This is a genomic window from Ginsengibacter sp. (assembly GCF_057362405.1).
Genome location: NZ_JBMQQG010000009.1, coordinates 1 through 57,671 on the forward strand (window position 1 = coordinate 1; position 57,671 = coordinate 57,671).

At 40.6% G+C, this 57,671-nt stretch carries 44 protein-coding genes (1 of these 44 running past the window's edge); 20 read left to right on the forward strand and 24 right to left on the reverse strand.

Annotated elements, in window-relative coordinates; all coding sequences use genetic code 11:
- Positions 1–459 precede the first annotated feature (459 nt).
- The 3 genes from ACO1O5_RS00510 (at position 460) to ACO1O5_RS00520 (ending at position 4,229) form a co-directional block, all read left to right on the forward strand.
- Positions 460–1,635, forward strand: coding sequence for a sialidase family protein (locus ACO1O5_RS00510; RefSeq protein WP_486267383.1), 1,176 nt, complete (start codon positions 460–462; stop codon positions 1,633–1,635).
- 61 nt (positions 1,636–1,696) lie between these two features.
- On the forward strand, positions 1,697–3,475 hold the full coding sequence (locus tag ACO1O5_RS00515; RefSeq protein WP_486267386.1) for an SGNH/GDSL hydrolase family protein: 1,779 nt from the start codon (positions 1,697–1,699) through the stop codon (positions 3,473–3,475).
- A gap of 64 nt (positions 3,476–3,539) precedes the next feature.
- Positions 3,540–4,229 (forward strand): 3-keto-disaccharide hydrolase, encoded by a 690-nt coding sequence (locus ACO1O5_RS00520; RefSeq protein ID WP_486267388.1) that lies wholly within the window; start codon positions 3,540–3,542, stop codon positions 4,227–4,229.
- A gap of 46 nt (positions 4,230–4,275) precedes the next feature.
- On the opposite strand, the gene ACO1O5_RS00525 is transcribed toward ACO1O5_RS00520, so the two are convergent.
- From ACO1O5_RS00525 to ACO1O5_RS00545, 5 genes are all read right to left on the reverse strand, one after another.
- Complete coding sequence (locus ACO1O5_RS00525; protein ID WP_486267390.1) at positions 4,276–4,671, reverse strand: (R)-mandelonitrile lyase; 396 nt, start codon at positions 4,669–4,671, stop codon at positions 4,276–4,278.
- Between the two features lie 69 nt (positions 4,672–4,740).
- Positions 4,741–6,048 (reverse strand): Bcr/CflA family multidrug efflux MFS transporter, encoded by a 1,308-nt coding sequence (locus tag ACO1O5_RS00530; RefSeq protein ID WP_486267392.1) that lies wholly within the window; start codon positions 6,046–6,048, stop codon positions 4,741–4,743.
- Positions 6,049–6,259: 211 nt separating this feature from the next.
- Complete coding sequence (locus ACO1O5_RS00535; RefSeq protein ID WP_486267487.1) at positions 6,260–6,931, reverse strand: NADPH-dependent F420 reductase; 672 nt, start codon at positions 6,929–6,931, stop codon at positions 6,260–6,262.
- A 61-nt stretch (positions 6,932–6,992) separates the two neighbouring features.
- Positions 6,993–7,886 carry an NmrA family NAD(P)-binding protein gene (locus ACO1O5_RS00540; protein ID WP_486267394.1) on the reverse strand — a complete coding sequence of 298 codons (894 nt, stop codon included), beginning with the start codon at positions 7,884–7,886 and terminating at the stop codon, positions 6,993–6,995.
- Positions 7,887–8,038: 152 nt separating this feature from the next.
- Positions 8,039–8,467 (reverse strand): MarR family winged helix-turn-helix transcriptional regulator, encoded by a 429-nt coding sequence (locus tag ACO1O5_RS00545; RefSeq protein ID WP_486267396.1) that lies wholly within the window; start codon positions 8,465–8,467, stop codon positions 8,039–8,041.
- 226 nt (positions 8,468–8,693) lie between these two features.
- Between ACO1O5_RS00545 and ACO1O5_RS00550 the strand changes: the two genes are divergently transcribed.
- The 3 genes from ACO1O5_RS00550 (at position 8,694) to ACO1O5_RS00560 (ending at position 10,135) form a co-directional block, all read left to right on the forward strand.
- The gene (locus ACO1O5_RS00550) at positions 8,694–9,017 is read left to right on the forward strand and encodes an MmcQ/YjbR family DNA-binding protein (protein WP_486267398.1); all 324 of its coding nucleotides are present in this window, start codon (positions 8,694–8,696) and stop codon (positions 9,015–9,017) included.
- A 115-nt stretch (positions 9,018–9,132) separates the two neighbouring features.
- Positions 9,133–9,939 (forward strand): hypothetical protein, encoded by an 807-nt coding sequence (locus tag ACO1O5_RS00555; protein ID WP_486267400.1) that lies wholly within the window; start codon positions 9,133–9,135, stop codon positions 9,937–9,939.
- 70 nt (positions 9,940–10,009) lie between these two features.
- Positions 10,010–10,135: a hypothetical protein gene (locus ACO1O5_RS00560; protein ID WP_486267402.1), complete on the forward strand. Its 126-nt coding sequence runs from the start codon at positions 10,010–10,012 to the stop codon at positions 10,133–10,135.
- Between the two features lie 34 nt (positions 10,136–10,169).
- Here ACO1O5_RS00560 and katG read toward each other — a convergent pair whose 3' ends face one another.
- Positions 10,170–12,419 (reverse strand): catalase/peroxidase HPI, encoded by a 2,250-nt coding sequence (gene katG, locus ACO1O5_RS00565; protein ID WP_486267404.1) that lies wholly within the window; start codon positions 12,417–12,419, stop codon positions 10,170–10,172.
- 278 nt (positions 12,420–12,697) lie between these two features.
- Between katG and ACO1O5_RS00570 the strand changes: the two genes are divergently transcribed.
- Together ACO1O5_RS00570 and ACO1O5_RS00575 are read left to right on the forward strand one after the other, a co-directional pair.
- Positions 12,698–13,120 carry a VOC family protein gene (locus tag ACO1O5_RS00570; protein WP_486267406.1) on the forward strand — a complete coding sequence of 141 codons (423 nt, stop codon included), beginning with the start codon at positions 12,698–12,700 and terminating at the stop codon, positions 13,118–13,120.
- A gap of 281 nt (positions 13,121–13,401) precedes the next feature.
- Positions 13,402–13,851 carry an SRPBCC family protein gene (locus ACO1O5_RS00575; protein WP_486267408.1) on the forward strand — a complete coding sequence of 150 codons (450 nt, stop codon included), beginning with the start codon at positions 13,402–13,404 and terminating at the stop codon, positions 13,849–13,851.
- Between the two features lie 34 nt (positions 13,852–13,885).
- On the opposite strand, the gene ACO1O5_RS00580 is transcribed toward ACO1O5_RS00575, so the two are convergent.
- The gene (locus ACO1O5_RS00580; RefSeq protein WP_486267410.1) at positions 13,886–14,077 is read right to left on the reverse strand and encodes a hypothetical protein; all 192 of its coding nucleotides are present in this window, start codon (positions 14,075–14,077) and stop codon (positions 13,886–13,888) included.
- A 4-nt stretch (positions 14,078–14,081) separates the two neighbouring features.
- Between ACO1O5_RS00580 and ACO1O5_RS00585 the strand changes: the two genes are divergently transcribed.
- The 3 genes from ACO1O5_RS00585 (at position 14,082) to ACO1O5_RS00595 (ending at position 15,966) form a co-directional block, all read left to right on the forward strand.
- Positions 14,082–14,606: a dihydrofolate reductase family protein gene (locus tag ACO1O5_RS00585; RefSeq protein ID WP_486267412.1), complete on the forward strand. Its 525-nt coding sequence runs from the start codon at positions 14,082–14,084 to the stop codon at positions 14,604–14,606.
- 242 nt (positions 14,607–14,848) lie between these two features.
- A complete protein-coding gene (locus tag ACO1O5_RS00590; protein ID WP_486267414.1) occupies positions 14,849–15,373 on the forward strand; it encodes a VOC family protein in 525 nt (174 codons plus the stop codon).
- 203 nt (positions 15,374–15,576) lie between these two features.
- Complete coding sequence (locus ACO1O5_RS00595) at positions 15,577–15,966, forward strand: hypothetical protein (protein WP_486267416.1); 390 nt, start codon at positions 15,577–15,579, stop codon at positions 15,964–15,966.
- A 159-nt stretch (positions 15,967–16,125) separates the two neighbouring features.
- Here ACO1O5_RS00595 and ACO1O5_RS00600 read toward each other — a convergent pair whose 3' ends face one another.
- Positions 16,126–17,355, reverse strand: a complete 1,230-nt coding sequence (locus ACO1O5_RS00600; protein WP_486267418.1) for a PQQ-dependent sugar dehydrogenase — start codon at positions 17,353–17,355, stop codon at positions 16,126–16,128.
- Positions 17,356–17,638: 283 nt separating this feature from the next.
- Between ACO1O5_RS00600 and ACO1O5_RS00605 the strand changes: the two genes are divergently transcribed.
- From ACO1O5_RS00605 to ACO1O5_RS00615, 3 genes are all read left to right on the forward strand, one after another.
- The gene (locus ACO1O5_RS00605) at positions 17,639–18,688 is read left to right on the forward strand and encodes a sensor histidine kinase (protein ID WP_486267420.1); all 1,050 of its coding nucleotides are present in this window, start codon (positions 17,639–17,641) and stop codon (positions 18,686–18,688) included.
- Positions 18,688–19,398 (forward strand): LytR/AlgR family response regulator transcription factor, encoded by a 711-nt coding sequence (locus tag ACO1O5_RS00610; protein ID WP_486267422.1) that lies wholly within the window; start codon positions 18,688–18,690, stop codon positions 19,396–19,398. The genes ACO1O5_RS00605 and ACO1O5_RS00610 overlap by 1 nt, the downstream gene beginning before the upstream one ends.
- A 124-nt stretch (positions 19,399–19,522) precedes the next feature.
- Positions 19,523–22,138 (forward strand): outer membrane beta-barrel protein, encoded by a 2,616-nt coding sequence (locus tag ACO1O5_RS00615; protein WP_486267424.1) that lies wholly within the window; start codon positions 19,523–19,525, stop codon positions 22,136–22,138.
- Positions 22,139–22,374: 236 nt separating this feature from the next.
- Here the strand turns inward: ACO1O5_RS00615 and ACO1O5_RS00620 are convergent, their stop codons facing one another.
- Positions 22,375–24,285, reverse strand: a complete 1,911-nt coding sequence (locus ACO1O5_RS00620) for a T9SS type B sorting domain-containing protein (protein WP_486267426.1) — start codon at positions 24,283–24,285, stop codon at positions 22,375–22,377.
- A 273-nt stretch (positions 24,286–24,558) separates the two neighbouring features.
- On the opposite strand from ACO1O5_RS00620, the gene ACO1O5_RS00625 reads away from it, so the two are divergent.
- The 3 genes from ACO1O5_RS00625 to ACO1O5_RS00635 all read left to right on the forward strand — a co-directional run bounded on the left by ACO1O5_RS00625 (position 24,559) and on the right by ACO1O5_RS00635 (position 29,426).
- Positions 24,559–25,536 (forward strand): EamA family transporter, encoded by a 978-nt coding sequence (locus ACO1O5_RS00625; protein WP_486267428.1) that lies wholly within the window; start codon positions 24,559–24,561, stop codon positions 25,534–25,536.
- Between the two features lie 351 nt (positions 25,537–25,887).
- On the forward strand, positions 25,888–28,101 hold the full coding sequence (locus ACO1O5_RS00630; RefSeq protein WP_486267430.1) for an alpha-galactosidase: 2,214 nt from the start codon (positions 25,888–25,890) through the stop codon (positions 28,099–28,101).
- A gap of 764 nt (positions 28,102–28,865) precedes the next feature.
- Positions 28,866–29,426, forward strand: a complete 561-nt coding sequence (locus ACO1O5_RS00635) for a nuclear transport factor 2-like protein (RefSeq protein WP_486267432.1) — start codon at positions 28,866–28,868, stop codon at positions 29,424–29,426.
- Positions 29,427–29,559: 133 nt separating this feature from the next.
- On the opposite strand, the gene ACO1O5_RS00640 is transcribed toward ACO1O5_RS00635, so the two are convergent.
- From ACO1O5_RS00640 to ACO1O5_RS00670, 7 genes are all read right to left on the reverse strand, one after another.
- Positions 29,560–32,070 (reverse strand): glucosidase family protein, encoded by a 2,511-nt coding sequence (locus ACO1O5_RS00640; protein ID WP_486267434.1) that lies wholly within the window; start codon positions 32,068–32,070, stop codon positions 29,560–29,562.
- 129 nt (positions 32,071–32,199) lie between these two features.
- Positions 32,200–33,891, reverse strand: a complete 1,692-nt coding sequence (locus ACO1O5_RS00645; protein WP_486267436.1) for a hypothetical protein — start codon at positions 33,889–33,891, stop codon at positions 32,200–32,202.
- Positions 33,892–34,040: 149 nt separating this feature from the next.
- The gene (locus tag ACO1O5_RS00650; RefSeq protein WP_486267437.1) at positions 34,041–34,568 is read right to left on the reverse strand and encodes a hypothetical protein; all 528 of its coding nucleotides are present in this window, start codon (positions 34,566–34,568) and stop codon (positions 34,041–34,043) included.
- A gap of 152 nt (positions 34,569–34,720) precedes the next feature.
- The gene (locus ACO1O5_RS00655) at positions 34,721–36,442 is read right to left on the reverse strand and encodes a tail fiber domain-containing protein (RefSeq protein WP_486267439.1); all 1,722 of its coding nucleotides are present in this window, start codon (positions 36,440–36,442) and stop codon (positions 34,721–34,723) included.
- 74 nt (positions 36,443–36,516) lie between these two features.
- Complete coding sequence (locus tag ACO1O5_RS00660) at positions 36,517–37,164, reverse strand: response regulator (RefSeq protein WP_486267441.1); 648 nt, start codon at positions 37,162–37,164, stop codon at positions 36,517–36,519.
- A 45-nt stretch (positions 37,165–37,209) separates the two neighbouring features.
- Positions 37,210–40,515 (reverse strand): sensor histidine kinase, encoded by a 3,306-nt coding sequence (locus ACO1O5_RS00665; RefSeq protein WP_486267443.1) that lies wholly within the window; start codon positions 40,513–40,515, stop codon positions 37,210–37,212.
- An 815-nt stretch (positions 40,516–41,330) separates the two neighbouring features.
- A complete protein-coding gene (locus ACO1O5_RS00670) occupies positions 41,331–42,593 on the reverse strand; it encodes a metal-dependent hydrolase family protein (RefSeq protein ID WP_486267445.1) in 1,263 nt (420 codons plus the stop codon).
- 100 nt (positions 42,594–42,693) lie between these two features.
- On the opposite strand from ACO1O5_RS00670, the gene ACO1O5_RS00675 reads away from it, so the two are divergent.
- Entirely contained in the window at positions 42,694–44,877 is a 2,184-nt protein-coding gene (locus ACO1O5_RS00675) for a penicillin acylase family protein (RefSeq protein WP_486267447.1), read from the forward strand.
- Between the two features lie 405 nt (positions 44,878–45,282).
- Entirely contained in the window at positions 45,283–47,712 is a 2,430-nt protein-coding gene (locus ACO1O5_RS00680) for a glycoside hydrolase family 2 TIM barrel-domain containing protein (protein ID WP_486267449.1), read from the forward strand.
- 185 nt (positions 47,713–47,897) lie between these two features.
- Here ACO1O5_RS00680 and ACO1O5_RS00685 read toward each other — a convergent pair whose 3' ends face one another.
- Together ACO1O5_RS00685 and ACO1O5_RS00690 are read right to left on the reverse strand one after the other, a co-directional pair.
- Positions 47,898–49,916 (reverse strand): glutaminase family protein, encoded by a 2,019-nt coding sequence (locus ACO1O5_RS00685; RefSeq protein WP_486267451.1) that lies wholly within the window; start codon positions 49,914–49,916, stop codon positions 47,898–47,900.
- Positions 49,917–50,105: 189 nt separating this feature from the next.
- Complete coding sequence (locus tag ACO1O5_RS00690; protein ID WP_486267454.1) at positions 50,106–50,873, reverse strand: SDR family NAD(P)-dependent oxidoreductase; 768 nt, start codon at positions 50,871–50,873, stop codon at positions 50,106–50,108.
- 317 nt (positions 50,874–51,190) lie between these two features.
- Between ACO1O5_RS00690 and ACO1O5_RS00695 the strand changes: the two genes are divergently transcribed.
- Positions 51,191–52,306, forward strand: coding sequence for a Gfo/Idh/MocA family protein (locus tag ACO1O5_RS00695; RefSeq protein ID WP_486267456.1), 1,116 nt, complete (start codon positions 51,191–51,193; stop codon positions 52,304–52,306).
- Between the two features lie 30 nt (positions 52,307–52,336).
- Here ACO1O5_RS00695 and ACO1O5_RS00700 read toward each other — a convergent pair whose 3' ends face one another.
- The 6 genes from ACO1O5_RS00700 to ACO1O5_RS00725 all read right to left on the reverse strand — a co-directional run.
- Positions 52,337–52,513 (reverse strand): hypothetical protein, encoded by a 177-nt coding sequence (locus ACO1O5_RS00700; RefSeq protein WP_486267461.1) that lies wholly within the window; start codon positions 52,511–52,513, stop codon positions 52,337–52,339.
- A gap of 2 nt (positions 52,514–52,515) precedes the next feature.
- Positions 52,516–53,265, reverse strand: coding sequence for a Dph6-related ATP pyrophosphatase (locus tag ACO1O5_RS00705; RefSeq protein ID WP_486267463.1), 750 nt, complete (start codon positions 53,263–53,265; stop codon positions 52,516–52,518).
- Between the two features lie 248 nt (positions 53,266–53,513).
- Positions 53,514–55,385: a tetratricopeptide repeat-containing sensor histidine kinase gene (locus tag ACO1O5_RS00710; protein WP_486267465.1), complete on the reverse strand. Its 1,872-nt coding sequence runs from the start codon at positions 55,383–55,385 to the stop codon at positions 53,514–53,516.
- Positions 55,386–56,003: 618 nt separating this feature from the next.
- Positions 56,004–56,501 (reverse strand): YybH family protein, encoded by a 498-nt coding sequence (locus ACO1O5_RS00715; RefSeq protein WP_486267467.1) that lies wholly within the window; start codon positions 56,499–56,501, stop codon positions 56,004–56,006.
- A gap of 289 nt (positions 56,502–56,790) precedes the next feature.
- A complete protein-coding gene (locus tag ACO1O5_RS00720) occupies positions 56,791–57,291 on the reverse strand; it encodes a GNAT family N-acetyltransferase (RefSeq protein ID WP_486267469.1) in 501 nt (166 codons plus the stop codon).
- Positions 57,272–57,671: the 3' portion of an ArsI/CadI family heavy metal resistance metalloenzyme gene (locus ACO1O5_RS00725; protein WP_486267471.1), read on the reverse strand. It continues 101 nt past the right edge of the window; only the last 400 of its 501 coding nucleotides appear in the window; its start codon lies off the right edge, out of view; its stop codon occupies positions 57,272–57,274. Before ACO1O5_RS00725 ends, ACO1O5_RS00720 begins: the two co-directional genes overlap by 20 nt.

The window sequence follows — 57,671 nt, forward strand, 5'->3', positions numbered from 1 at the left end:
CACTGTCCGGAAAACTTTGGAGGACAAAGTTTTCAAGTTGCTCTTTTGTTTGTGTACAAACTGACATGTGAAGACTGTCGTAAAATTGGTTGTGTGTATCGCTCCACTGTGCGAATCCAATACATGTAATTCCTGCTAAAAAAAATGTAAAAATAAATTTCATGCTTTTTGATTTAGATCGTGTTGAAAATTTAAAATCCCTTCACGCGGATTTTTATACAATGTTTGTAGACAATATTTACCAGGAGGTCCAAAAAGTCATCAAAGGAGTGAGTCTTAATAATCTCCTTAAAGATTTTTATATTTCCCCGGAAAAAAAATAAGAATTGAATATTCGGGTTGATTTCTTGATTAAGTGGGCGATATTTAAGAATGAGACCACCTGGAAACAATTTTCCTGAACTCCAGCCAAAATTGACCGACATAGAATATTTCCAATTAGTTTTAAATTATTTTATAGTGAAAATTAAATTGATATCGATGTTACTTGCGGCAGGTTCTTTCCTTACCGCAACTGCACAGCAAAAAATTCCTGTTTTTGTTTCAGGAAAAGAAGGTCATAAAAGTTACCGCATTCCGGCTATCATCAAACTACCAAACAACGACTTACTTGCGTTTTGCGAAGGCCGTGTGCATGGCTCCGGCGACTTTGGCGACATTGATATCGTTATGAAACGCAGCCGGGATCATGGCAAAACTTGGGGACTCTTAAGAACGATTGTAGACATTGATAGCTTGCAAGCCGGTAACCCGGCGCCGGTGGTAGATATAACGGACACAGCGTACCCGAAAGGAAAAATCTTTCTTTTTTATAATACTGGCAACAAACCCGAAGGAGACATCAGGAGAGGAAAAGGAATAAGAGAAGTTTGGTACAAAATTTCTGTTGATGGAGGTGAAAACTGGAGCAAACCTGTGAATATTACAACACAGGTTCACCGGCCTAAGCAACCACTTATAAACCCCGCATATAATTTTCTGGAAGACTGGAGAAGCAATGCAAATACGCCGGGCCACGCACTTCAGTTGTTAAGCGGAAAATACAAAGGAAGAATTTATGTCGCGGCCAATCATTCTGAAGGAGAACCGAAGAGAAATTTTGAAGATTACTTTGCTCACGGATATTATACTGATGACCACGGCAAGACATTTCATTTAAGTGAAACTGTAAATTTACCCGGCGGGAATGAGTCAACAGCCGCTGAAGTTTCGAATAACGGCTTAATATTAAATGCAAGAAATCAGCAGGGAAATGTAAAGGCAAGAATAGTTGCGAGGAGTTATAACGGCGGTGAAACATGGAGCAGTTTTTCATTTGATAAACATTTACCCGACCCGGTGTGTGAAGGAAGCATAGTGAACATTGGCACTATAAACGGAAAAGAGGTGCTTGCATTTTCAAATGCTGCAGACACCGTGAACAGGAACCACCTAACGCTTCGCATTAGTCTTGATGAGGGAATCACCTGGAAGAAAAATATTTTAATTGATAAAAGTGATGGTAATAATAAAAAAGATTTCACCGCATATTCCGATATTGTGAAACTAAATAAAAATGAAATCGGGGTCTTGTATGAAAGAGACGGATATTCGCAAATTGTATTCACCAATATCAATTGGAAAAAACATAAATAAATTAATTTGTGCTGGAAATAAATTCTCTTTATTCGTTAGAAATAATCCCAAACAATTGTCAATGAAGATAAAGGCCTCTCTTTTGCTTGCGATGATCACAAGTTTTCAATTTTCTTTTTCACAAAATTCAATTGAATATAAAACATGGAACCCGGCGAACGATAGCATGCAGGTGTTGGAAGGACAGGCATGGCCACACGAAGTAAAAGATTTTTATGATCGCTTGCCGGCAAGGGCTGAAACATCAGTACGGGAAGCGGTTTGGAATCTATCAAAGAACAGTGCCGGCCTGCAAATTCGCTTTCAAACCAATGCAAGCGAAATCATAATAAAATACCAGGTAACGGGATCTTTGCAAATGCCCCACATGCCCGCCACCGGCGTAAGCGGTATCGATTTGTATTCGAAAACAATTGATGGAGGTTGGCTTTGGGCCGCGGGCAGATATTCATTCGGAGACACGATCACTTATCATTTTAAAAATCTGTTACCGAACGACCAACATGTTAAAAACCGGGAATATACTTTATATCTCCCCTTATATAATTCAGTAAAATGGATGGAAATAACTGTCCCGAAAGAGACGATGTTTAAACCATTGCGTGTTCGCACCGATAAACCAATAGTTGTATACGGAACATCCATCGCACAGGGCGGTTGTGCTTCAAGGCCCGGACTTGCATGGACGAATATTTTAGCAAGAAAATTAGACAGGCCCGTTATCAACCTCGCCTTTTCAGGCAATGGAAGATTGGAAAAAGAAATGATTGACCTGTTATCAGAAATTGATGCAAAAATGTATGTGTTGGATTGCCTGCCCAATCTAACGTCTCCCGATTATTATGCAACCGGGGAATTAAAGAAAAGAATCGTTTCTTCAATAAATGAATTGCAAATTAAGAAGCCATACATTCCGATTCTTCTTGCAGACCATGATGGCTACACCGACGGAGATATAAACCCCGTGCGTAAAAATGAATACGTTTCAACCAACAAAGTCTTCATTCAAACTTTCGATTCATTGGTTGCCGCCGGGGTAAAAAATATATTCCGGTTGTCCAAAGAGGCAATTAGCCAGGATATAGAATCAACTGTAGATGGTACGCATCCCAACGATATCGGCATGATGCATTACGCCGACGCATACTCGAAGGAAATAAAAACTATTTTAAAAGAGGATGAAGGACCTCTGTCCACTACTATTCCGGTTACTCAACGTCGCGATGCTGCTACGTACGATTGGGAAACAAGACACAATCAGGTAATGCAGTACAATAAACTGCATCCGCCAAAGCTGATTTTAATAGGCAATTCCATCACTCATTTTTGGGGAGGTCCACCCGCCGAAGCAAGACACAACGGCAGTGACTCATGGGAAAAATATTTTTCTCTGCGGATGACGACTAACATGGGCTTCGGATGGGATAGAATCGAAAATGTTTTATGGCGTATATATCATGGCGAACTGGATGGTATTTCTCCAAAACACATTGTGTTGATGATCGGCACCAACAATCTACAGCTAAACACCAACGATGAAATAGCAGCGGGATTACAGTTTTTAATTAAGGAGATAAAAATAAAACAACCCAACGCCGGTATACTTTTAATGGGTATTTTTCCACGACGGGATATGGAAGAAAGAATTGTACAGTTGAATAAACTGGTGGCTAACGTAGCGACACAAACGAAAGTAAACTATGCAGATGCACGGAATCTTTTTATTAAGAAAGATGGCAAAATTGATGAGTCACTTTATTTAGACGGATTACATCCTAATGCTGTTGGTTATGAAAAGCTGGGTGCGTTTATTGTTGGCCGCCTGGATAAGATGAAATAACATTGAGACTTCTCATATATATATTCTGAATAACACATGCAATAATCACCCATAAAAATTAATAATGAAATCAAAATTATTCCTCTGCTTAGCAATCCCTGCGCTGGTCTTTACTTCCTGTGGTTCATCAAAAAATGCCATGTCAAATCAATTATCAAAAAAAGAAAAAAACCAGGGATACACTTTATTATTTGACGGAAAATCAATGGATCAGTGGACAGGCAACATTCAAAGTTATATTCCCGAAAATGGTACGATAACGATACATCCTGAAAAAGGTAGTGGAGGAAATATCTATACGAAAGAAGAGTACAGTGATTTTGATTTCCGTTTTGAATTTAAACTAACGCCAGGTGCCAACAATGGAGTAGGCATAAGGGCTCCGTTGGAAGGTGATGCCGCCTACGTTGGTATGGAAATACAGATATTGGATAACACTGCTGCTGAGTACAAAGATCTTCATCCATATCAATATCATGGTTCGATATACGGTGTGGTGCCTGCAAAGACTGGCTATTTAAAACCGGTAGGCGAATGGAATTATGAAGAGATCATTGCAAAGGGTCCAAAAATAAAAGTGATATTAAATGGCACCGTCATTACCGACGCTGACATCACCGAAGCCCGCGAAAAAGGAACCATGGATGGCAAAGAGCATCCGGGCCTGAAACGTGAAACGGGACATATCGGCTTCTTAGGACATGGATCTGTTGTTCAGTTTAGAAATATCAGGGTGAAAGATTTATCAAAATAATTACAAACCCTTCTCCGCAGTTTCTGTACTAAACCGATTACTGCGATTACTTCTGGTATTGTTCATCGCTAACCTTCTCCATCCATTCAACCGCTTTACCATCGAGGCTTTCCTGGATGGCGATGTGTGTCATTGCGGTAGTTGCAGAAGCTCCGTGCCAATGTTTTTCGCCAGGTGCAAATAAAACCACATCACCCGGATGGATCTCTTCAACAGGTCCGCCGTCCCGTTGCGCCCAGCCGCAACCAAAGGTTACCAGCAGCGTTTGCCCGAGCGGGTGAGCATGCCATGCTGTTCTTGCTCCGGGCTCAAATGTAACACTGGCGCCAGCTACACGTGCCGGAGCCTCTCTCTGAAACAAGGCGTCAATGCGCACGGTCCCGGTGAACCAATCGTCAGGTCCTTTGCCGGAAGGTTGTGAACCGATTCTTTTAATTTCCATTTTTTATTTTTTATTGGATGCTAAAATTATTTTGAAAAAAAATCATAAAATCATCCTGATTCAAAACCTTTATAACGTACTCACCATTTCCACATCTTCTTCTTCCACTGCGTTTATCCCTGCCCGGTAAATGATCAGTTTACGACCTAAAAAGTAGCTGGCAAATGCCGTAGTAGCACAGCACGCCATCACAGCAGTCATAGGCACCCGCGTACCATTTTGCAAAACACTTACCAGCGCCGATACGCCTGCACCAATGCCCATTTGAATAGCCCCCATGAGTGCCGAGGCGCTGCCGGCGGTATGCGGGAACGGCGCTAACGAAAGCGCAGAAGCATTAGGAAAGATGAATCCTTGTCCGCCTAAAAAAAGGAAGATGAGAAGGATAGTGCTGTATAAATCGCCCCAGCCAAAATAACTCATGACAGCCAGCACGATGCCAACAATACTTTGGCAAAGGGTTGCTATTTTAATTACTTGTTCACTGGAATATTTTCGCAGCGCCAGGTTATTTACCTGTGCCGACCCAATAACCCCCATCGCTATTACGGAAAATATCAACCCATATTGCTTTTCATTTACCTTAAAAATTTCCATAAACACATAGGGCGAACCGCTGATATATGCATATAGCCCTGCGTAAGCAATTGCTCCTGTTAACGTATAGGTGTAAAACTGCGGATGCTTTATAATTCCTGCGAAGTTTTTAATTATGGCGCCGGCCCTTAATGAAAAATCAGGATCGGGCTTCTTACTCTCCGGTAGCAGAAAATATACACCTACAATGATAGCTATATCAATAATAATAAGTATGAAAAAAACATACCGCCATCCAAGCAGGGAAGTAACATAACCACCAAGCGTAGGTGCAATTATGGGTGACACAGCCACTACCAGCATGAGCATGGAAAATATTTTGGCATTTTCCTTCACTTCAAACAAATCCCTTACAACAGCCCGTGCTGCCACCATACCTGCACAGCCTCCCAATGCCTGCAGCAGCCTGAATATAATTAATGAATTTACCGAGCTCGCCATACCACAACCTATTGAGGCAAGAAGGTATATGCTCAACCCCACATACATCGGCTTTTTTCTGCCATACCTTTCCAGCAGAGGACCGTACAATAACTGCCCGGCAGAAATTCCAATAAAAAAACTGGAGAGCGAAAGCATTACCTGCGATACGGAGGTGTGCAAAGTTTTTGCTATATCCGGGAAGGCCGGCAGGTACATATCAATAGAAAAAGGGCCTATGGCGGTAAGCAACCCCAGGATGAGGATAAGAAAGAATTTGTTGTTTGACTGGCTGTTACGCATCCCGCTTAAAAGCGCCAAAGGTATTTCATAAAAATCTCCCCCGGTAACGATTATCAAACCAACCGATAAAGATTTTAACCATTTGGGCAGTTGAACAATTCTGTTTTTCAGCTATTTGCCAAAAGAGCTGATAGCAATAGCGCTGACATCTGCAAATGTTTCAAGTACATTTATCCTTACCCGTTATACCGATGCCGGAAGCAGTTGCTTAAATGCCAGCGCCTGCATAAAATAAGTTTATTGCATGGAAAAATAACTACCTCGAATTCTATTTCTTCAGCAATTTAAATGCATGATTCCACATGTTGTTATTGAACCCTTTCGCACACCAAAGAATACATAATGCTTCGATACTTCCTGCCAGTTCCGCTTTACCCATGTCTTCTGTTTCCCAGCCAAATGAGGTGAGAATATTCGTGACCGTCTTCTTGGCCGCGTCATCATTACCACAGATGAACATTGTTGGTTGCCCTCCCGCATATTGTGGTTTATACATCACACCATTGCCAACACTATTGAATGCTTTTACAAACCTGGCCTCCGGCGCAAGCTTTTGCAGGCTTTCCATTAGTGATTCATTCATTAAAGTGAAAAACCGTAACGCGCCATTAACGGGCGGCTTGTCAGCAATAGGGTTTGTCGCATCAATAATAATTTTGCCCGAAAGATTTTTGATGCCAGCAAGGTTCAATGCCTCCTCTGCAACGCTTCCTTTAGTTGCCAAAACAATTAACTCGGCTTTGGCCGCAGTGTGTTCAAAATCTGCTATGGAGATTCCGGTTTCATTATTAAATTTTACTACTTCTGCTTTTGTCGTGTTGCGTGTTCCCAGCGTTACATCATGGCCTTCTGATGTGAATGCTTTGGCTAATACCTGTCCAACAATACCGGAACCTACGATACCTATTTTCATAAATGCAAGTTTTATTAGTGATAAAATTTTAAAATACTTTCAACATAGTCAATCCACTCTTTCGTACCTCATGATTCTTATTAATAAATTAATTAGCGATATATGCAGCTGCAAAAACCCTGGCGAAGTCTTCGAGTTTTGTTTTGCCCAAAGCTGACGGATGATTTATCCAGTAATCTTCATTCATGATTCCACTATTGATAGCATTGTTCATTTCAACATAATTCTTCGCAACTTCTTCGGGTAGCCCCGCTCCTTTCATTCCATCATATGCCTGCTCACTTGTAAACGGAACCCAGTTCAAATCAGCCTTCCCGATAGCCTTACCAATTTCAGCCGCAATACGATTTGTCGAAACTTCATCGCTCGCAATATAACGAACGGTATGTCTTGTAAAATTCAGTTGCAACAATTCGTCTGCTGCTATAGCGGCTACATCTGCCGGATCAACGATTGGGAATTTATTGTCGGCAACCGCAAAGTTTGCGCCCATAATGCCAGCCTGCTTTATAAGACCGATATTGCTAAAAAGATTTGGATAGAAATAGGCTGCACGAAGATGAAGGATGTTTACATCAGTTAACGTATTGAGTGCCTGCTCTGCAAGATGCAAGCCACTTACCGGGCCAACCCCATCATTTCTGTGTGCGCCAATACTGCTTAAGTTTACCACATACCTAATGCCCGCAGCATTTATGGCATCAGCATAATTTTTTCCAATGCCTCCAATCCAACCTTTCCAATTTGTGGCGGCGTAGGTTGGTGGAACCATTGTGTAAACAGCATCTGCGCCGGTAAATGTTTTGGTTAAGAATGCAGGATCCTCTACAGAACCCACCGCTGCTTTTGCGCCAAGTGCTTCAATGGCCGTTGCGTTTTTTTGTTTTGATGTAATTACAGTTACATCATGCCCTGCATTAATTAATTTTTGAACTACAGGCTTGCTGATATTTCCCAGTGACCCCGTGATAACGTACTTCATTTTCTTTGATTTTATGTTTGATAATATGGTGTTAAGTTTTAATTGTGTGGTCAGTTATTGTTGGCCGCCCTACCAATACTTTACTGTTTATTTTCACCTGTTCGAATATTCCCTTAATTTATTTGTATATACAAGTATAAGGTTAAAAAAAATTATTCTTTCACTTTATCTGACATTTTGTTCAACACAGAAACAAATTTTCTCATTTCATCTTTTCCAAAAAGACCACTGCATGTTTCATCAAAAACCTGCACGCAATTCTTTAAACCAGCCTGCATTTCTTTTGCTTTAGGTGTAGGATACACGTTAGTAAGTTTGCCGTCTGTTGTGCGCACCACTAATTTTTTTTCTTCCAGCTTTTCAATAAAACGTGTAATGGTACTCGGTTGCAGCTGAAGCTGGTCTGCCAATGCGCCCGGTTGTATACCCGGTTCGTCAATAACATTCATCAGCAGGTAACCATGGCTGGGAGAAAGGCCAACACGCTTCCAGCTTTCGACTGCTAGCTTTTCTACCTTGCGGGCAAATGCCGCAGAAGAAAAATAAACACAGGAAGAATATCTGCTTTCGGACGCTTTCATTTATGCCACAAAGATAAAGTGATTTTATTTGTATATGCAAATATATTTTAAATTTCCTTGATAAAATTTTTACTTCAGTTACAAGAAGATCTAAAATAACGCTCTGTTCACTCAAAATGATCCGATGTAAAATTCTATTGAACTTTTGTATTACATTAGTTGTATAATTTTCCCATTCAACAACATTGCAGATAAATAATGTGTGGCTGCAAGCTTAAACAAACAAATGATAACAGGTGATGCATTTGCAAAACTGGCCCTTTCATTTCCGGGTACCGGGCAAAAACCTCATTTCGATAGAATTGGGTTTAATGTAATTGGTAAACGAATGTTTGCCACTTACCTGGCGGCGAATAATACCGCAAACATATTCCTGACTCCTAAAGAACAAGCAATCTTTTGTAAAATGGATGCTGTAAACATCTACCCCGTTCCAAACAAATGGGGCGAAAAAGGAGCTACTACATTTGAATTGAGCAAGGTGGCAAAAGAATTTGTGTACGAGGCTCTCCTGTCGGCTTATAACCAGGTACTAAAGAAAAAGAATTAGCCGGCCCAGGTTTGGATCAGCGTACCCCTGTCAACTGCGAAGGAACATTGTTTCTGAAATAATCTTTATTTGGTTAATCGTATCCCGCGTTCGTAATTTGAATAAATTTTTGAAGATGTTAAGAACGGGCTTTTCGTTTATAATTTTAATTTTTATTTCATCATGCAATTCTCCAAAGCACCTGGCACTTCCTGCACGGGCTGCCACTGCAGAAACGGGAAGTGAATTTTATAAAAGTGTTTTTACTATTGACAGGACACAACGAGAGGATATGGCAAAGAATGAAATTCTCCAGGGTAATGTGCCTTCTTTTTTAAGAAAATTTGTGAAAATAAAAACATCTATAATTACTGCCGGAGGAAAAAAGATAACAGCCATTTATTTTGTGCTGCCTGATTATTTATCGGTAGGCGCCAACAAGGATTTTGCAAGAATTCCTTTAACTCCCATGACAGCGCAATTGATTGCAGACAGCCTGCATTGTTTTTTACCAACAAGAAAAATCGTGAATGATATTTATCAAGCCGCCAAAGTGAAATTGGAACCCGTACCAATGTATGCTTTTCGTGACAGCGCCGTTACCATGTACCAGCACAACCTCATTATTGAAGGCCAGCGAAGATTAAGAAAAGGATTGATAGCTGGAATAAAAAAAGATGTGGTTATAAGCGGTAAAATTTCAAGAGACCCTAAACCGAATCGTGTGGCTATTTTTGGCTGGCACAAAATGGATGGCATGCCCATTCAGCCTTTGTACACCGGGCACGTAAACTGGTATGTGGATTACAGCCATGGGATACGACTGGTTTACAGAACCATTTATGTAAATAGAAAACCAATGGACTACATTGATGTGCTAAAAGATACCACTTTACGGAAACTACTATGCGATGAAGATGATTGTGATTTTTACAGGTATTAAACGCCTGCTAACTCACGGCCTTATTTGCTTTGCCTGAAATTGTTCACCACTTAATAACGATTCATAAAAAATGAAATCATTCAAAATGTTAGGGGCTCTTTACCTCGGTCCAGCTAATATTCTTGTGGGAAATGCAAAAATATCGGATAGCATAGAAAAATTAAAGCAGGTGATCCGTTTCCAGGTCACCTGCTAATTTTAATTTTTTATCTAACCGCATCATCAAAATTTCATGCCAAATCAAAACGATCAAGATTCATCACTTTCGTCCATGCTGCTGCAAAATCCTTTACAAACTTTTTTTGAGAATCTGAACATCCATATACTTCGGCAATCGCACGAAGCTCTGAGTTGGAACCGAAGATGAGATCAACACGGCTGCCCGTCCACTTCACGTTTCCTGTTTTGCGATCGCGACCTTCAAACAGTTCGCCATCCTCTGAAACGGTCCTCCATGTTGTGCCCATATCCAGCAGATTTACGAAGAAGTCGTTTGTCAATTGCCCGGGACGCTTGGTGAAGACACCAAGTTGTGAATGATCAAAATTAGTATCAAGAACCCGCATGCCACCAACGAGCACCGTCATCTCCGGCGGAGTCAGCGTTAATAGTTGTGCTTTATCCACCAGCATTTCTTCTGTCTTTACAGCGTATTTTGTTCTCACATAATTGCGAAAGCCATCTGCTGTTGGCTCCAACACATCAAAGGATGATATATCTGTTTGCTCCTGCGATGCGTCGGAACGTCCCGGCGTAAACGGTACCTTTACATCATTACCTCCGTTCTTTGCAGCTTGTTCAACTGCGGCTGATCCGCCCAAAACGATAAGGTCGGCAATTGAAACCTGCTTACCACCGGGCTGAGCGTCATTGAAATCTTTTCGAATACCCTCCAACGTTATTAATACTTTCTGCAGTTGCACAGGATTATTCACTTTCCAGTCTTTTTGAGGTGCAAGGCGAATGCGTGCACCATTGGCACCACCGCGTTTATCAGAGCCGCGGAATGTAGATGCAGACGCCCAAGCCGCTGATACCAATTCAGGAATAGTAAGTCCTGAATTAAGTATTTTCTCTTTCAGTGCAGCGACGTCCTGGTCATTAACCAGTTCATGATTAATAGCTGGAATCGGGTCTTGCCAGATCAAATCTTCCGCAGGAACTTCGGGTCCAAGATACCGGGCCTTGGGACCCATATCGCGATGCGTCAGTTTGAACCATGCTTTTGCAAAGGCATCTGCAAATTCATCCGGGTTCTCATAGAAATATCTTGAAATAGGCTCATAAATGGGATCCATTTTTAAAGCCAGGTCGGTTGTAAGCATAAAAGGTGCGTGGCGTTTTGCAGGATCATGTGCATCCGGAACTAAACCTGCTCCCGCATCATCTTTTGGTTTCCATTGAAAAGCACCGGCCGGGCTTTTGGTTAATTCCCATTCATATCCAAAAAGATTTTCAAAAAAGTTATTACTCCACTTCGTTGGCGAAGTAGTCCACGCGCCTTCGATGCCACTGGTAATTGTGTAGCCTGCATTACCGCTTCCAAAAGTATTTTTCCAGCCGAGGCCTTGTTCTTCTATAGCTGCGCCGGCAGGTTCTGCTTCAACATATTTTTTTGGATCGCCGGCACCATGTGTTTTACCAAAGGTGTGTCCGCCGGCAATTAGCGCAACGGTTTCATAATCGTTCATGGCCATGCGGCCAAAGGTTTCGCGAATATCAATGGCGGCGGCCACAGGATCAGGCTTTCCGTTAGGACCTTCGGGATTCACATAGATAAGTCCCATTTGTACGGCGGCTAACGGATTTTCCAATTCACGATTACCCGTGTAACGCTTATCGTCAAGCCACTTGCCTTCCGATCCCCAATAAATATCTTCTTTCGGCTCCCAAACATCTTCCCGGCCACCAGCGAAACCAAAAGTTTTAAACTTCATCGATTCGAGTGCGCAATTACCGGCAAGAATCATCAGGTCTGCCCATGAAATCTTTCTTCCATATTTCTGCTTGATAGGCCATAGCAGTAATCGAGCCTTATCAAGGTTAGCATTATCCGGCCAGCTATTCAAGGGTGCAAAACGTTGCGTGCCGGAGCCTCCGCCGCCGCGGCCGTCAGCGATGCGATACGTACCTGCGCTATGCCACGCCATCCTTATAAACAACGGACCATAATGACCATAGTCAGCCGGCCACCATTCCTGGGAATCCGTCATCAAATCGAAAAGGTCTTGTTTAACCGCATTAAGGTCAAGGCTCTTAAATTCTTCTGCATAATTAAAACCGTTATCCATAGGGTCAGACAAGGAGGAATGCTGGCGAAGAATTTTTAAGCTTAATTGATTCGGCCACCAGTCGCTATTAGATGTGCCGGTTCCTGCTGTAAATTTTAAAGCTCCACCGATAAACGGGCACTTGGTTGATTCGTTTACTTCCCAAACCTTATGATTTGCCGGGCTGTGTGGGTGCTTATTATTTTCCATCGTAAATAAATTTTAGTTTGTTTGAACTTCAAACTTACAACAATCTTTAGATAGCTATAATTGATAATATTTATGAAATGATAGAATAAATCTATGAGTTTATTTTCCTTATGTGCTTCATACCAGTGAGGCTTAATCAGAAATTAGCGGCAATCTCATAACGACATTACCTATAGCAGTATTTGGCACTTTTATTGGTATTTTGTGTTAGTGAAGTAACTCATCCTGTGAGAGCGACAGTCAAAAACTATGATGACTTCCAGACAAAAAACAAAATAATGAAACAGCGAATAAACATTCTTACACTCGGAGTAAACGACTTAAAAAAATCCATGAAATTTTATCAAAACGGGCTCGGCTGGAAGACAAAGGGTATTATAGGCACCGAATTTGAAAACGGTGAAGTAGTGCTTTTTGACCTTGACAATGGAATGAAGTTGTCCCTATATGAAAGAAAAAATTTAGCATGGGATAGTAAACTAAAATTACAGCCCGAAAGTGCAACCGAATTCTCTATTGGATACTTTGTAAACAGTGAAAACGAAGTTGTAACTGTGATGGAAGAAGCTAAAAAGGCGGGCGCAAAAATTATTAAGCCGGCACAGAAAACTTTTTGGGGCGGTTATGCAGGTTACCTCCAGGACTTAGACGGACACCTTTGGGAAATTGGTCATAATCCGGCATGGCAAATTGAAGAATAAACTGAAGTCAGGCTGCAGGAACGATGTGCAGGCTTAAACCCTTGTAAACCTGTTAGGTTTTCAAAAACTTCGCAGGTTTAGCGTCTCATAAATGAACGTCATTTTGCGTAATTGGTGCAATTGTTTAGTTTTAAGCTGCGTCGATCAAGAGTTGATATCGGGATAATTAATCCTGCTACAGTAAAAAAATGTGGCCGGCAACCGGGTAAGAAAACTATTTAAATTTGTGAAGTTTGACGAAATGGAAAAATCAAATAAACAGAAATTAAACAAAATTTTTTATGGCAAACAACAGCGTATCGTTACAAAGAGTCCTAAAAGCACCACCCGAAAAAGTTTATCGTGCGTTTACTGAAGCAAATGCAATCGCATCCTGGTTGCCGCCCTACGGCTTTCTCTGTACGGTGCATGAAATGAATGTGAAAGTGGAAGGAATTTTCAGGATGTCATTTCATAATTTTTCTACCGGCAATGGCCATTCATTCGGCGGGAAATACCTGGAGGTTAAACCCAATGAGTTTTTAAAGTATACCGATAAATTTGATGACCCTAACCTTCCGGGTGAAATGACTACTTCTGTTGAGCTAAAAAGGGTCTCGTGTGGCACCGAAATAAAGATTCTGCAGCAGGATATTCCTCCCATGATACCGGCAGAAATGTGTTATTTAGGCTGGCAGGAATCTTTAGAAAAATTGGCCAAATTAGTTGAGCCGGAAATTCCGGATGCCTAAATTCAATTTCAATACTTCGCCGAATTAATTTTTTTTAATGTTCCACTTTACCCAGCCATGCCTCTACAAATACTGAAGGGTTACCGGGAATGTTCGGCAGTTGCACAACAGCACAATTTTTAAAATCATCGGTAGAGACACAATCATTTAATAAATCCGGCAACAGTTCAACAACGCATATTTTCAAACGATAATTGATGGCAACGGACGCTTTTAAAATAACCATACATATGGTTGCGAGCCTTGACGGCTATATCGCCAAAAGAGATAACAGCGTGTCGTGGTTTGACACATCAGACAACTATGACAAAGGTGTTTCCGGGCAAAACCCCGAAGAGCTTCTTGAAACAATAGACTGCTATATCATGGGATCGCGGACATACGAACATGCCCTTGCACTTTCAAAATTGTATGGGTGGGCATATGGAGAAACACCCACAATTGTAGTAACTAACAGAACACTGCCGGTTGAGAGGGAGAACATTGAATTTTATTCGGGTGACCTGGAAAAATTGGTTAATGAACGAATAAAGCCAAACTTTAAAAATGTTTGGCTCGTAGGAGGCGCTCAACTAACAAAAGAATTCATGCGTTTAAATTTAGCGGATGAAATAAGAAAAACAATTCTGCCCATTATATTGGGTGACGGAACACCTTTTTTTGTCCAACTAGAACAAGAACAGGCACTGCACCTAAAGGATGTGACAGCCTACAAGAATGGGATGGTGGAACTTTGCTACGAAATAAAAAAATAATTAAAAGATTCCGGCTGGCTGCACGCAACCTCGCCTGTCACCAGAACGATGGGTGGGTTGACGTCTGGCTTTTCGTGCCCTTCGAAAAAAAACCGCTTCACGCCCCGACACAACGTCCTTGCCTATTCGAAAATAAACTCCATTTGGAGTCATTGAAGCAATTATTTAGTTTTAAGATGCATTCTTGCAGCAACTAGCGGCAAGCGAAATTGGCAACCATCTCAAGTCTAAAATATTAACAAATGAAAAAAAGAATATGGATCACTCTCAGCTTTATTGCCACATTTGCACTTGGATTTGCTTTCAAGTCTGTGATGACAAATAATAATCACGAACAACCATTCAAAAGGGTAACGGGCATCGGCGGCATTTTTTTTAAATGCAAGGATCCCAAAAAAGTCAGAGAATGGTATCAAACTCATCTTGGTTTAAACGCTAACGATTACGGGGCAGTTTTTGAGTGGAGGCAAGGCGCCGATTCAACAAAAAAAGGCTTTACCCAGTGGAGCCCTTTTAATGAAAAGACGAAATACTTTGAGCCTTCAGCGAAAGATTTTATGATTAACTATAGAGTTGAAAACCTGGAACCACTTATGGAGCAACTCAGAAAGGACAGTGTAACAATTGTAGACAAAGTTGAAACAGCTGATTACGGAAAATTCATTCATATTATGGACATAGAGGGCAATAAAATTGAACTATGGGAACCCAATGACGCAGCATATGAAAAGCTCGGCGAAAAAATGGGTGCCAAGACAACAAAATAAATAGAAAAATATTTTGAAATAGGTTGAAGAACGTTATCGCAGCCTCATGCAACCGGAGAGTTACAATGAATAAAGGATGATTTGAGCGACTTAACCAACTTCGTAATAAGGCAATCGAGGTTTAAGCAAAATTGTGAAACCAGCCAACCGACAGCGCACTGATGCCGTGCAACATCTCAACGTTTTTGCGTGTCATTTTGAATATGAAATATCTTTTATTATTTATTGCGTTTTTGGCCGCAGGTTGCGACAAGCCACCTTTTGCAGCCTCCGCTACCCCACAAACAACATGGATAGATCAGCAGACGCACAAGGATACTATCATTACCAATGTAAATAATCAGCGGGCTGTTATCTATTATGCAGCAAATCAATGGCAACAGACAGCAGATACAAGCCTGGCAAATGGTTACCGTTTTATAGCAATATTTTACGCTGACAGTATTTTGGTTAAACGATTAAACGAAACTGCCACCTTTTATGACGGACCATTTCTCCTTCAAACCAACGATGCCTATGATACACTTAAGGCACAAAATTTTCTTGATACTGCCATCACTAATTCCACAAGGACATATGTTTTACTTAGATAAGCTTAGATTAACTTATAATATTTTCCTGGTAAGTAACGGGCTACCCTCTTTGTAAATAATTTTTTTCGTCAATTCGCCATCCTCTCCAGCATAAACCTGTGAGGTTTCGAAAACCTCACAGGTTTTAAAAAAATAGAATTATGATCTCCCGGCAAGTCTTCACATTTTCACGACTTTATATACTGCTCCTTTTGTTGCTGTTTTGCCATTCAACATTCCCATAATAAACAAGTCATTATTTTCATCAACATTGCAGCCACAAATTAATAATGGCTCCGTTGGTTTGTTAACTATTTTCAATGGGTTCCTTATCCAGTTTCCGTTAGCAGTTTTCGTAAGAGCAAACAAGTTTCCGTTAAAATCAGCAAAGACATATTTGCCTTTCAGTGAAGGAATGTCATTTCCATAGTAGTAATTTCCGCCAATAACACATATTCCCGTATTATGCGTGTAAGTACTAACGGGAGCGGTATACGCAGATTTATTGGCACTCCCGGCCTTCTGGAAAACGCTATCACCTTCCATTACAGGCCAGCCATAGTTAGCTCCCTTCTTTACGATATCAATTTCTTCGTCTTTGTTTTCACCTACATCGCCACCAATTAGCTGGCGGGTTAACGGATCAAAACTATAATGCCATAATTTACGAAAGCCGTACGCCCATATTTCGGGCCTTTCATTTTTTACCCCAACAAATGGATTGTCTGCGGGTATGGTATAAGGTAATTTAGTTACGTCAATACGGAGTAATTTGCCATTTAACAAACTTAAATCCTGTGCATGATATTGGTAGGCACTATCAATACCTTTATCGTCACCAACAGAAATATATAAAAATCCATCCGGCCCGAATAACATTTGTGCGCCATTATTTTGAATATTTTTTCCTTCCAGCTCAAGTACGTTGCGTTCCGACTTCAGATCAGCAACATCAGGGTCAGACTTGCTTGTTGTGAATTGTGAAACAACCATGCTGCAAGTGTTACCGCGAATTTTGGAAGGTGAATTATAACAAATATAAAATTTACCGTTAGTAGCAAACTGTGGATGAAATGCAAGACTGAAAATAGTTCCAACCAAAGAATTTTTATCCTGTGGTCCCAGTTTATCATAGATATTCAAAAATGGTTTAGCCAGTAATGAATCATTTTTAATAACCCGGATTTTGCCTTTGTTATCGGTAATGAACATCCTGTGTGTGGTATCAGGTGATGCTTTAAATTCAACCGGAATATCAACTGTGTTGTTGATTAATTCAAGTTTCACTTCAATTGAATCGGCGGCACCGTCTATATTTTTTACGGCCGTTTCTTTTTTACCGGTAGAATTACACGCCACCAGGCATGTAATACAAAAAAGTGTTTTTACACCAAACAGAAGTCTTCTCAAAATTGCAGTTTTATTTTTGCCGGAAAGTAAACATATTATTTCACTGTATTGAAATCAAATCGTCATTTCCTGCTGCGTGTACGCCGGCCGTAAACTTCAATGCCATTTTGGAAATAAGAATTACTTTGCGAAAAGGGTGCACCATTGACGGTGCTTTGTCGCGGTATTTTCGTTATTTGTCTCATTTTTATTAAAATATATTGATAATGTTTCTATGTTTATGGATTGAAAAAAAATTCTATCAACAAACATCTGTAAAAATTTATCGCCGCACCGGAAGGTTATGAAAAAAGCATGGTACTCAAATAAATGGATGACGATACTGCTGCATGCTACAGCGTGGATATTGTTGTTTTCATTACCCGCTTTATTGCGGCCTGCGCACAATCCCAATGAAGCAAAATCTGCACAATCCATCGATGCCAATATCATATTTGTTATATCACGCATCAGCGATGCATTATTAATTACGTTTTTCTATTTGAATGCATTCATGCTTATACCACGTTTGTTGTATAAAAAGAAATATGCGGTGTATAGCGTATCCGTCGTGGCTTACTTTTTTCTATACGTTACGATGGTATGGTCGTTATGGGTGAACCTTGCAAAGAATAAAATTCATTTTTCGTTTAATGATCACCTGTTTGTAAGCACCTTCATTTTCTTATTTATACTGGCGTGCAGCATCGCCTATAAAACTATCAGGGATAAATTTATTTCAGACCAGTTGGCGAGTGAGAAGGAGAAGGAACATTTAAAAACAGAGTTGTCGTTATTGCGTTCACAGGCCAGCCCGCATTTTATGTTTAATGTATTAAACAATATGGTTTCGCTGGCACGAAAACAGTCAGATGAATTAGAGCCCTCGCTGATTAAGTTTTCATCGTTAATGCGTTATATGCTTTATGAAACTGATGAAGAAAAGGTATCGCTTGAAAGTGAGACAGAATATCTTCAAAGCTATATTGACCTACAGCAGCAACGGTTAAGTAAAAAAGTGGTAGTTACTGTAAGCATGTGTAAGGCAGATAAAATGTATGAAATTGATCCGATGCTATTGATACCTTTTGTAGAAAATGCATTTAAGCATGGCACGGGGTTTATTGAAAATCCGCAGATAGATATTGAATTAAAAACGGCCGGCAATATTCTTTACTTTCGTGTAAGCAACACGTACGATCCTGCATCTTTGCAAATACAAGATAAAGCAAGTGGCATTGGATTGGCAAATGTGCAAAGAAGGCTGGATCTTTTGCATCCGGGGAACTACAAACTGGATATAATAAAAGACAACAGCATTTTTACGATTTCGCTACAAATAAATTTAACCTGATGATACGTTGCCTTGCAGTTGATGACGAGCCATTAGCGCTGGAACTACTGGAAGATAACATCAGTAAAATACCATTTCTGCAGCTAATTGGTTCGTGCGACAATGCGATGGACGCCATGAAGATAATGCAGGATCAATCCGTTGACCTGATATTTTTAGATATACAAATGCCGGGACTTACGGGATTGCAGTTTATAGAAAGCATGACGGTAAAACCAATGATTATTTTAATAACGGCTTATAAGAAATTCGCACTGGATGGCTTTAACCTTGATGTAACGGATTACCTCGTAAAGCCCGTACCACTCGACAGGTTTATAAAAGCCTGTAATAAGGCAAAGGAACTATTTGACCTAAAAACAAATCAAAAAAGCACCAGCCCCTCGGCAGGACCAGATTATTTTTTTGTGAATGCTGACTATAGCCTTCTCAAAATTACCCGTTCGGATATTATTTACATTGAAGGCTTAAAGGATTACATTAAGATCCACTTAAAGAGCACACAACATCCCGTAGTAACGCGGATGCCCATGAAAACCATCGAAGAAGAATTGCCACCTACAGAATTTATCCGCATTCATAAATCATATATCGCTTCGGTTTCGTTTATTACGGCCATCCGCAAATCCAGCGTGTTTATCGATTCGCTGGAACTTCCGCTCAGCGATACTTACCGCGATGCAGTAACTGCACTCACCGGTAAATTGTAAATTTTACCCCCTGCAAATTCCCTATTTGAAATTGGCTGGTTTCGTCGCAACATTTTGCCACCTCATCTCATTTGCCCAAAACACCGGTTAACGGGAATTACTTTCGTATTCAAATAAACAGATAATGAAAAAATTTCTTTTACTAATTGTTGTTATCATCATAACGGGCCGCCTGTATGCGCAAATGCCACACGCTATGCCTGCTGAAATAAAAAATGCGGGCCATATTTATGGCAAAATAACTGATGCCGATGGCAAACCTGTTGAAGGCGCTTCCGTATTGGTTCTGCACCAAAAAATGGATACCGCCACAAAAAAAATGAAAATGATTTTAGAAAAAGGAATGACCACCAAGAGCAATGGCGATTTCGATTTTGCCCAACTGCCAATTATGGGCAAGTTGCAATTAAGAATCAGCAGCAGCGGTTACACATCTTTACAACAGGAAGTTTCGTTCATGCCGAAAATGCAGCCAGGCACTCCTTCAGGTATTCCTTCAGGTCCTCCTTCAGGCGTTCCTTCATTTGATAAAGACCTTGGCAACATTAAGCTTGAAACGGATACAAAGACCTTAACTACAGTTACCATCACTGGTGCCGCACCAGCGCTAAAGCTGGATATTGATAAGAAAGTTTTTAATGTTGAAAAGAACATTGTAAGCGCCGGGGGAACCGCATTGGATGTAATGCGCAATGTACCTTCCGTTCAGGTAGATGTAGATGGCAATGTGAAATTGCGAAATGCTGCTCCGCAGATTTATGTAGACGGACGCCCGACAACTTTATCTCTCGACCAGATACCTGCTGATGCTATTCAGAGTGTGGAGGTAATTACCAATCCATCCGCAAAATATGATGCATCGGGTGGCAACGCAGGCATTCTTAATATCGTTTTAAAGAAGAATAAACAAACCGGTTACAATGGAAATCTGTCTGCAGGAGTCGATAGCCGGGGAGCGATAAATGCCGGTGCTAATTTTAACGTGAGACAAAATAAAATAAACTTCTCTGCAGCCGGAATGTTGCACCAGATGAAAGGAGTAAATACAGGAACTACCGACCGCTTAAATTTGGGCGATACGCAGACCCACGTTTTTCAAAGCGATATTAATAAACAAACCGGGGCTTTCATGTTTGGTAAATTGGGGCTTGATTACTATGTAACCAATAGGGCAACTATTTCATTGGGCCTTGTTAAAGTGCATGGCAATTTCAACCCAAATGAAACCATTAATGCAACAACTGATAGCCTGCTAAACTCTGGTATAAAAAGTGCCAACAGTGTGCGTTACACTTCAGGTACCAGGTCATTCAATGCAAATGGTTTGCAGTTGGATTATGTATATAACTTTCCAAAACAAGGAGAGCAACTCACCGCTGATGCAAATTATTTTTCAGGAAAAAATTCAGGCAATTCTTTATATACAACTAATTATCTTGATGGAAGCAGTATTGGCGGCACGCAGCTTCAACAGGTTGTCAGCGACGGAACCATTAAGTTTTTCACCGCTCAAACCGATTATACCTTACCCTTCGGAAAACAAAAACAATCGAAACTGGAAACCGGTTTAAGAGCGCAGGTACACCAGACCGTTAGTAACAACGATAACTTCACAGGCACCACCGTGAGTAACCTGGTTAAGATAGCCGCGGCCACCAACAATTACAAAAGCACCGACGATGTTTATGCAGCCTACGTGAGCGTTAAGAGCGCTATTAAAGATTTCGGGTACCAGGTTGGCGTTCGGGCAGAAAGTTCTAACTACGACGGGCAGTTAATAAACACCGGCGAAAAATTCAGCAATAAATATCCTGTAAGTTTATTTCCATCTTTATTTCTTAGCCAGAAACTAAAAAGTAAACAGGAGTTGCAATTCAGTTATACACGCCGTATTAACAGGCCGAACTTCTTTCAGTTGATACCATATACTGATTATACAGATAGCCTGAATATCACCCGCGGCAACCCTGATCTTGTTCCCGAATTTACCAACTCGTTTGAAATGAGCTATAGTAAAACATTTAAGGGGAACAACAGCTTGTTAAGTTCTATCTATTACAAGCATACTGATAACCTGATCACACGTTACCTGAGCCAAGGCACGAATCCATTTACCGGTAAAGAAGATGTGATCAATTCTTACATCAATGCTAATTCAAGTTACTCTTATGGCGCTGAAGTAACCTCAATAAACACGCTTACTAAATGGTGGGATATCACTACTAATGTGAACGTATATAACTCAAAGATAAATACCGATAACATTGCAGGAAGCACATCGCAGGATGCGATTGTGAGTTGGTTCGGCAAGTTCAACAGTAATTTTAAATTGCCGAAATCATTCACCATACAATTGTCTGCAGACTATCAAAGCAAAACAAATCTTCCGATAAATAATAACCAGGGTGGCCCCGGAGGCGGCGGACCTTTTGGGCAGGCACAAAGTTCTTCTCAAGGTTATATACGTTCCCGCTGGGGCACTGACATCGCCGTGAGAAAAAGCTTTCTTAAAAACAATGCAGCTTCTGTAAGTCTCAGCTTTAGTGATATCTTCAGAACCCGTATACAGGATCAATACTCCGTGGGCCGTTATTTCATCCAGGACTACAGCAGGTTAAACAACCCGCAAATGGTACGGTTGACTTTCACTTATCACTTTGGTAAAATGGATATGTCGTTATTCAAACGCCAAAATAACAAGAGCACTGCAACACAGGATGCCATGCAAATGGGGCAATAATTTAATTGTTGCTTTTACGAAGATGCCAGTGTTATATCAAGTCTGTTAAGTCTTTATCAATATTCCCACAAAGGCACGGAGAACACTAAGAATAAAGCATTGTGATCTTAGTGTCTTTGTGGGATATTCGTCATTTTAGAATTGACATAAGGCTAATACCGTTGGTGCAACTAAATCGCTCGAATGGGCGAACATAAATTGAAGGAATTGTTTTTCCAAAATCGGCATTAAAAACATTATCGCAAGAGGATGCTGCTGCCTTTAACCAGGTACGTTTTATCGTCTACCCCTATCCCTTCCGCAATCCATACTACCACTTGTGAAGATTGCGGAAGGCCATTCCTGGTTCCATCCCAACCTTTGCCGGGCACGCTGGTTTGAAATATTTGCTGACCCAGCCTATTGAATATTTTGAAATATTGAAGTGTTTTGATCCCATATAACACCGGGCGTAAAACATCGTTTATGCCATCACCGTTAGGAGTAAATGCATTGGGTACGTACATGGCAACTTTATCAATTGTTTTTACTAATTGCGTATCTACAGTTACGCAACCACCTTTAGTCACTATCACAATGGTATACAATTGTTCAAACCGCCCGTTAAAAACGGGAGTATAGCTTTTGGGCGTACTTAGCGAAACACCGGGACTCCATACAACTTCATCGCCAAATTGCCTTGCCTGTAATGTAAGCGGTAGGTTACTAACAGCATACACATCCGGGTACCTTATGCCAGGAGTTGGGTCATCGATAACAATATTACGATGTTCGCTGGGCAGCACACAGCCGTCATCGTTAGTAAGCAATGCGTGATAAATACCGGTTTCGGTAACCCGGTAATTTGTCCCTGTCGCTACATTAATTAAACTGTTATTCTTAAACCATAAGATATTTTTTGTTGGAGTAAGATGTAGAACGGCGCTATCACCAGTATCAGAACAAAACAGAGCATGCCCTGTTAAACGAAGGGTGGTATCAACGAATGAAGTCCTTACCAAAACTGTATCACTGCTCAGGCAACCTCCTCCGGCGCTATTGACTGTTAAGATATAATTTGTAGGTACCAGTGGGTTTGCCGCGGGATCGGAAGCCTTTGGATCGGACAAACCATTTTCCGGTTGCCAGCTATATACCAGGCCCGGTATGGCATTTGCGCCAATACCTGCCGGTATTCGATCACACGAAAGCGTATCTTTTCCTGCATCAGCTTTAATTGATAAATTATTTTCCAACCTGGCGTAAAAAGTATCGATGCACCCATAACCATTGTAGGGCGTCACTATCAACGGGTAAATTGTGCCGGGCGGCGGCGGTGGATGAAAGGCAATGGTTTGTTTGGTACTTAGTACATGCCTAAATGTAGTATCAAGCCAGGTATAATCCTTATACCCGAACGGCGCTGTCAGGTTTACCGTCGTATCGTCCCGGCAATAGGTACTACCAATAAATTCACTGGAGCATTGGGAATCAACGTCAATATAAGCATACCCAAAATGCTCCCTTAAAGTACAGTCAGTTGTTGTAAAAGAAAGCCTGATAGTCTTGCCCTCCATCCCATTAAGATTAACTGATACTGTCGTCCAATCCTTACACCAAACAGGTGTAGTACCGCCCGGATTGGGCGATTCAAAAAAACCAGGCAGCAGCGAACCGTACGGAATAAATGTAAATGAAGAGCATTCGATTGCTTTTTTATCAGTCATATCGATAACTTCAATTTCCAAACGCGGTTGCTGAAATTCTGCATGATTAGGATCCTGGAATACCACCGCGTAATGGTAAACAAGAGAATACACATTCTTGTTGGGAGGAATATTGAATTCATAAGATATCGCTTCTGCCTGTGCACCTGCCAGGTTATTCCCAAGCCTTATCGAGTGCCCGCTACCGTTAGGGCAATTTACCGGGAAGCCTCCATAGGGATCTACCCCATCACCTGTATTGGCGGTATACATGGTCTGCCGGCCGTCAACCGGCTCCGTTGACGGAGCCAAATCAAGGGTATTAACGCCATTGATAGCCTCCGTTATTCCGATAAAGCATTGCCATCTGTCAAATGTTCCGGATTCGAAATCAATATTGGGAGGACAGGACTGCGCATTTACCACAAAATAAGCAGGGCATACAATAAGTGCCAGCGTCAAAAATTGTATTTTAAAATTGTAACCCCGCATAACATTATTATAACAATGTACGAGAAAGAAAGGTTGCCTGATTTCGATATATGAAGTTAATAACTTTATTTTTTCAGGTTTTAGCTACCTGAGGGCTCACGACCACCAGCAGGTTAAGGTCCGCCCGGCATAAATTAATTTTTGAGTAATTGTCCATTCAGCGTTTATCCTTCCACGTGATAAAATGTTTCACAGAAAATGCCAGGAAGATTTTTCGCCGCAAACACCCATGTTAATTAAATATTGCAAAAACAATTTTGTTTATCGTGTCTCGCGGCACATCTTTGCACCCTCATGCCGCATACCTCCACCAAACACGCCCCAATTGTTAAAGTAATCATTGCCTTTGCTATTGTATATATTGTTTGGGGCTCTACCTACTTTTTTGTTCAATCGTCTGAAAGGGACTTTCCTCCCTTTGTTTTGGGTGCGCTACGATTCTTTGCTTCAGGTCTTATTTTGTTATTGTGGTGCGCAGCAAAAGGATATAAGTTACTGCAAAGGCCACAATTAAAGACGTCATTTATTGTTGGCAACCTGTTATTGTTTATTGGCAATGGTTCCATTATCTGGGCGGAGCTAACACTTGCAAGTTCTTTTGTAGCAGTTTTAGTTTCGGCGGCCCCTTTGTGGTTTGTATTATTCGATGCCAGGAACCGCCACGCGAACTTAAAAAATAAGCACATTGTTATCGGCATTATCACCGGGTTTACCGGGGTGATTCTTTTATTCAGCGAAAAGATATTTCCAGGTATTGGCCCCGCAGCGGGTCTTATAACAGTCATTTCACTTGTTGTAGTCGTGGCCGGCAATATAAGTTGGTGTATTGGCTCCTTATATTCAAAATATAATGGGAGTGGCAACACAACTGTTGGCGCTGCATGGCAAATGATTTTTGCTGCGATCTCCTTTTTAATTGTGGCACTATGCAATGGCGAAATCAGTCACTTTCATTTCGGGCAAATTCATTTGCGTGCATGGCTCTCAGTTATATACCTTATCTTTTTGGGATCGATTGCCGGCTATAGTGCCTATATCTGGTTATTGCAGGTTAGGCCTGCCACGCATGTAAGCACCAATGCTTATGTAAACCCGGTTGTGGCGGTACTGTTGGGGGTATCTTTTGGTGGCGAAACGATCAACGGTCTGCAGATTGGGGCTCTAGCGCTAATATTATCCAGCGTCTTCATTATAAATTTTGATAAATATACCGGTAACTAAAAATGCATAGCCTCCTATCATGAAAAACACACATCATAAAAATTTGTATCGACTTACAACTATTACTGTACACAGATAAACGCCACCATCTCTGAAAGATTTATTTCAACCTTGCCTGTTGACGTTTTAACCTCAATGTTGTTACCAAAAATATCATTTGCCTTTATGCCATTCAGCGACAAGGACAAAACATAATTTGCCGGAGCCCTCTCTTTTCCCAAAAGGTCACCTGCTTTCCTGGTTCACAAAACTTTTCTAATCAGGCTGTTTGGCTGCGTTAGAGCTATTGATTAGCTTTAAGCTTCAACAAGTACCACATCATACCACTTTGTAACTCTTTATTTTTCAAAAATGTTTAAAACGAATTTCATTATACTTCACTTATTTACAGTGATGCTCTTTGTTACAGTAGCGGCAGACGCACAAATTGTGACAATTCCCATTGAAACAAAAGACCATGCGGTTGTTTTGCAAACAGATGCAGCTAATCGTTTATGGATTGTTTATTTTGGACACAGGTTAATGAATTCAAAAGAATATGCAACATCGTCCCAACAATATAATTACTCTTCCTCAAATGCCGGTATTTATAATAACGCCTATACTCCCTCCGGAACATGGAACCTTTCTGAGCCGGCCCTCGAGATAATTCATAGTGATGGAAATCCTTCCACAGAATTAAAATATGTAAGTTATCAAACAAAACAGGAAGCAGATAATATATCACTTACTTCGGTTAAACTCACGGACCCCGTTTATAAGACTACTGTAGAACTCTTTTACAGAACATGGTACAATGAAAACGTAATTGAACAATGGACAGAAATCACCAACAACGAAAAAGGCAGCATCGTAATGAACAAATACGCATCGGCCAATTTATACTTCTCTGAAAGAAATTTTTACTTAACAAGTTTCCAGGGCGAATACCTTATGGAAATGCAGCCAATGGAAGAAGAATTATTACCGGGTATAAAAACAATCGAAACAAAACTTGGAACCAGAGCTATGCTTTTGGGCACTCCCAATTTTATTGTATCGTTTAATGGACCCGCAAAAGAAAATAGCGGGGAGGTAATGTTGGGTCAGTTGGCCTGGAGTGGCAATTATAAACTTGATTTTGAAATTGATTCGCATAAAAATTTGCGCCTGGTTGCAGGTATCAATCCCTACGCATCCGCTTACACTTTATCGCCGGGCAAAACTTTTACAACCCCATCACTTATTTATACTTTTTCCAGTAACGGCACCGGCACTGCCAGCAGGCAAATGCAAAGTTGGGCCAGAAAATACCGCGTGCTAAATGGAGAAGGCGACAGACTTACCTTATTAAATAACTGGGAGTCTACTTATTTCAATTTTGATGAAACCAAATTGACTGCTTTGTTTAAAGATGCAAAGACTTTAGGAGTAGATTTATTTTTATTGGATGACGGATGGTTTGGTAATAAATACCCCAGGAACAATGATGATGCGGGCTTAGGCGACTGGCAGGAAAATGTAAAAAAACTACCTCATGGAATTGGCTACCTGGTAAAAGAAGCAAAAGCTGAAGGTGTAAAATTTGGAATCTGGATTGAGCCTGAAATGGTGAATCCCAAAAGCGAGTTGTACGAAAAACATTTGAATTGGGTAATAAGGCAACCCGAACGCCCGGAAAAATATTATCGCAACCAGTTAGTGCTTGACCTTTCAAACCCTGAAGTACAGGATTTTGTTTTTGGAATAGTTGACAACCTCTTTACTAAAAACCCTGACCTGGCTTTTATAAAATGGGATTGTAATGCCGTTATCTATAATGCCTATTCATCCTATTTAAACAAGAATAAAATTCCTCAAACACAATTATATGTTGATTATGTAAAAGGATTGTACAGCGTATTAAAACGCATAAGAGCCAAATATCCTGCTGTATCGATGATGCTCTGCTCTGGCGGCGGCGGAAGGGGTGATTATGAATTATTAAAATATTTTACCGAGTTCTGGCCAAGCGACGATACGGAACCCGTAGAACGCATCTTTTTGCAATGGAATTATTCTTACTTTTTCCCTTCAATCACCACGGACTGCCATGTAACGAATTGGGGTAAACAACCTATCAAATTTAAAGTGGACGTAGCCAGCATGGGGAAATTAGGATTTGATATTGTTGCCGCCAAACTTTCCACTAACGATTTAGCTTTCTGTCAACAGGCTATAAAAAATTATGATTCGTTTAAAGATATTGTGTGGCATGGAACACAATATCGGCTGGCGAGCCCGTATGAAAATCCATACGCTTCTATCATGTATGTTAACGATGATAAGTCAAAAGCTATTATGTTTACTTACTTACACAGTACACGCTTTATGGAAACTGCCACTGAACAGCCCATTAAATTAAATGGGCTGGATCCCGCAAAAAAATATAAGATCAGGGAAATCAATATATATCCCGGAACTACATCAACTGTTAGTTCAGACGAGATTTTTTCCGGCGATTTTTTAATGAAGGTTGGTTTTAACCCCGATATAAATTCCAAAAGATCTAGTGTGGTACTTGAAATTTTGCAGGTAGATCTTTAGGCCGATATTAAAGCATTGACCAGCTGAAACATGGTGATTTACTATTCTATTTGGTAGGCCGCATCGATCATCTACAGCTATTAACTATTTGATGAATATCCCTGAAGTACGCCAAATATTTCAATTTTGCTTTTTTTACCTAAATTATTTTGCCAGCAATGATTTTATTTTTTGATTGTTGCGATCTCAATAAAATTCAATGCGACCCATGCTTGCAACAAGCACATTTAATCTTCTTAGTCGGCTCTCCGGCAATGATTGGCATTATATTTCGTGGGTTTTTAAGTTATTACATTGCTCAGTTAACCTCCAAAAATATCACCTCATGCGTTTTAGAAAGCTGGTAGGTTCTTTTTTTATTGTAGTTGGAATGAGTGTAGCACTTTCCTTGTTATTTGGTATTTCTCATTTTCAATATGACAGCGAAGACTAATTTCCTATGCTTCCTCAATCTTATTCTTTTTGCCATAATTACTTTCTTTCTTGGAAACGCCATTTTGAAAATGGGTGAATAAACTTATTTCACTACCTCTCTTAATTCTCAATAAAGTTTCGAATCTTCAATTGTTCAATTACCCGCGCCGACATAATTCTCAAATTTATCGGCAGACGAGGGCTTAAAATTTTTAGAATATATCGTAGAAAAAAATAACAGGTTTCACAATTTTTTCTATCTTACATATCCATCTCTAGTCTATCTACCCTATCAAGTCTGCTCGCATTCCCTGTGGAATATTTCATTCATTTAAAAAAAATAAACTATTATGAAAAGATTTTTTGTTCTTTCTGCGGTTGTTATGCTCGCAGCTTGTAATTCCAATGAGTCTGCAAACAAAGAGGCCATGAGCGATTCTGTTAAACCAGTGTCGGAAACAACTATGGCAGCTATTAAATCTCCTTATCCAATTGGATATTCTTCCAATTTTGAAAAAGATGATCCAAAAAATGCGGAAACACTCTTAGCTCTCTGGAAAGCCTGGGATAATGGTGATCTAAGTGCCACCAAAGATATGTTTGCCGACAGTGTGGAATTGCACTTTTCAGATGGTTCCAGTCTGCATTCAACGAGGGACAGCGTGATTGCCGATGCACAAAAATTCAGAAGTACATTCGCAAGCGCAGTAAGCAGCGTGGATGCTGTGATGGCTTCAAAAAGCGTAGACAAGAATGAACATTGGGCGCTTATTTGGGGAAAGGAAGTAGATACCGATAAAAAAGGGAAAGTTGACTCATCGTATCTACAGGAGACATGGAGATTTAATAACGACGGCAAGGCAGATCTTATGTTTCAATACAGGCAGGCAGCAACTCCTCCAAAACATTAATTTTAAAGTTAAAGCCCCGTTTACCGGGGCTTTTTTATTTATCATCCTGGTACGTTGGCGATCGTTTCGGTTAAACTAACGTAGACGGACATATGTTTTTGTTAGTCGCATTCAAATACTCATTGCATAATCATTAAGGCTGTAACAAGATTTTTATCCTTTCCGATCCGCCGTTTCGGGTAAAGGTCAAATGTCCTATATCATCGGCTTTGGTTTTTTTCGAGAAAATATTATTGACATAAATAGCGTAATATTTGCCGGGTGTAAGATTAATGATTGTATAGGTTACGTTTCCAGACACTTCTTTGGAAACTTGTGTCCAGGCCAATTCCTTGCTATTACAATCAGTAATTGTAATATCAAGATGCGCTATATTTTTCGTTTGGGTTTTTAAATTAAACTTGTCGTTGTCTTTATTAAAATACAACACTGTATTGGCTGTTGCAAAAAAACCAAAATCATGTTTTGCACCAACGGTGAATTGCTTATTTGAAATCGTATAAAGATTTGTGTCGAGACCTATGATCAATTGTTCTCCCCTGTAATTGTAGTTTAATCTTGAGCCGGAAATCTCATCGGCAATATGAGGATTCAAATAAAACCTGTTATACATTGGGTTAAACCCATAAATTGCCTGGTACAAACCAACCACAGCAAGACTGTTTCCTGATAGAATATCGTCGCCCTGTCCATCCTGTTTTTTTCGGGAATAACGTTGAAAAGCCAAACCATCAATGCTGTCCTGCCTGAGAATATTTTTTACATAATATAAGGCAAGCTCTGGTTTGTAAGAAGCATATGCATTAACACCGACGCTACCCCACGATAAAAAAATGTCACCATTTTCATAATACGGAAACGGAAACTGGTAATCCAGTCCTTCATCCCTTTTATACGGGAACATACTTATGGGCCAGAAGAACAATTTTTCTTTTTGCATTTGTGCTTCTAACTGGTCTAAGATTGAATTACGACGAACGGTATCGTCGCAGATGCCATAAGCGATGGCCATAAAATTTACAGGAGTAACCAGGTTATCGCCATGGATAGAATTATCCTTGTCACGCCAGTAATCGTAGTAACCTTTTTCATCATCCCAAAAACCTCCGTTACGAATACTTTTATTAAAACTGGTTTTAAGTTTTGCAGCATAATCAGCGTAGTAAATAGCTTTTTGTTTATTGCCCAATTGCTGTTCAATACCTGACCATAACGTCAAAGCATGATACAGCTTTGCATTTACAAAAGCATTTTCAAATGATGCCCAGATGATGTCAATCCAATCGCTGCTTCTTTTATCCGTATGATTATCATTCATCATCTCTACAAGATGGTTACCGTTAGTATCTCTTTTCAAAATAAAATTCAATGCGCTTTCGCAGGCAGCCTGCTGCTTTTTAACCCATGTCTTATCGCCCGTTTGGTCGTACAGTTCGGAAACGTTAGTAACATAATCAGGATTCGAATCCATCAGGTAACCCCATTGCGCCTCATAAAAACCTTTATCGGTAAACTGGCCCTTCATAGCATCTTCATTCGTGTATGCCCATCGCGGCCACACGCGACCGTTAGGTTTAATGGCATTATCACGATAAAAATCGAGGCACTGTTTATAACCATTCAGATAATGAGCATCATTAATACCAAGCCCCATTTGGGCAATGTATTGTTCATGCAGGCAAATGGGCCCATAAGGTGTATGCCAACTGTTGCCGCCAAAATGTTTCGCATCAATAACACCCATGCGGGCAATGGTATTTAAAACAGCGCTTACCTGCTCCCCATTTACACCTTTAAACTCACCGCGGCCATATTGTTTTTTAAAATCAAAAAAAGAGAAGTTAATATTTTCTGACGTAGTACCGGCTAACACTTTAAATGGCGACCATACATCAGTTTTCTTCCTGATAAAGCGGCGGCGATGCGTTCCTGAATCATAACGGGGTATCATATCTTTTTGCGAAACCGTTATACCATAGGCCAGCCTGTCTTCATCAGTTCGTGTGTATTTCATAGCCACCTGTTCACCGGTTGCGTTTACGGAAACGTTTAAACCATTATTGGTTTTGCTGTTCCAGAAAGATGCCGTATTAGTATGATCACCATACGTGCAAAGCTTTTCATTAAACAAATAAAACCAGGCAATGCCGCCGAATCCCTGGAAGGCGCCTTCCCACGTATTAATATTATCAAATTCTATCGCAGGAAAAGAAACGGATTCTGCAACAAATGCTTTTGGGCAATTTCTTGTGATCGTAAATTTTACACCGGTATCATTGATTATAAATTTCCAGTTTTCATGTATGGCAATTTTATCATCACCATAAGTAATATTACTAATGTCAACCCTGTTGCCTGCCGCACTAACCTTTGGCGAATTACTAAGATGTAATGTTGAAAATGTTTTGTCAGTAGTTTTTATTTCGGAGTAGATACCTAAGGAGCTATCAATTACTTTTTGTCCGTTGACCTCGAGATGAGAAATCATGCATTGATGGTCATAATTCAGTACAAATTTTAACCTGTTATTACCGAAGCTAACGGTGTGGAGTAGTTGATCATTTTCAACCGAAATTGATTGCGCCTTGCAGATACTGCCTGTTACCAAAAAGGCAATCATTAAAAAGAATATTTTATTTACCATATCGTTTATTAAAAAAATTTGCCGGGTAATCATTTATAAAATTAAAGAGCATTCGAATATAACTCTTTTGGCAAAAAAGCATTTATTGACCAAAAATATTTTGCTGATATAAAAACTAAATCCCTCTTCTTACTGCGCAGGATTTGAATCTGCAAAGTTCAGCACGACGCTTCTGTTTTGTGGCGTAATTCTAAAAGCCGTTCCGTTATTTGATTTTAGAAAAGAACCTTGTACGGCTTTAATTGAATAATTCATTCCCTCAAAGGAACAATTAACATGCGAAGACTTTATTTCTTTAAAAGGCAATTTAACATCATCAGCAGTTGTTAAATCAAGGAACCAGTTGGTTGATTTTCCGCCATCAACCTTCATGGCTATTTGTTTTTCATCAATGTCAATAATGAGCGTTCCTTCCATGGACTTCAATGGCCAGGTAATATGCAACTTACCGCGAATAGAATCGGTCACTATAGGATCGCCACCTTCCATCAAAACTTCCTTCCCGTTAATAATAGATTTAAATCGTAAACCTGCAATTTTACCGGGCGCACTCCAGATATAGCCATCCACAAAAGGCAAAGTAAAAAATGAACATTCGTTGGAGGTTGCTTTTTGAGTCGTATAAATCGAAGGAAAATTTTCATTAAATAAATGAATATCGCGAAAGCGCAATGTGCCGTTCTCCCACATTAAATTCGCACGATAATAACGGCTATCGAACCAAACTGTTTTTCGATCACTGCCTTTCAAATCCTCAGTGACAGTGACTGATGTTGATGGAGTAATTTTATAATGTTTTTTAAACCATTCCCCTGATTGAGATAACGTCTCTACTTTTATTTTTTGTTCATCTCTTAATCGTGCAATCAGCGGCATTTGTAATTTAAAACCTTTAGCCATTGCATTCCAGGTGAATGAATTTTCCTGGCCGGCCTGGGTATATGCAAATGCCATATCACTACCTTGAACAAATTCTTTAAAATACCAATTGACCCATGCGGAATCTCCCCCTCCCCGGGCATACACAGGCTCTAAGGTAATTACACCCTGCCGGTTTGTTCCAAGGCCATTGTCGTATTGGCGAACGGGATCACTTCCCAACATTCTAAAAATCGGGACCGGCGTTTGGTTTTGTTCCGTTTGCGCAGGCATATACGAATTTATTTTACTTGGATAATAGGCCTGGCCCCAATAACCACCCCACAAAGTATAACCATCCGTTCCATATTGATCTTTGCAATTGCAGGACGCAACGATGTTGTATTTTTTATACATATAATTAAGCGTGTACGCATCAATAAACCATGAACCAACGGACTTCGGATAGTAACCAAATATTTTTTTAAAATCACTCATATAAACATCCACCAGTTTCTCCCGTTCTTTGGGAGAATATCCGGTCGAGAAACCAATGTTCGCACGCCAGTCCCATGGATACCGACCGCGCCATTTCAGCCCTGCATTTTCAACCAGCGGTTGCGGAATCTCCCACCAGCCGCCAATTTCAAATGAGTCTTTTGAGAGGCCCTTCAACAATTTTTGATAACGTGGGTCAAGCAAAGCGTCGTATTGTAATAGAAAAGTGCCACCCAGTTTATATTGCCTCATAATTTCTATTTGCTTCACTACGGTCTCATATAACACCTGTTCGGTTATGGCGCTATCTCTTGGCTCAAGCAAACGAATAAAGTTGATGATGTTTACAATTTTTAGATGGGTATTTTCACTTTTTGAATCTTGGGGTTTGCTAACGGTTGGGTTAAACGCAGAAAGCAATATTATGCCAAATGCGAGGAAAAGAAGAGAGGCTTTTTTGTTCATATCATTATTTTGTTGAAGCTTTTTACTGCAATCAGTCAAAGATAATTTTGCAGCACTTTTAGATGAAGATATGAACTTATCCTGCCAGGTGACGCATGGCAGGAACGATCAGGCTCTGGCGTACCTGAACGTGTCTATTCCGGTAATCCCTATTTAGCTTTTCTTAAGTCTTTAACAATTTTCATTTCATAGTCGTCAACTGCAACAGTCTTGAAGGACATTGAATCTTCTAATTGTATCATGTAAACAAGCTCATCATCCTCCTCAATCTGGACGACCTGGTTTATGGCGAAATCATAGTAGACACTCTTTACGAGATGTTTCACATACTGCGGTAATTTATGCTCATCATAAAAACTTAAGGTGTGGATCCAGGTGCCTTTGCCGGTATAAGCTACCAACTTTTTAATACCATCGGATATGAAATGTACACTAAATCCTCCCGGAATTCTGTCCCATTTTACATGGAGCGGGGTATTGAAAGAAACATTAAAATGCCTAACAGCCTTTATGCTAATTTCATTCAAGAGGAGTTTTGGTGTCTTTTCCCCGAATGTGAAATATCCTGAAGTATCAGTTTCAGCATAAGCTACCTTATTTATCTTTTGAGCTTGGGTAATTACCGCGGAAGTCAAAACAATTCCAATAGTAAACAGCGTAAGATTTATCTTCTTCATCATTTCAATTTTAATGAATATGGTCAACACAGCCTGAAAATTAATCGGCAATATCCGTTAGATTGATAGTGTAAGCGGCTGATGGAATTAATACATTAATTGCAATATGATAATGTATATTGACAAATCATCTGGCTATACATTATCTTGAATTACTTGCCCAATATCATTTGCTTTGAGCTTATCAATTTATTGTCAACAACCAGGCTGTAATTATATGCGCCAGGAGCAAGGTTAGTACCATCGATATTCAATATGCCCTTCCCGACACCTGACACAGCTATTCTCCTTATTGTTTTGCCGCTTTCGTCGGTAATCAATATTTCTGCGTTTGAGAAGTTCCGTGGTAAATTGTAACTGATAGCAGTTACTTTATTAAAAGGGTTAGGTTTATTTTGCTCAAGAGAAACATCGTTAAGCGTTACATCAGTTTTAGAGTTGCGATTTATCACGGTTTTCAATTCATCTATTTGTCTTTGCAGATCCGCATTTTGCTTCGAAAGTTCCTGCACCGCTTTCACCAGGGGCACTACAAATTCGCCATAACGCAAACCCATGATCTTTCCTGATTTATCAATGCCTGAGAAATCATAGCCAATACTATTTGCTGCTTTCTCTACATCCTGGGCCAGGAAACCTGTAAACTGCGTTTTTTCTATTTCATGGTTATGATCTTCCGAAATGATTTTTAATTTCTTGTCCGTCAAAGCAGGTACAGGCAATTGAAAACCTTTTACACCTGGTAGTTTGCTCCCACTTAATTGAGGCAGGGTAAGTCTTATTGCACTTATGTCGTTTCTGCCCACCAGGGCATTTTCTTTTGTCACACTAAAATGATAGGTCACAGGGCGAAGGGCTTTTATAAAGTCAAGCCCGGGCACATTCTCCTGTATGTTATCTTTTATTCTTTCGTCAGAGAAGCTGGTCCAGCCCACCTCTCCGCCGATGCTTGTTACTTCGGTATTTCCGATACGTACTTTGTTACTGGCATCTACCAAAGTACCGGCGCCGATGGCTGTTGCATTGTTTAGATCGCCTGCAGTTACATCAGTATAAGATCCCAAAGCAGTGTTGTTACTTCCGGTTTCATTAGATGCGAGTGAAAAAACACCGTAGGCAACATTGTCATTTCCGGTGCTGTTGTTGGCCATTGAAACCGCCCCGGTTGCTATGTTCTCAGATCCTTCTCTATTGATAAGGGTAAATGGAGTACCATGCGCTATATTAAAAGACCCTGTTGTATTGCCCGCCAGCGCATAATCACCGGTGGCCGTATTAAAGTCTCCGGTTTCATTTGAATAAAGAGCGTTGTAGCCAATTGCTGTGTTAAATGAGCCTGTTGTGTTGGAAATAAGTACCTCTCCTCCCATCGCGGTGTTTATACTTCCTGTTGTATTAGAAAAAAGAGCGCCGGCTCCATGTGCTGTGTTTCCCCATCCTGTTGTATTGGACGAAAGAGCGCCGGCGCCGAAAGCGGTGGTAAAGCGGCCACCTGAATCCGATACCACATTAGCATTTAAAGTTTGGTATCCGAAAGCAGTGTTTAGATTATACTCACTGTAATCAATATAACCGGCTTTTTGGTTATTTACTCTAAAAAACAATGATTGGGCATCCAGGGTACCAATAAAGTTTTTTGAAGGATCAGTACCAAAATTTCCCTTTGTGAACCAGGGCCCGTTCGGCTGAAGAGCGTTTAAGTTTTGTGCCGGTGAAAGTTTGACAGGTTTGGTATTCGTCGTCTGTGCGTAGCCGGTAGTAATCAAACCGGAAAAAATTATTAGTGTCAACGCATGTAAAAATTGATTTTTTTTAGCAGGTTTTTTGTTGGCGGCAGCCGCTAATGACATTGAACGTGTGAATTTCGGTTTCATAATTAAATGTTTTAAAACCGAAAGTTCAAAAGTTGCTGATTCAGAAACAATACCTCAATGGGGTAATTTATATTTCAGGTGAGTCCCTGTTGTATGGCTTTCGTTATAGCTTCGTGGCGGCTGGTTACATGCAATTTCCTGTAAATATTTTTGACATGAGTGCGTACGGTTTCGTAACTCACAAAAGTCTTTTCTGCAATGGCTTTATAATTGTATCCTTCCACCATCAGGTGCAATATTTCCTTTTCTCTTTCGCTCAGGTGGTAGTCTTCACCACCCGGGGATACCAGAATCACATTCTGGCTGGCAAAAAAGCCAAGTATTTTTTTGGCAACAGCTGAACTAATTGGTGCACCACCATTATATACTTCATTAATTGCTTCAATAAATTTATGAGGAGGATCATTTTTAAGAATGTAGCCTGATGCGCCGGCGCAAAGAGCAAGAAATATTTTTTCACTATCATTAAAGACGGTTTGCATCAGGATCTTAATGTGAGGGAACCTGTCACAGATCTTTCTTGTTACTTCAATACCATTTAGTCCGGGCATTTCAATATCCATTAATATCACATCCGGTGCGCTTCGGCTTATATCTGATTCCCAACTGTTGCCGTCAGCAAAGGCACCGCCACATATAAAACCGGGAGTGCCATTAAGAATAGCCTCGAGCGCATCCCTCACCAGTTTATTATCTTCAAATAAGGTTACACGTATATCCATGGAAAGAATTTAAATATTGGTAAAAAGCCAGCGCCCGGCAATACCCTAACAGGTGATTTTGCATTGCAGGGAAATGACTGTTCCTTTGCCGGGAGACGATTTTACTGAAAGTATTGCGCCGGCCTCATCGGCCCTCTTTTGCATATTGATCAGTCCGTTTCCTTTTTTTGCAGTAGCCATGTTAAATCCTTCTCCATTATCCACTATTTTGAATTCGATGGTACCGTCAAAATTACGAACACTTAGTTCAAGGATTGATGCCTTGCTGTATTTAACTGCATTATTTATAGATTCTTTGCAGAGCAGGTAAATGTTGTGAAGACTTTCCAGGGGTAACACAATGTTAGCCATGCTCTCGGATACGCCTACCCGCACTTTGATATTTCTTATCGTGGCCATTTCAATCGCATACTCCTGTAGTTTTTGTACCAGGTCTTTTACAGAGCTATGCAAAGGATTTACGGCCCACACGAGATCATTCAGCCTTGCCACCATATCATTAGCCGACTGCTGAATTTTATTCAATGACTGTTCCACATCATCGGGGTGATTGGCATTAACCTGGTTTTCCGCCATGTGGCTATAGAGAACAATGCCACTAAGTGTGCTGCCAATATCGTCGTGCAATTCGCGGCTGATGCGTAAGCGTTCATGTAACATCGCCTGCTCAATTTTATTCAACGAAGCCAATTGTTCGGATTGAATCAACTGTGCCTGCATTGCTTTTAGTTCCGACAAAGTACTTTCTACCTTTTCTTTTTCGTTTCGTAATTCAAGTGTTCGTTCGGTAACTGTCTTCTCGAGAAAAGTTTTTTCTTTTTTCAATGTCCTTTCCCTCCATTTTATAAAACCCCATAACGCAATAAAAAAAACCAGGCTGTATAAACTATAAGCCCACCATGTGCTCCACCAGGGGGGATGAACGATGACTGTAATAGCCTTTTCAGCCCATACTCCATCACTATTGGCAACCTTCACACGAAAGATATAGCGGCCGGGAGGTACGTTATAATAATAGGCTGTTTTTTCAACACCAGCTTTTCTCCAATTGTTATCTAAATTTTCCAGCATATACAAATGCTGGTTATCTTCGGGGCTGGCATAGTGCATGCCTGCAAAATCAAAGGAAAATGTATTCTGGTTATGGCTCAGGTGTATCTCACGTGTAAGAGTGATCGGCACACTTAGTGGACTACCTTTTCCCGGCTTTGCGACTTCATCTGCCAGCCGAAAAGCACTTATGACAATTTGCGGAGGTGTTGAATTGCTTTTAAATTGATCCGGAAAGAAGGTATAGTACCCGGATCCGTCACCAAAGAAAAATTCGCCACCTTTTACTTTTTTACTGAGCATACTAAATGAAGAAAAATTAGCAGCGTCCACACCCTGGTTTTTATTATAAACACTGATTTCATCTCGCCCAAGGTTAATTCTAAAAATACCCTCTGATGAACTAACCCAGAGATTTTTTTGATTATCCTCAAGAATAGCGCTTATGTCAGTAGCGTTGTTAATTGGCATCCTTGGATCTGTAAAAAGAGAGAAAGAATTACGTCCAGAATTGCTGCGGTAAAGCCCTTTTGACGTTCCAACCCAGATGTTGTTCTCAGAATCTTCCACTATGTTGCCAATACTGCCACTAAATTGGTAATGCCGGAATTTCCTGGTCACTGGATTGAATAGATTTACAATACCGGGAAACGTTCCTATCCATAAATTTCCTGAATGATCTTTGAGCAGGCACATAATAATATTATCGCTTAAGGTGTTGGTGTCTTTTTCATTATGGCGGAAATGTCTGAATATTCCGGTCTTTATATCGAAGTGGTCTAACCCGGCCTGCGTTGCAATCCACAGTGACCCGGGCTGATCGGCTATGATGTATTCAACAATACCCTTGCTCAAACTGGTTTGATTATTAGGATCGTTATTGTAACGGGTAAATATTTGCGTCCTGATGTTATAATGATATAACGCATCTTGTGAGCCAATCCAAAGCGTGCTATCATCCTCCTGGTAAATTGCATTAATGAAAAGATCCGTTTCGTTAGATAGACCAGAAGGATCGGCAAAAAATCTCTTTATGTTTCCAGTCTTCCGATCTACCCTTATAAGACCTTCCTGTAAAGTGCCGACCCACAACACACCTGAAGCATCTTCATGGATCACACTAACAATGCTTCCCATATTAGAATGGGAGAAATTCCCCTTAAAAGGATCAACCCGGTAAATATTGCCAAGCCAGGTTGCAATCCAGAGAACACCTTCCTTTGAAGTAAAGGCTGCCGAAACGGCCCGCATGGCCTGCATATCTCCATTGAGCGACTCATAATGCATTGCCTCTCCGGTTTTAGGATCGTACTTGGTTAACCAACCCCCGGATAAACCAAACCAAACAGATCCTACACCGTCTTCACTAATAAAAAAAATATGAAGATCCGGGATGACTTTTTGTTTTGGTGGAGGCACGCCCAGCTTTTCAGGATGAGCAGGATTATACACATATCGTTTAAATATACCCCTGTCTCTATTCATTGTATGTAGTCCATTCCCAGCTGTAGTAACCCAAAAAGTTCCTTTACTGTCCTCAAAAATTGCCCCGATCTTATTATCGGTAAGGCTGGAGGGGTCATTAGGATCGTGCATGAAGCGGGTGAATCTACTTGTCTTCCTGTCAAAACGATTTAGGCCTCCTATTTTCGGAACTGTAATGTCGTTCCAATTAGCTTTACGCCCGGTACCCACCCAAAGTGTACCTCGCCTGTCTTCATATAATACCTGGACCTGGTCGTTACTTAGGCTCGTGGTGTCATTTGCGATTTGCTTATAATGGACAAAAGTTTGCGTTCCCGGATCCAGCCTGTCGAGGCCATTCATGGTTCCTATCCATAACATGCCCTCATGATCTTCCAGTATTGCCGTAACTCTGTCATCGCACAGGCTTTCAGTATTGTTGATATCGTGCCGGTAATGAGTAAAAATATTTGTTGCGGGATCCAACCGGTCAAGACCCGAGTCCTGTGTGCCCGTCCAAATCACGCCATCGCGGGCGGCGCAAATTGTTATCACCTCGTTAGATACCAAAGACTGAGGATTCTGTGGATCATTCTGGTAGGTGGTCACATGGTAACCATCATAACGACGCAAACCAACATCATATACCGCAAACCACATGTAGCCCGTTGAGTCTTGTGTAATTTTATTAATAAGCCCAAAATTGGAAATTCCGGGAACTGTGACGCGATTGAAGTTAACCTGTTGCGAATTAACCGGGTAATAAAAATTAAATATGAAAAAAAAATAAAGAAATATCCGTTTGTTAAATATTGTTATTGGGTTTAGCCCGGCCATAAAATAATACTTTGAAAGACTATTACATAGGGCTCATAATTTTGAAAGTGTGGCTGTAAGCAATCAGCTAACTACTAAGAACTGGTAATGATTTAGTTGATCGTTATCTTAAAGTCTCAAACAGCTAATCATAAGGTTGAAAAATACGGTTCCATAGATGATAATACTATGCATCGCTTGAAATTCTTCTTTAAAATTAGTTTAAACTAGCAATTTTCAAAAGCATTGCCTCTGCTTAAATAAAGAATAAATTCTTCCAGCCATTCTAACCTGAAAAACGAGGTTAATTATTTGAAGCACTTCAACCAGCCTTATATAAAAGAGAGTTTTGACTTTATGCAACTGGCTGTGTCTCGTAATTGCTCCATGGATGCCAATAAGTAATGTTCTTACCTCCTGATCGCGGCTATGCTTATTTATAACGGACAACAATAGACGCAATATTTTTACTTCAGGAATTAAAAAAATCATTTTTTCAAAACACTCCTTGTTACTGCTTGTCTTGCAATGGATATTTATTAGGCTATAAGCAGAGGTCTTGCCTGCTTAATATGCAAATAGTAAACTTTGGCCAGGGCCGGTCTCTTTCAACTAGCTGGCGTGCATAACTATAAACCTGAATTAATTTATTCAATCATACAGTGCGCTTGTAACCGCTTGTTCGATCTTTTTTTCCATCGTGTCATCCTACCCCGCTGCGGCATAAATAATTTTACCTTCTTTGTCTAAAATAAAAAATTGGGAAACCGGCTCACACCGTATTGCTGAGTTATTTCTTTACCATAAATCAAAACACGAATAAACTTTACAATTGATTACAGGTCTTTATATATTTTGCCATCTTTCATTACAAAAACAATTTTACGAAGCGAGCTGATATCAGCTGAAGGGTCGCCTTCTGCCATAATAATATCGGCAAACAGTCCTCTTTTAATTCTCCCGATCTTATTGCCATATCCGAAGACATCTGCATTAACGGAAGTCGCTGACTGCAAGACCTGTAGCGGTTTCATGCCATAAGCAACCATTAATTCCATCTCCCTTACATTATCGCCATGCGGGAACACGCCAACATCGCCGCCCATACAAATGGTTACTCCATTTCTTAAGGCAGATTGAAAACTTTTCTTCCTGGCAACAATCGTTTCAGGGGCCGGATCAATACCTTTCTTCCAGCCTTTATATTGTTGTATTGCTTCAAAGGCAGCCAGCGTAGGACAAAGCGCCACATTTTTTTCTTTCATTAATTTAAATATCTCATCGTCGCCATAATTACCGTGTTCAATAGTGTTGACGCCACCCATTATAGCTCTGCGCATACCTTCTTTTGTGGTGGCATGAGCAGCCGTAAACCTTCCACTGCTTCGGGCTATGCCGGTAGCCAATGTAATCTGTTCTATGCTAAATGTCGGCATCGACTGTCCGTCCTCACCCCATCCATAGTCGGCGTATAACTTCACCACATCGGCGCCTTTCCTTATTTGCGTGTACACTTCATTTGCCATATCTTCCATACCCGAAACCTCGGCAGCGCCTTGTGGCAGATCAACATCAGCATTATTGTAATTGGGAGCATAGGTGCCTTTAGCCACGATGGCCCTTGTGGCAACTATAAGTCTTGGTCCCGGAAAAACATTTTTTTCAATGGCTGTCTTTAACCCCGCATCATCATACATAGACCCTTCAGTGCCCAAATCACGCATGGTGGTAAAGCCCGCCATTAAGGTTGCTTCAGCATGCATCACAGCCCTGGCCGTTCGCTCTGCCCTGCTTTCTTTCAGCACCTGGTCGCTCCAGCTTATTTCATTATAGGGGTGCAGAAATAAATGAGAATGGCCTTCTATTAAACCTGGCAAGAGTGTCGCCCCGTTCATTTCAATCACACGGGTGTTGGCAGGAAGTTTGAAAGTCATTTCTCCCGCTTCTTTAATTTTATTTCCTTTCACCAGCACCACCCAGTTGTTGTGCATAGCCTCCCCATCAAAAACGCGTTGAGGTTTTAATAAGTAAAATGAATCAGTTTGGCTGTAGCCCGCCATACAAAGCAACACCAATGCAAGGTTAAATGAAATTTTCATAAAGGAAAGGTAAGGATTGGCTAAGAATTAGCCGAATTTGCCATCATGAAATAAAGAACCATTCGAAAGGATTTTGTTATATTGAAACCAGCTTTAGCAAATGAAATTATTTTTCTTATTTATTTTTCTTCCACTCGGCTCCTTCTCACAACATCTTTCGCAAAAGGAAATGGAACGTTGCAGAAAGGAAGCGCAAAACGTCACCATCATTCGTGATATTTGGGGAGTGCCACACATTTATGGCAAAACAGATGCCGACGCAGTTTTTGGTCTGTTATATTCGGAGTGTGAAGAAAATTTTAAGCAGGTAGAAGAAAACAACCTCGAAATGCTGGGACGTTTGGCAGAAGTGTATGGCCCGCAGCAAATGTACAATGATCTTCAGATGAGATTAATTTACGACACTGTCAAGGCGATCAAAGACTATACGGAAAGTCCTGAGTGGTTACATAAACTATGCGATGCTTCGGCTGATGGCGTTAATTATTATCTCTATAAACACCCGGAAGTAAGGCCGGAAGTTCTTCATTATTTTAAGCCCTGGTATGCACTACTTCGTACTAACGGCAGTATTTCTGCAACACAATCCAGCGGTATTACCATTCGTGATATGAAAGAATTATATCCTGCTGATAACTCCGTTAGTTACCTTGATAGAAACAGTCACCCGAATGACCAGGACCCAACCGGCTCCAATGGTTTTGCAGTAGCGCCAACAAAAACTCTTTCAGGCAATACCATTCTTTACATCAATCCCCATGTTACTTTTTATTACAGGACAGAAGTACAGATGGTAAGTGATGAAGGCCTGGATGCTTACGGCGGGGTTACCTGGGGAACTTTTTTTGTATTCCAGGGATTTAATCAATATTGCGGTTGGATGCATACTTCCGGCGAAACGGATGTTGCCGATTTGTTTAAGGAAACGGTAGTAAAAAAAGGAGGCTCTTTATTCACGAAATATGATGATCAACTCATCCCGGTTAGAACAAGGCAGGTGGTGATCAGGTATAAAGATGATAAAAGTAAAGGAGAGGAAAAATTCACAACGTATTATACCATTCACGGTCCCGTAATGGGAAGCAGGAATGGTCAATGGCTGAGCCTTCGGGAAAACAACCGTTCTATGAAAGCATTAATGCAATCGTGGCTCCGGACCAAAACAAAAGGTTTTGCAGATTTTAAGAAAGTGATGGAGTTGCGTTCCAACACATCCGATAATACCGTGTTTGCAGATAATAAAGGAAACATTGCCTATTGGCATGGTAATTATGTTCCGCGTCGCAACAACCAATTTGATTACAGCGAACCGGTTGACGGAAGTACATCGCTAAGCGACTGGAAGGGGATATATCCTCTCGATTCGATTGTGCATGTATATAATCCCTCAACGGGTTTTATCCAGAATTGTAATTCAACGCCTTTTTCAGTATCGGGAGTAAACAGTCCGCGTAAAAAAGACTACCCGTTATATATGGCGCCGGATGGTGAAAATTTCCGTGCGTTAACGGCAGCCGCTTTACTAAGCAATGCATCAGGTATTACGATAGAAAGAATGATTCACGATATTGGGTACAATAACCACCTTGCTGCATTTGATGTGATCATTCCTGCGGTATTAAAAGATTATGACGGGTTGAAAACAACCGATAGCTTAAAGATGAAATTACAGCCGGTTATGGAAATACTGAGGGCATGGAATAAAAATTCTTCTGATACTTCCATTGCCACCACAATTGCAATTGAATTGGGCTATCGTATCGTTCAAAAAATTCCCGCGCCGGCCAGCAGGTTCAACAGAACTGATGCGGTTGGACAACTGCGTCAAATAATGTCAACGTTATCTCCGGAGGAAGTGATGATCGCACTTGACCTTACTTTAAAAGACCTCACCACAAGATTCCACACCTGGAAAATAGCATGGGGCCAGGTAAACCGATATCAACGCCCGGCTGATGGAATATTTGATGATGCAAAACCAAGCCTGCCGGTTGGACTAGCCTCATCCTTATTTGGTTCCATTCCATCCTTTGCCTCCCGTATGTTTTCGAATACCGATAGACGTTATGGTGTCTCCGGCAACAGTTTTGTGGCTTGCGTTGAATTCGGTAAAACGGTAAGAGCCAAATCGATCGTTACCGGGGGGCAATCGTTTGACCCGGCTTCCCCGCATTTCACCGACCAGGCACAAATGTTTATTGACGGAAATTTTAAAGAGGTCTTTTTTTATAAAGATGACGTGCTAAGGCATGTTGAAAAACGTTATCACCCTGGTGAGCTTTGAACATCTATTTACACAATCGTCTTTCCAGCATTCTAATCCAATTCCATCGCATTATAACGACACAGGCAATTAAGCAGGTAATTAATTTAAATTCTATGATCAGCAAATGCCGGTTAAAGGAATGAATAAAAAAACCCGGTAATTAATTTTCTGTTATAAAATGATTTTAGGAATCTCTTTAACTTGAAACAGAAATCAAAAGACGGTTGTCAATCTAAGAAAACAAATATGAGAATCGCGTTCCACCGCGTGTCATAATCCGGCAATATTGAAGCAAACCTTTCCAAAGAAAAAGGAACATTTTACAGCCTGGATAATAGAATTGTCTAACTGTTGAGAGCCTTTACAGGAAAGGTCTCACCATACAAAAACTAAAAGTCTATTTTTGATACTACAAAGATGTATATGAAAAAACTGATCTTCATTCTTTTGCTTATTAATTTGACATGGAGCAATGCTAAAGCTCAACGCGTCCACAAACTCTTCGATGCAACATGGAAGTTTCACCACGGAGATGTCAGCAACGGCGAAAGTGTAACACTAAACGATAAGAGCTGGCGCATGCTTGATTTGCCACATGATTGGAGTATTGAAGATCTGCCTGATCAATCTGATTCTGTTATCGGCCCGTTCACCTCCGGCAGTGTTGGCGCCACAGCAACGGGTTATACAGATGGAGGAATCGGTTGGTATCGCAAGCACTTTACATTAAATAATATCACAAACAAAGAAATAGTTATTTATTTCGATGGGGTGTATATGAACAGCGATGTATACATCAATGGCCATTATCTCGGTAATCACCCTTACGGCTATACGCCATTTTATTACGATATCACACCGTATCTCAAACAAAATGGCAGTGAAAATATTCTTGCCGTACGAGTAAGCAATGAAGGGAAAAACAGCCGATGGTATAGCGGTTCCGGCATCTATCGGCATGTATGGCTTGCCGTTAGGCCAAAGCTCCACGTATCACCATGGGGTATTTATATAACTACGCCTGCGGTAACTGATAAATCTGCTACAATAAACGTAACGACAAAACTCATCAGCGATGACGTTAACTCAAAAGAAATAATATTGCATACCCGCATACTCGATGCACAAAACACACTAATAGCTGAGGCCAAAAACCAAATTACAAATGGAGGTATCAATTCTGGTTCGCGGGAAAGCAACATCCTGCAAACCTTCCGTGTTTCTAATCCAAAGCTCTGGTCGCCGGATGCACCTTATCTCTACCATGCAGTTTCAGAAATTATATCGAACGGAAAAGTAATCGATAACGAGACAAATAGTTTTGGAATTCGTTCTATCGAAATAACTGCAGACAAAGGCTTTTTGCTGAATGGCAAACCCATCCTATTACGCGGTGGTTGTATGCATCACGACAATGGTGCACTTGGTGCTGCTACTATAGACCGGGCAGAAATAAGAAGAGTGCAACTCCTAAAATCTTTTGGATTTAATGCCGTGCGTACGAGTCACAATCCTCCTTCACAACAATTTCTTGATGCATGCGATAGCATAGGTATCATCGTAATTGACGAAGCATTCGACCAATGGGAACGCGAAAAAAATCCGCAGGATTATCATCTTTATTTCGATACTTGCTGGCAAAGAGATATCGCTTCTATGGTGCTGCGTGACCGCAACCATCCCGCTGTTATTTTCTGGAGCGTTGGTAATGAAATCAATGAACGGGCAGATTCGCCAGGTCTTGTGATTGAAAAAAATTTACGTGATGAAGTAAAAATGTTGGATGCCACCCGCCCGGTAACAGAAGCCATTTGTCACTTCTGGGATCACCCCGGCTATAATTGGGACACCACGGCAGCCGCATTCGCTTTGCTTGATGTAGGAGGATATAACTACTTATGGCAGGAATATGAAAGCGATCATGCGAAATTCCCGGAGCGCATTATGATGGGTACCGAAAGTTTTCCACTCGAAGCTTTTGAGAACTGGCAAAAAGTAGAAGAACATCCTTATGTTATTGGCGATTTTGTTTGGACCGCAATGGATTACCTTGGTGAAACCGGAATCGGGCATACAGGTCTCGACAGCACGCCCGGTTTTCAATTGCAAAAATTTCCATGGTTCAATGCCTATTGTGGTGATATTGATTTGACCGGAGGTAAAAAACCGCAGTCCTTTTACCGTGATATTATTTGGGGTCGTAGTAAGATGGAGATGCTGGTGCATACCCCTATTCCTGAAGGCCACAAAGAAGCCGTAAGTGCCTGGGGCTGGCCCGATGAAGTACCATCCTATACTTTTCCCGGCGATGAAGGCAAGGCCATGCAAGTGCATGTATACACCACTTACCCAACCGTTAGACTACAGTTGAATGGTAAAACTGTTGGTGAAGAAAATGCATCTGCGCAAACGAGACTTACTGCTACTTTCAATATTGTTTATCAACCCGGGCAGCTTAAAGCTATTGCGCTGAAGAATGGCGTGGCAGTTGATTCCGTATTTCTGCAAACAGCAGGAAGTGCAAAGAGAATAAGGCTCACTGCAGACCGCAAGGTTATACATGCCAGCCGCAACGATCTCAGTTATGTTACTGCTGAAGTCGTTGATGCAAACGGTGACCTTGTTCCGGATGCGGCGCTGCCATTGGAATTCAGCATTACAGGCGCGGGAGAAATTATCGCGACAGGCAACGCCAATCCTGCTGATATGGAAAGCTTCCAACAGCCACACCACAAAACTTTTCGCGGAAAATGTTTGATCATTATACGACCTAACGGTAAAGCAGGAACGATAACGTTAAAAGCGAATAGCAAAGGATTAAAGAGTGATGAAGCGGTGATTAAAACTAACTAAAGCATACTGGGATGGCCACGCAATTTCACGGACGTCTTTGACATCCTCGCTAACAGCAGCGTTTTCATTTCCGGTAGTGTTTCAATTTGAACGTCTTTTCCCACCAAGCCACGAAGACCACCAAGAATTACTTTACATAAGAACCTGGCGATCCTTGTTTCTTTGTGGAAAACTGATAAAGTATCTCATTTCCCGCCATGCATCTTAACATCCAGCAATTTCATAAAATATCCTCCTACCACGCTTCGTGCCTGGAAGCCTACCTTTTTACCGTTGGTTGTCTCGTGCCAGTCGCTTAGTGGAACCCGTGTAGGCGTTTCCGTTACATACTTGTAAACTGGATCGATTAATGCTTCAAAGTCATGTTGATTTTGCGCAAGCGAAGCCGTCCACATAATCCAGTCGCTTTTGGTATATGTTTTACGGCTATCGAGCGGTAAGCCAAATTCATTTTGTTTGGTGAGGTAATATTTTATTTCCTTTTCATACACCTCTTTTGGAAAAAGATGGAGGTTCAGCACGATATCCCAAACCATGTTGTACTTCTGGCTCCAGCTATCTGTTCTATCAAACGTTAGTGCATAATGATCTCCTTCATCATCCATCTTCATCCAACGCAAAGCCATGCTCCTTGCCGTGTCCATGTATTTCTGTTCAATCGTTTTCATACCCTGCATACCGGCCAGCATTCCATAGCAACCGATGCCTTCAATAGCTTTTACCGAAAGGTTGGCATTGCGTGCCAGGTGTCCGGCAAAATCATCCGTGCATAATTGATTGGCAGGATCGAAACCTTCTTTCATTAAATAATTGGCCCATGTAGTTAATGTTTTCCAATGCTTCTTCGCATAGGCAGCATTTCCTTCTGCTTTGCAAATGGCAGCGGTAAGTATCACCATGTTGCCGGATTCTTCCACGGGCATTCCTTCGCCGTAAGTTTGACCGTTAGCAATTGGGTATGTTCCCAGGTCATGCGCCGCGAATGGGTTCGTCCATTTACCACTCTCGCTGAAATAAAATATTCCATTCAACATGCCTTCCATTAATTTAGGGTTATACGCCAGAAACAAAGGGGCGGATGGATAGGTTACATCAACGGTATTAACAGAGCCGTTGCTGAAGTTTTCTTTTGATAGAAATAAAATTTCACCCTGCGGGCTCTGCAATAATTTATGTGCGGCTATGCTTTGCCGGTAGGCGACGATACAAAGATCAGCGTAAGTTTTGCCGCCGGCGTTTACAAGATCAGCGTACAATTTTTTATTCCATGCTTCGCATTGCTGCATAACAGTTTTATAATCCGTTGCAGCTTTTGCCATTTGCTTTTCAATAGTTTCATTACCCTTCCTGTTCCACCACGGGCGAAGGTTGGTATGAAAATATTGTAAGGAATAGATATCATCATATGCCAGCATAAAATATTGTTCTTTTACCTGGTCCCCTACTTTACCCATTTTTATCGATGTATTTAAAACAAGATCTGTATCACTGCCTGGGTTAGACGCCATTTTGCCGGCAATAAATGTAGCCGCTGCTTGTGAAGCATCGCTAATATATTGAGAAGCCTTAACCGAAGCAGGCACTGCCACATACATATAACCCCAGTCAATCCGCACATCATCACCTTTCTTTTGTAAAACCGGTTGTGCTTTGGTACCGGCCTTTACAATGTTTAACCCTGATGAAGCGTATTGTTTGGCAACTACTTGCTCCGATGATGTATTGACAGCAATATTGGTTGAGGCACCCAAATAAATTTGTACATCATGACCTGCATGATCATTTGATTTCACAGCATACGTAATATAAGAAACAGGTCTTGACAGGATATCAATATCCTTAATTAGCAGAGGAGAAGTAAAAGTAATAACGGCATCTACGGGGCCGCAGGTAAAATCATAAATTGTCTGCGTGGCATTCATGGTTACATTTTTTTGCAGAGCCGCAGATTCCTGCGTTTCTCCGTTACCGTTACCTATAACGCGGTAAGTAGTTCCATCCACTTTTATTAAACCCGTTAATGGCTGATCGCGACCGGTCCAGTGTTTGGTAGGAGCCGCATTCAAGGTATCTGTCATTGACCAGATACTAAAATACGGATCATGAGTTATCAATGGGTAAGCAGGCGCCTTATGTACCTGTGCGAACAATGTTGACCAAGAGAAAAGAAAAATAAATATTGATATCGATTTCAAATGTTTCATGTAAAATGGTTTAATTCATTTATGTTTTTATCAATCGTAAATGTTAGGATATAAAGTAAGGGCAAAAAAATGAATTTCGGTTACATGATTTGATTTGCGGGTACGCGATGAAGCGCTGGTATCATTAACCATGACGATCCTACATCGTTATTCAGTGCGTATGGGCGATAATATTAGTTAGAAGCTAATTTACAAAGTTGTCCATCCTCCATCGATCAACAATGTAGTACCGGTAATAAGAGAGGCTGCGGGTGACGCGAGGAATAACACTGCGTTGGCAACATCTTTAGGTTCGCCTATTTTACCCAAAACTATTTTGGAGAGTACATGTTTTTTTGACTCTTCATTCGCAAGATATTCTTCCGTGCCGGGTGTATAGATAAAAGTAGGCGCCACAGCGTTTACAGTAATATTATGCTTGCCCCATTCGGCTGCAAGGCATTTGGTAAGATGAGCAATACCGGCCTTAGTCATGCAATACACTGATTCACCTGGCAACGCAACAAAACCAGCCTGCGAACTGAGATTTATAATTCTTCCATAATGTTGCTGTATCATCATTTTGCCAGCCGCCTGGCTCACGAAAAAAGTGCCTTTCAGGTTTACCTCCAGCGTGTGATCAAAGTCTTTTTCCGTTACATTTTCAGCCAGGTTTTCGGGGGCAATTCCTGCATTGTTGATTACAATATCAACTCTTCCATAATATTCTTTTATCTTTTCGAAAGCAGCATTTATTTCGTTCATGTTACTTACATCCATTTGCAGCGGTAATGCTTTCCTTCCCATCGCTTCTATTTCTTTTATCACTCCATTATCTGCATCAATATCTCTTAAGCCAAGTGCAATATCTGCACCTGCTTCCGCAAGTGCCAGGGCGCAGGCTCTTCCGATTCCCCTTGCCGCACCGGTAACGAGTGCGATCTTTCCCTGAACATTCACATCATCTGAGTTTCTCATTAGTATAAAGTTTTAGTTTCGAAAAAACATTTTTTTGCCAAAGAAAGGATAAAGGTAAAGAACGGAAATGCAATGTGCAGCCGCCATATTTATAGTGTTGCAAGATTCGATCTTCATTCTTTAAATAGATCCGAAGTAAAAAATCTGTCTTTTTCGCACTTTACAAAAACAATCCATCAGCGTTTTGTGCATTTGTACAAATACTATTTAAACGCCCGAAGTGTCTGTACATTTTTTTAACTTCACATACCGGGCATTGGTGTTCTGTTTCCACCAGGCGATGATTGATCTTAAACCATACACAAAACTTAGAAAATATGAAAAGGCAAATTTCAAATTCAACTTCCCGCAGGGATGTTATCAAAACAATTGCACTTGCGGGCGCAGGTGTACTGTTGTCGCCTTACAGTTTATTATCAGCAACCCGCAGGGGGAAAGAAAGGCTTGGCGTAGCGCTCGTTGGTTTAGGTTATTACAGCACGGACCTGCTTGCTCCGGCTCTGCAGCAAACAAAGGAGTGTTATCTTGCCGGCATTGTTACCGGTACTCCCTCTAAAGCCGAAGCCTGGAAAAAGAAGTACAATATTCCCGATAAAAATATTTACAACTACCAGACTTTTGACCAGATAGCAAATAATGATGATATAGATGTAATCTATGTAGTGCTTCCACCTTCTATGCACAAGGAATATGTAATACGGGCAGCGAATGCCGGCAAACATGTTTGGTGTGAAAAGCCAATGGCAATAACTGCCGCGGAATGCCAGGCGATGATTGATGCCTGCAACAGCAATAAGAAAAAACTGGCAATAGGTTACCGTCTTCACCATGAACCTAACACCCAGGAGTACACGAACATCATTAACAGGAAATTACTTGGAAACGTAAAGAAGGCAAGTTGCGGCGCAGGATATGTAGAGAACCGTACCAATCACTGGAAGCAAAATAAGGCGATGGGCGGAGGAGTGCTTTACGATATGGGCGTATATGCCATACAAGGAGCACGCCTCGGAACTGGTATGGAGCCCATAGCTATCATATCTGCAAAAACTTCTACAACACGGCCTGAAATTTACAAGAACGGCCTCGATGAAACAACTGTGGCAACGCTGGAATTTCCTGGTGGTGTAATGGCGGACATTAAAACCAGTTTTGGAGAGAACATAAATTACCTGGATGTCTATTGCGAAAAAGGCGATCTCCATGTATCTCCTTACCAGGCGTATGCAGGTGTAAAGGCCATAAGTCCTTTAGGCGAAATAAATCATCCTTACAACATACCCTGGCAGCAAGCCAAACAAATGGATGATGACTCGATATCCATCAAGGAGAATAAACCCATGCTCGTACCCGGTGAAGAAGGCCTTCGCGATATAAGAATTGTGGAAGCCATTTATAAATCCGCAGGCACGGGGCAGCGGGTGACGATGTAGTAATTATTGAAGACAGTTTGTTACTCTAGATCAACCTTCGCCCGGGTTCGTGGCACACGAAACATTTCTCCAGCTTAAATAAATTTCGTCTGCCCGTAACCGTTGCCAAACCTGCCAGCAGGCGGGCGGTTTATGATTAAAAGTTCTGCTGTAAATTTTAAAAAAAGTTGTTTCGTGTGCCACGTACAAAGGCCTTTGTAAAGGCATCTTTATATTTCGGACGTATCCGTTTGTTTAAACTCTGCCGGTAACAAGTCGCAAAACCAAAATCCTTTTGTTGTAATGTTTGACGGAAGAGAACAATCATCACTTGTCTTTATTTCAAGTGGTTTATAAATTTTTTCACCAATTGTGAAATCAATTTTCTTTTTAAATAAAGGTCCGGCATAACAAAAGGTATGGTATTCACCGTTTTCACCGCAAGGGTCAACCTTTTCTGGCAGTTCAGCAATAAATGATTTATCTATTTCCCTGCCCGCCCATTCTTTGCCAAGGTATCCGTCATTTGTGCAACAAACAACTGTTTTAAATTGCTTACCAACAAAATCATTTATAAGAATTGCTGTGTCCATTTTCCATAACGGAAAAACTCCTTTCATTCCTACCTTCGCTAAATTCTTTTCACGATATACTCTTAAATCTTCTAAAAAGATGTCGCCAAAAATCACATGCTCAATTCCTTCTGATTTGGCTTTTAACAAAGCTTCTTCCATTCTTTTTTCATACTCATCATTGGTTCCTTCCGTTATGCTTACTTTCAGGAGTGGAATACCGATTGATTCGATTTGATTATCCAATAGTTCTTCTCTAACGCCATGCATTGAAATTCTTTTAAACTTTTTGTTTATAGTGGTCAGGAGATATTTTACATCAAATAACTCCCCTGTTAAAACTTTGTGCAGGCAATAAGAAGAATCTTTTCCTCCACTCCAGCAAAATATAGCTCTAGGTTTGCTCATTTGTCTGTGCTTTAATATTTTTTGTGTTATACCTGGCGTTGTCATTATCTTTCCGTATTCGATTCACGGCACACATTGCGCCAAAATGAGGGTAAAACACATTGACAGCTTCTGTTTTCGGCTATTCCATCTAATTCAATAAAATAATTACACAAGGAATATGCTGAGCTGCGACTTATTAAATGATCTAACGACTATTGGGGTCCCGCCAACATTTTTCTTTCTAATACACCTTTTTTGTTTCGCCATTACGCGGCTTTGGGCGATTCAAATTCAAAGAATATATGGGTACCATTGGTGTTATCCTCCTTCATGACGCCGCCTAATTGCCGTGTAAGGATGGAGATGAGTTGTCCACCGAAGCCGGTGCCGGTGATCTTGCCGCTTTTGCCCACACCATTATCGGATACCAGCATTTGTAAATTGCCATTGACCGCCTGCTCTAATTTGATTTGCACTTTCCCGTTTCTTCCTTCCGGGAAAGCGTACTTAATAGTGTTGGTAAGAAGTTCGTTTACAATAAGACCAAGCGGCACTGCCGTATCTATATCTACATTCAAAGTACTCATGCTGCATTCCACCTGCACCCTATTATGTGCATCAAAGGAATCAAGTATGCTTTCGCTGAGGTTGATGAAATAATCTTTCATTTCAATTGCGCCAAGGTTTTCTCCCTGGTATAATTTCTGGTGAACAATACCGATGGAATGAACACGGTTCTGGCTGGCGAGCATGGCTTCTTTCGTGTCGGGATCGTCCATTTGGTTGCTTTGTAAAGCGAGCAGGCTGCTAACAACTTCAAGATTGTTTTTTACCCGATGATGAATTTCTTTCAGCAATAATTCATTCTCTTCATTCCTGGCAACGAGCGATGCCTGCGTAGTATTGAGTGCTGCAACCGTTTTTTCTATTTTATCGTTTTTGTCTTTTAAAACCAGGTTTGCTTTTTGTTTGCTGCGATTATTGCGATAAAGAATAAATGAAATTACCAGTGCTCCTAAGAAGAGCGCAACAGCGGCATTAAAACGTAATTTATTTTCAGCGTCAACCTCAGCTAAGTTTAAATCATCAATGCGTTGTTTTTCTTTTATTTCCAGTTGTTTAACCTGTTTGGTTTTTTCAATATTTGTAACAGTATCTTTTGCAACTGTTGAAATTTTTAAAAAGTTGTAGGCTCTTGCCGGATCTGTTTTTTCAAAAACCTGGGATAATAAATGAGAGGAATTCATTATCACGAGGTAATTTTTGAATTTAGTTGCCCCGGCCAGTGTAAGGCTTGCATATTTTTGAGCTGAGTCCGATTGATGCTGATTAAAATAAATCTGTGCTAATTCATTTTCCACCTCATTTTCAAAAAAACCTTCGTTTCCGTTTGAAGCCCTCAAGATCTGTTTACAATAATTTACCGCATCTTCATATTTTCCGAGCTTGCTATTAATTTGGGCCAGTATTAGCATTGGATAACTTTCCTGCAACGGAAAATATCGTTTTGAAAATGCCACTGTTTCCATGGCGAAATGATAAGACGAATCCAGGTTATTTAATCTTTCATGTTCCTGGGCTAATAAGAACATGGCACTCCATTGAGTAAAATTATCTGATTGTTTTATTTTGGGGTGATAGTATGCTTTTTGTGCCCACTTTAATGCCTCCTTATCATCCCCTAATTTCTGATACAGTAAGCCCATCATATTTATTCCAAATATCTCTCTTACCGGGGCATATTTTTTACTAAGATCTATTACTTCATATGCCGTACTAAAGCCTTTTTCAAATGAAGATGTAATGGCATAGGAGAAAGAAAGTGCCTCTAAACATTCCAGTTCCCCAATCGGGAATTTTATTTTTTTTGCCAAATCAAGGCCTTTGTTCGCCAATTCAATTGATTCGCCGGCATTACTGAGCGTTTTAACCCGGCTCAGCCAATACAAAGCGTGCACCTTAGTTGTGTCTGCAGTGTTTCCTTTTAAGATATTATTAAAACTATCTATCGCGGCCGGCTCTATTGAAATGGGCTGTGCAACCAGTGTATTAACACTTAATAAAGTTGTCAGCACTACCAGCATAGTTTTTTCATTTTTAAATATTTTGTTTAAACGAAGAAGAAAATAATAATGCATGGGTTTATATTTTTAAGCTGCTCTGGCTCTCCTGCCCCGGCTCATGCTTGCGAGCCACAAAATACCTTATTTTATGCTGAATAAGGTGGCAAGCTTCAAGCATAATATATTAATTTCCTACCAAGGTATTTGCGTTTACGATAAAACGTTACTAAAAAGAATTACGAACCTGGTTAAAATCGGTAAACATGAATGAGAATAAAACTTGCAATTCTTTCAGGTGGTACAAGAAGCCTTAGCTTTAGGTCATGCCCCCTGTTCATCCGAGTAAAAAGAAAGTTCCATGGCGCAAATATGAGGCTTAGCACAAGCCTGGCTTACTTGTGACACTCCATACTAAGTACAACTTAATGAAACCAATCCTTTTGTCCCGCAGAAATCCCGAGCATTGCTATACTTCCAATCTTCCTCTCTTGTTACAAAACCCGCCTGCACAGGGTTCTGATGTATGTAAGCCAAAATACACCTTATCATTATCGTGGAATTTAAATTTACAGCTTATATGCTAATATAAGCATCTCTTCAACATGGCACAAGTATAGCCAACACACAAAGCCAGGCTACCAAACTTATGCCAACGCAACCTTTCCATATAACTGAGCGAATGGAGCGAAGATTTTATTTTGCCGCTGGCACACTTGTACTTCCAATGTCACGATACAATTTCCACTCGCCATTTCGTTTTTCCCACACCACAACATATTTGCCTCTATCAATTATTGATTTATTGCCATCTTTCATTTCATAATTGCCAGTTTCAATCACGAATGCGGGATCTCCGGTGATATCAGTAGTGGAAAAGGTCATTTCTTTGATCCCCATGCGTATCGCAGAACCCCATGCATTAAGAATATCATTTCCTTTTACGACTTCGCTATTGTCAAGCAATAACTCAGCATCTGACCAATAATGAGATGCTAACGCAAAAGAATCGCCGGCAGCGATTTGTTCTGAAAATTTTGTGTTAATGCTATCGATAAATGATTTTGCCCATTGTTTGTTGAAGGGCGAATTTTGAGCTTTTGGATTAGCAGATTTTTCTGAGTTCTGTGGATTACAGGAGAGCAAGCCATAGCAATTCAAGACTGCAAAAATTATTACGAATTTTTTCCGCATAGTATTTGATTTAGCTTTTAATCCTTAATAAATTAGTTGAAATATATTAAGATGTCAATTCAAAGTGACGCACAATGGTAAGGCGTGCTGCTGTGCTGGAATTTTATATCGGTCAGCCCGCAACGTTAGCCCAATTTTTCTGCCAGGTGCAGAAGTCCTATAATTTGGTTTTGATTAATTTAGTCTCAACTTTCATAATCTGACTTTTTGGGGTTAATGAATAAGTGTCGTTACTTAAAGTTAATCCCAATTGTCAGATTAAATATTGACTATTTCACCTTATATCTCGTCAATCTATTCCTACCACTTTACTACGCCTTTCCAAAATGAAGTTGTCTTTCCAAATATCTTTTAGTTTGCCAATTTTTTCTCTGTGCCCTATAACTCTAAAGCCTGCACTTTCGTGAAGTTTTACACTTGCAATATTGTCGGTAAGTATGCCTGCTTGTAAAGTCCAAATATTGTTAGCTTCACTTTCGGTTATTAGGCTCTGTAAAAGCAATTTTCCAATTCCCTTTCCTTTGTGTGTGTCTGCTACATACACACTCACTTCTGCAACGCCACCATAAACACATCTGCCTGAAACTGGGCTAAGTGCAGCCCAACCTGCAATTTCATTATTTTTAATTGCTACAAGCCTTGCAAATGTTAAGTGTCCACTATTCCATTTGTCCCATGTTGGTACAGTTGTTTCAAAAGTGGCAATGCCTGTTGCAATGCCACTTTCATAAATTTGTTTTACATTGCCCCAATGCTCTTGTAGCATTGGTCTAATTATTACAGCTTCCATTGTCGCAAGTTTTTTCTGTTATTATAGCTGTTTCAAGTATGGCATTTTTGCCATCATTACCTGTCCATTTTTCCATTACTTCAGGTGCAGGTCTTGCATTAATACCTTCGCCATAAACTGTTGCACTGCCGTGTGTATAAAACGCTTCCCAGTCAACACCTTGTGGGTCAGTTATCCAACTTTTTTGGGATTTTGAATAGCAACAAGTGCATTCTCCTTCTTCTCTTACAGTTCCTTTTGCTTTTTGCATATTAGCAAAAACTTCGTGTAACTCTGCTTCGGTTTCTAATTGCAAACCCAAATGTTCAATACCATTTTCGCTGTGACCTCTTGAAATAGCATAGTTAATTCTTGGGTCTTCCAACATCCATTTTGCATAG

Coding starts and splice junctions, on each gene's coding strand:
- ACO1O5_RS00590 (WP_486267414.1), top strand. CDS start 14,849: ATGAAAAAAAGAATATGGATCACTCTCAGCTTTATTGCCACATTTGCA.
- ACO1O5_RS00570 (WP_486267406.1), top strand. CDS start 12,698: ATGAAACAGCGAATAAACATTCTTACACTCGGAGTAAACGACTTAAAA.
- ACO1O5_RS00610 (WP_486267422.1), top strand. CDS start 18,688: ATGATACGTTGCCTTGCAGTTGATGACGAGCCATTAGCGCTGGAACTA.
- ACO1O5_RS00670 (WP_486267445.1), bottom strand. CDS start 42,593: ATGAAAATTTCATTTAACCTTGCATTGGTGTTGCTTTGTATGGCGGGC.
- ACO1O5_RS00525 (WP_486267390.1), bottom strand. CDS start 4,671: ATGGAAATTAAAAGAATCGGTTCACAACCTTCCGGCAAAGGACCTGAC.
- ACO1O5_RS00715 (WP_486267467.1), bottom strand. CDS start 56,501: ATGCGGAAAAAATTCGTAATAATTTTTGCAGTCTTGAATTGCTATGGC.
- ACO1O5_RS00555 (WP_486267400.1), top strand. CDS start 9,133: ATGTTAAGAACGGGCTTTTCGTTTATAATTTTAATTTTTATTTCATCA.
- ACO1O5_RS00635 (WP_486267432.1), top strand. CDS start 28,866: ATGAAAAGATTTTTTGTTCTTTCTGCGGTTGTTATGCTCGCAGCTTGT.
- ACO1O5_RS00705 (WP_486267463.1), bottom strand. CDS start 53,265: ATGAGCAAACCTAGAGCTATATTTTGCTGGAGTGGAGGAAAAGATTCT.
- ACO1O5_RS00720 (WP_486267469.1), bottom strand. CDS start 57,291: ATGGAAGCTGTAATAATTAGACCAATGCTACAAGAGCATTGGGGCAAT.
- ACO1O5_RS00545 (WP_486267396.1), bottom strand. CDS start 8,467: ATGAAAGCGTCCGAAAGCAGATATTCTTCCTGTGTTTATTTTTCTTCT.
- ACO1O5_RS00680 (WP_486267449.1), top strand. CDS start 45,283: ATGAAAAAACTGATCTTCATTCTTTTGCTTATTAATTTGACATGGAGC.
- ACO1O5_RS00575 (WP_486267408.1), top strand. CDS start 13,402: ATGGCAAACAACAGCGTATCGTTACAAAGAGTCCTAAAAGCACCACCC.
- ACO1O5_RS00700 (WP_486267461.1), bottom strand. CDS start 52,513: ATGCCTTTACAAAGGCCTTTGTACGTGGCACACGAAACAACTTTTTTT.
- ACO1O5_RS00645 (WP_486267436.1), bottom strand. CDS start 33,891: ATGAACAAAAAAGCCTCTCTTCTTTTCCTCGCATTTGGCATAATATTG.
- ACO1O5_RS00520 (WP_486267388.1), top strand. CDS start 3,540: ATGAAATCAAAATTATTCCTCTGCTTAGCAATCCCTGCGCTGGTCTTT.
- ACO1O5_RS00675 (WP_486267447.1), top strand. CDS start 42,694: ATGAAATTATTTTTCTTATTTATTTTTCTTCCACTCGGCTCCTTCTCA.
- ACO1O5_RS00690 (WP_486267454.1), bottom strand. CDS start 50,873: ATGAGAAACTCAGATGATGTGAATGTTCAGGGAAAGATCGCACTCGTT.
- ACO1O5_RS00660 (WP_486267441.1), bottom strand. CDS start 37,164: ATGGATATACGTGTAACCTTATTTGAAGATAATAAACTGGTGAGGGAT.
- ACO1O5_RS00710 (WP_486267465.1), bottom strand. CDS start 55,385: ATGCATTATTATTTTCTTCTTCGTTTAAACAAAATATTTAAAAATGAA.
- ACO1O5_RS00655 (WP_486267439.1), bottom strand. CDS start 36,442: ATGAAACCGAAATTCACACGTTCAATGTCATTAGCGGCTGCCGCCAAC.
- ACO1O5_RS00650 (WP_486267437.1), bottom strand. CDS start 34,568: ATGAAGAAGATAAATCTTACGCTGTTTACTATTGGAATTGTTTTGACT.
- ACO1O5_RS00580 (WP_486267410.1), bottom strand. CDS start 14,077: ATGGTTATTTTAAAAGCGTCCGTTGCCATCAATTATCGTTTGAAAATA.
- ACO1O5_RS00605 (WP_486267420.1), top strand. CDS start 17,639: ATGAAAAAAGCATGGTACTCAAATAAATGGATGACGATACTGCTGCAT.
- ACO1O5_RS00615 (WP_486267424.1), top strand. CDS start 19,523: ATGAAAAAATTTCTTTTACTAATTGTTGTTATCATCATAACGGGCCGC.
- ACO1O5_RS00695 (WP_486267456.1), top strand. CDS start 51,191: ATGAAAAGGCAAATTTCAAATTCAACTTCCCGCAGGGATGTTATCAAA.
- ACO1O5_RS00515 (WP_486267386.1), top strand. CDS start 1,697: ATGAAGATAAAGGCCTCTCTTTTGCTTGCGATGATCACAAGTTTTCAA.
- ACO1O5_RS00585 (WP_486267412.1), top strand. CDS start 14,082: ATGGTTGCGAGCCTTGACGGCTATATCGCCAAAAGAGATAACAGCGTG.
- katG (WP_486267404.1), bottom strand. CDS start 12,419: ATGGAAAATAATAAGCACCCACACAGCCCGGCAAATCATAAGGTTTGG.
- ACO1O5_RS00560 (WP_486267402.1), top strand. CDS start 10,010: ATGAAATCATTCAAAATGTTAGGGGCTCTTTACCTCGGTCCAGCTAAT.
- ACO1O5_RS00595 (WP_486267416.1), top strand. CDS start 15,577: ATGAAATATCTTTTATTATTTATTGCGTTTTTGGCCGCAGGTTGCGAC.
- ACO1O5_RS00665 (WP_486267443.1), bottom strand. CDS start 40,515: ATGGCCGGGCTAAACCCAATAACAATATTTAACAAACGGATATTTCTT.
- ACO1O5_RS00685 (WP_486267451.1), bottom strand. CDS start 49,916: ATGAAACATTTGAAATCGATATCAATATTTATTTTTCTTTTCTCTTGG.
- ACO1O5_RS00640 (WP_486267434.1), bottom strand. CDS start 32,070: ATGGTAAATAAAATATTCTTTTTAATGATTGCCTTTTTGGTAACAGGC.
- ACO1O5_RS00630 (WP_486267430.1), top strand. CDS start 25,888: ATGTTTAAAACGAATTTCATTATACTTCACTTATTTACAGTGATGCTC.
- ACO1O5_RS00550 (WP_486267398.1), top strand. CDS start 8,694: ATGATAACAGGTGATGCATTTGCAAAACTGGCCCTTTCATTTCCGGGT.
- ACO1O5_RS00540 (WP_486267394.1), bottom strand. CDS start 7,886: ATGAAGTACGTTATCACGGGGTCACTGGGAAATATCAGCAAGCCTGTA.